The following is a 57,671-nucleotide window of genomic DNA, read 5'->3' on the forward strand; positions in this document are numbered from 1 at the left end:
AATATTGAAAGTTCACATCGCGGGGTAGAGCAGTAGGTAGCTCGTCGGGCTCATAACCCGAAGGTCGCTGGTTCGAGTCCAGTCCCCGCTACAAAGAAAGCCATCAACGAACGTTGGTGGTTTTTTTATAGAACAAACGGCCAAGCTTGCTTGAGACGTTTAGTGAAATAAAAAATAGATAGCGCAAAGCGCTATTGGCTTTCTTTGTAAAGCTACCCCCAAGGCCCATTTCGTTGCAGAGCAACGAAATGAATCCAGTCCTTGTATAAAATTCCATCCCGATAGCTATCGGGACCAAATCTCAATAAATGCACAAAGTTATGATGGCTTTCTTTGTAAAGCCATCCTCAAGGCCGCTTCCGGAACAAAGTGGAGGAAGCAATCCAGGCCCTGTATAAAATTCCAAACTTAAATTTCAAATTTCAATAGATGTAAAGAACAAAAGAGCGTTTTCGTTGTGCAAGCCTCTTAATGCCCATTTTGTAGCTCAAAAAAGTAAGCTTTAAAGTTTTTTAACGACCTAAGTTTAACAAACTCTTGCTTTATGAAAATATTATTCTTTATTCTCGGACTTGTGACTGTTCTTAGCTGTTCTAAGAACGATGCTGATATTGAAAATCAAACAGATGAATGGTCAGTGGATGTATCTGATATTACTGGTAAATTAAACCTCTTTCCGTTAATAGAAAATCCAGAATTTTCATCAGTAAAAGACACCCGATTAGATGGCAATCAATTGGTTGGAATCGTAAACTTTGGCTCACAAATAAGAGTTTATCCCTACGCACATACAAATCCATTCGAAGTTGTAAATGATGTGTCTAATGGTCAGAAATTTGCTTTTAGTTATTGTCCTATAACAAAAAGTGCCATTGCGTTTAGACGTAAAAGCATTTTTAGAGCTTCGGGACTTTTATATAAGAATAATGTTACTCCCTGGGAAAAGGATACAGAAACAATCTGGTCCCAAATGTTAGTCAAAGGCATAAATGGACCAAATATTAATAGGAGATTTAATACAATTCCAGTTGTTGAAACAACGTGGAGTACAGTAAAAGACTTCTTGCCAAATGCTAAAGTAATGAGTTTACCTGATGGCTTCTTATTTCCTGATTTTGTATCGTCCAAAACCCCAGATGAACCATCAGATGAAGAAAGTAGTGAAAACATACCAAATTCGGGGGAATTTACCTATGGTATTTTAACAAGTCAAGCAGTACATATTTTTAGATATAATGATTTTATGAATAGTAAACGAAGAGATGTTACCATTCAATCAGATAAATATCTTGTTTATGGCAATTCTGGTAAAAGAGTAATATCCGCTTTCAAAGTTTCTAGTTTTGATAGTTATCAATTATTAGAGGATGACAAATTCCCGGACATTTTTAGAGATAATAGTGGTGTTGTTTATAATTTCTTAGGTCAGGGAAGTAATGGATCAAATCTTGAAAAACCAGAAGTTGCGTATGTTGCTATTTGGAAAGCATGGCAAGATATTTTCAGTAGCTTTAAATATCAGGAATAATATTTAGCTCCTTTCACCTCTAATTATAAGAAAATGCACAAAACAGGTTTTACCTTTGTAAAACCAACCGCTCCCGGGAGCTTCTCCTTCGTAATACAATGTAGAAGGAGCTATCGGCAGGCCGATTCCGAAGCTAAACGAAGGAATCTATCCAGGCCTGATGATATCCCATCCCGATAGCAATCGGGACCAAATTACAGAAAGCATCTCCAGATATCTTTTAATGCCCTTTTAAGTACTCGGCAAATATAGCTGAAGAAGGTCTTATGTGAAACGGATAAAGAACAAGGAAAAATTTATATATCCGGAAAAGTTATAGGATAAACAGTTATTTTTATTCACATATAGTAGTTTATACTAAATTCAATGTTCTCTGTTTAGCTCGAAAAGCATTCATCAAATAGAGCACCGATAATTTTAAACATGATAATATGAAATCTCTAAATAAAAATGCTGTGTTATTAATTTTTTGTTTTTCATTCTCAGTAGTGAATGCACAGCATGAAATTAAACCTGAAAAAGGATATACGCCTCAAATCGGTTTAATGGTAGATATGCTGGAAGAATTAAAGGATCGACTTACAGAAGACATCAATGATTTAGATCAGGCGGAAACGGATTACTTATTTGACGACAAGGCTAACAGTATTGGGGCCATAATTATGCATTTGGTGGCCACCGAAGCATACACCCAGGTTGAAACTTTAGAAGAACGCACCTGGACTGTTGAAGAAAGAGAATTTTGGCTAATTGCCGCTGGTTTGGGAGCAGAATCAAGAGACAAACTAAAAGGAAAACCTATAAAATATTATTTGGATCAATGGGATCAGGTTCGGGGAAAAACACTCAAAGGTCTTAAAGCCAAAGATGATGCGTGGTTTGCAGCAACCATAGATGAGAGCATGAACAACCATTGGGCATGGTTTCATGTTTTGGAACATCAGGCCAATCATATGGGGCAGATAGCAATGGTGAAAAAGAGACTACCAGAGTAATCTGGATTTTTATATCTACAATTCATCGCTATCTTAGAACACATAACAAAAGTTCCCATTTTTAAATTAAACAATCTAGCAGGATATCTTCGAGCCATTAATAGCCCATCATGAAAAAAAGAAAAATTATTGCCTCTGTATTGATAATAATTGCGCTAATTCTTGGGTCAATATTTTTCTCGGAGATAATGTTTCCAGTGGGTTGGGAAGGCTATTTTAAAACAGAGTATTACGGCCAATTTGGACCTTTGGCCATTTGTGTTGAGCTCCTGATTGCCGGTATTTATATGTTTATCGCACATCCCAAGACCAATTTCACTATGGCTCTATTTGCATTTACGGTATTGTCGGATCTTTTCTTTAATATAATTGGACTTATTACAACACTGGTGCCTGTTTATGCGCTGGTCATTTTTTTGTGTTGTGCTGTATTGGCGCTCTGGCTGGCCTTTTCAAATGCATTTAGCCTGGGACGCATATCTTTAGCAGCAGCCTTTGGCAGTTTTATATTAGGCAATGCCGTAGAACTGTTCTTTAATTATTTATAAATAGCCTAATTGAAAATATCTATTTCAATTATTCTTTGAAATTCCATTTGTTGCCAACATTTAATTGTTTTTATCCCAATAAAGATGTACCAAATAAAAAATAATGTACAAAGAATTTGAAACGGAAAGATTACTTATTAAGCCAACTTCAGTTGAAGATGCAGAATTTATTTATCAACTTATAAATACTCCAAAGTTTATTAAATATATTGGAGATAGAGATATCAAATCTATTGAAAGTGCAAATGATTATATTAAAACCAAAATGTTACCACAGCTCAAAAGACTTGGATATTCTAATTACACAATATTTCGTAAATCAGACCATATAAAAATAGGAACTTGTGGACTTTATGATAGAGAAGGATTAGCTGGTATAGATCTTGGGTTTGCATTTCTCCCCGGATATGAAAGGAAAGGTTATGCCTTTGAATCTGCAAATAGATTGAAACAAGCGGCCTTTGAAGAATTTGAAATTAAAGAAATTAAGGCAATTACATCAAAAGAGAATATTTCCTCTCAAAGGCTTTTAGATAAATTGGGATTAGAAATGACAGGTACAATTATACTTCCAAATGAAGATGAGGAACTCTTATTGTATAAAATTCAGAAAACAGGCTGCAATACTAAGAAAACGGCATTTATTAAAACTTCCTAATCCAAAGAAAAAGCTACTATTGAAACCAAAAGAAGTAATATTAAGAGAACTCCATCTATCTGATATTTCTCAATTAGCAAAACTTGCCAATAATAAGAATATATGGGTTAATTTAAGAGATTCTTTTCCTTATCCCTATGATGAAAGTGATGCAAAGTTTTTTATAAACTTAGTAACAAATGAAAAACCTAAACAGCATTTCGGAATAGAATATGAAGGGGATCTCTGCGGGGTAGTAGGACTAGTCCTTCAGAAGGATGTTTACAGAAAATCAGCCGAAATTGGTTATTGGATTGGAGAGCCCTATTGGGGTAAAGGAATAGCCACAAAAGCTATTAAATTAATTACCAATTATGGGTTTGAAGACTTAAAATTGGACAGAATCCATGCAGGGGTCTTTGAATTTAATATTTCCTCAATGAAGGCGCTTGAGAAAAACGGATATAAAAAAGAAGGTGTTTTTAAAAAGGCAATATTCAAAAATGATAAAGTTTTAGATGAACACAGATACTTTAAGTTAAACGAATTCTAATGCTGCCTTATAAAAAAAGTTATTTTAGAAATTAGAAGATACCCATAGAGGTTCATTAAGATTAAGATAATGAAGATGAACAGGTACATATTAATCCCTTTAGTAATTGTAATCATACTAATTGCAATTTTCATAATTGTTTCTTCAACGCTTACTTCAGTAATAGTATTTATACCCGGAACAATTCTTACCTATATAGTTTATTTAAATACATTTTATAAGAAGACACCAACTCCTGAAAGGATATTACCTTTATACCTATTGTTATTGGGAATTCAATTTCTCCACTTTACTGAAGAGTATTTAACAGACTTTATTATAGAAGTACCCAAATTATTAGGTCAGGAAGCATACCCATTAGACTATTGGTTAGTCTTTAATATGGTAGCCTATTTCATTTTTATAATTGGAGGAATCTTTTTGTTTAAGCAAATAAAGGAGTTGATGATAATTCCCCTTTTTTTCATCCTTGTAGGAGTATTATTGAATTCTATTGGACATATCCTGATATCAATTTATGTTGGAGAATATTTTTCCGGACTATATACAGCTTTAATTTATATAGTAATTGGTCCTATATTAATGAAGAGAGTTTTGGATGAAACAAAAACTAGTATTAAGGCTTAGAAATATTAGAAAGAAATTAGAAGATGTTTGTTCATATTCTATAAACTCCAGGTATTCCCAATGTCGGATAGCGGATTACAACCCAGATATTCTCCCGGAATAGGATGATAACTCAGAACATTTTTTCCAATTTATTCACTGGAGTAGTTAATTTCAAAATATTTACATATGAGGCAAATAGATCTGCAAATAATATTATAGTTTTATTAACTTGGGGTTTTTAAAACGGAAAAACCAGAAACAGATTAATCATTAATCTATCAAAACAAAAAAATATGAAAAACATGAACACCATCTCCAACCGAATTAAATTTCTTGCTCCCCTATTTGTTTTTGCATTTGTAATTCAAAGCTGCAACCAGGCACCCAAAGAAGTTGAAAAAGAACAAATAGTCGAGGCAGAAAAGCCCGAGTATTTTTTGCTTCGTCCTGAAACGGAAAAAGCCTATGGGTATTCTCATGCCGTGAAAATTGGCAACGATATTAAAATATCCGGAGCTGTTAGTATGGACAACGACGGAAATCCAACCGCTGTAGGGGATTTTGAGCAACAAATGAAAAATTGCTACGCGGATCTGGATAAGATATTAAAGCATTATGGGTGCACTTTTGACGATGTTGTTGTTGAGAATGTATTTACAACTAATATGCCTTTATTTCTGGAACACGCCGCTTATAGGAATACCGTTTATACAAAGCAGTTTCCTACAGGCTCCTGGCTTGGTGTTAAGGAATTGGCATTACCCGAGTTTATGATAGAAATTGAATTGGAAGTGCATAAAAGCGAATAGATAGTTCCGTAGAGTACACTCGGAGAAGTCTTTTCGGAAAATAATATGTCCACAATCTATATCTAAACAAGTTTAAATGAATTTAAATCAAATAACTATTCCATCCCTTGATTTGACTAAATCCATTCCATTCTATGAAAAGATCGGATTAAAACTAATTGTTAAGGCCTTACCACATTACGCAAGATTTGAATGTCCTGATGGGGATAGTACTTTTTCTATACACCAAACCGAAAAACTACCTTCAGGAGATGGAATATATGTGTATTTTGAATGCGAAGATCTGGATGAGTACGTAGGTAAGTTATTTTCCAAAGGAATCGAATTTGACGAATTACCGAATGATAAACCCTGGCTATGGAGGGAGGCCAGGCTAAAAGATCCTGATGGTAATCAATTAATACTGTATTACGGAGGAGTGAACAGGAGGAATCCTCCATGGAAAATCTAGAAATTCAGCCTGGCATTGTACAGGATCTGCCAAATAATTGAATATTTCTGAATTATTTAGTAATATTTTTCTATTTTTAAATACTCCCTCGAAGACAGCACGTCCCGCCCTGTTTGTCTTATCAACCATATATTTATAAGTAAGATAAAAATTCCGATCCCTTAACTATGCCGCTATTTGACCAAAATATTTGCTTTTATGATTACCTGAAAATCCCTATTCTAATTCTTGCGCTTTTATCTTGGAGTACATTTTATTCTCAAAAAGAAAAAAATAAGGCAACTCCCTTTGTAACAGTATATGATCTGAATGGTATAAAAATATCCAAGGGTAGAATCGCCGTCCTAACGGACACTTCCCTGGTAACCGGGCCCAGAGAAAAACCCGTAACTATTGAAGTAACCAGTATTGGTTCTATAAAAACAAAACGATCAGCGGGGCATAATATCCTCATGGGTGCGGTTATAGGCACAGGAACCGGAGCAATTTTGGGGTTCGCAACAGGCGGTGAAGGTGAATGGTGGGGCAAAGGTGAGGGTGCTGGTGGTTTTGGATTTATTTTTGGAGCCGTGGGTGCAGGAATAGGTGCAATCACGGCAATTTTTAAAAAAACAAATACCTTTTCAATTGACGGTGATACCATAAAATGGAAAGCATTCAGAGAAGCGATAGGTGAGCAAAGCCCGCTGCCTTAAAAAGGTGTTGGTAATCGTTTTTGTTAAACCCGCTGTTATATTTTTAAAGGCATTTAATATTATACCCTTATCAACGGCTTTTGAGATATATTGAACCCCTGTTATTTCCCACTTTTTTGCATCTTCCTCGTTTCCACAAAAGTGCCAACTACTTTACCACTTTTTCTAGCCAGTACAACGGCTTCTTCCATTCGTTTTACAATCTTTTCATGCCGCACCTGCTCGGAAACACTACAAGATTGAGATAAGTCATAGATGAGTAATGGCATTTTATCTCCAGCACCATTAGCTGCGAGCCCTACTACATGTTCAGAGCCAATATTAGAAGTAAAAATAGAAGCACCAACTATAAACCACCCAATATTACGACCCGCCAGGAAATAATCCTCGGTGTTCTTTTGTTTTTGCTTTATAACTCAAAATGCTACTCCAAGCAATATAATAAAGTATGCCGTAATTACTACCCAATCTAAAGAATCAAATCCTTTCATAAATTATACTTTTGATACGTATCTGTTCCAAAGAAAATGGAATTATAATTTCAGATTAAATTTTTCGCTTGTTAAAATAATCAAAACCGATTAACCTGATACCAATTTTTAATCTACCCGGAATACTAAAGTGACAATTAGAGATCAAGTAAAGAAATGAGCTTAGATAAAAATAGGCTGTTTATTGGTTCTGTATTGTTTTTAGAAGTAGTCATTGTTCCAGGTTATTGGCCCGGAAACTTTCAAGATCGTTGTTAATGAATTCTATTGATAATTCTATAGGATTACAGCATATCTCGCAATCTTCAACGTAATTCTGCCTTTGAATAGAGGGGTCCAGCAGCATTGATATTTCTTCCCAGCAATAGGGGCACTGAAAGTAGTGTTCGTACATCGAAGAGATTAAAAGTCTACATTCAATAACTGACCGGTTAATTGCAAAAGCTCTAATTCGGCTAGTTTGGCATCGTACTTTGCGAGGTTTTTGGTGGTTTGAGCAGTTAAGAGATTAATCTGAGCCTGTCTGAATTCTATTGATGTAATCCTTCCCAGTTGATATTGCTCCCTTGATCGTTCAAAATTATTCTGATTGGTAATTACTGCTTTCTCCTGGATTTGATATATCGTCAATCTATTTTCATAAGTTTCAATGGCATTCTCAATATTCCGCTCTACCTCAAGTTCAACCTGCTTTTTTAATAACTCCTGATTTTCTAAGGCTATTTTAGCATTCCTAACCTGAACAGTAGTAATTCCACCATCAAAAAGATTCCAGGTAAGGCCCGCACTTAGATTTAGATTTAAAGTGCTATTGTTGACTCCGGGAAAGAAAGCGGAGGCGGCACTTTGATTTAAATTCCAACCATATGAACCCGTTAAACCAATCACCGGTAAATACCCGGATTTACTTACTTTGACGTCATATTCGTTTATGGACAGATTCCTTTCCGTTTGGAGGAGGGCCAGGTTGTTTATTGATACATCATCAACCATCGCTTGCAATTCCAGCATCGGTATGAAAGTAATTAATGTATCTACCTCATATAAGTTTGTTACCTCCTGGTTGAGTACAACATTTAAATCGCGTTTGGTGTTTTTCAATAATCTCTGGGTATTTAGGAGAATTATACTATCATTGGTAACATCAACTTCTGCATTTAATACATCCAACTGTGTGTTTTGCCCATACTCAAATGCGTATTGGGCCCTTTTAATCCGATCCTTTGAAACCTCCAAAGCTTCTTTCTGTGCAAATTCATTTTCAGATAAACGGGCAACTTCAAAATAGATACTCAATAACTGAAGTATGGTGTTTTGGATAGTTTCCCTGGCCTGCAATTCCGTTAATTGGTACTGTTCCTTCAGCCTTTTATAATTGTATCTGCGTCCTAAGCCATCAAAAAGAATATAGTTTAAATTCAGCCCCGCATTATAGCGCTGTGCTTCGGCTTTATTAATTTCAAAATTCGGCCTGGGAATTCCATTTTCATCTACCTGGCCCGGAAATTCAATAGTAGAATCATCCCTGTTATAAGTAGCTCCGGCTGAACCCGTTAGGCTTGGTAAAAATCCAGTGTTTAATACTCCCTGATTATTATCGGCAATTTCAACAGTATTTTCGGCAAATTTTATACCAAAATTCTGCTCTAATGCGAGTGCTATGGCCTCACTTTTGGACAATAAATTCTCCTGTGCATTAGCATTAAAACTCAATGCTAATAGCACTAATACCGTATAATGTATTTTCATTTGTTTTTACCTTCTAGCTCAATTGAAGTTTCTTCTTTCTTTTCGCCATTCTCTGATCCTTTCGGCGATTCTTCAATAAGCTTGGTTACTAATTGGTTATGTTGTTGTAGTTCCTCCTTTTGTTCCTTAATGGCGCGTTCCACCTCTTCCTTGGTAACTTTATTCCCCGTTACCAACCATTTGGTATTTACCTTAACCTTATTGCTAAAAGAAAGGAAAATGGGTAACATTACCAGCGTTAGAGCAGTAGCAAAAGCTATCCCATAAGCAATTGAAATAGCCATAGGAATTAGAAACTGTGCCTGTCTGCTTTGTTCCAGAATAAGTGGCGCTAAACCAGCTATTGTAGTCAATGAAGTTAAAAAGATTGCTCGAAAACGGGAGCGCCCTGCATTATAAATGGCATCGTCAAACGACATCCCATCTCTCAGATTGTTATTAAATTTCCCTATAAGTACTAATCCATCATTCACCATAATCCCAATAAGAGCGATAACACCTAACATTGATAAAATATTGATTGGAAAATCATGAATCCAATGCCCCCATGCAACTGCAGTTAAACTAAAAGGAATCATTAAAAGAAGCATCAAAGGTTGGCTAAAACTGCGAAAAGTAAAAGCTATGGTAATATAAATTAAAAACAACACCGTAAGGCCAACAAATTGAAGGGAGCCAATAAGTTTTCCTGCTTCCCTGTTTTGACCTTCATATGAAGGTATAACAGTTGGATATTTAGCAAGAATTTTAGGCATTATTTCTGTACGCATCTCAGTCATAATATCTGTGGCACTAACTTTTTTAGCGTCCTTAAGGTCCGATGATAATTGTATTTCACGGAGACCATCTAAATGATTAATAGCAACATCTCCCCGTTCAATAGTATAAGTAGCAATTTCCTTTAATGGTATCCTACTACCATTAGGAGTAACGATTCGCATTTCATCCAAATCGGTTATTGAAGATCTGTTCTCACGATCATATCTTACCCATACCCTTATCTCATCTTGTCCTCTTTGAAATCGCTGGGCCTGAGTTCCAAAGAATCCAGCCCGAACCTGATTCATTACCGTCCTTAAATTAAGGCCCAACAAATAGGCATTCTCCTTTAGCTCCAGACGGATTTCCTTGATTCCCGCCGGATCGTTATCTGCAATATCTTTAAGGTCAGGATTATTGAGCATTGCCTGTTTTAGTTCCTCTTTAGCTCCTTTTAATTCCTCAATATTATAACCTAATAAAGAAACAGACACAGGGTCACCTCCAAAATTACCTCCTGAGCCATATATAAGGCTTTCAACACCTATTACAGGCCCTACCAATTCTCGTAGTCGATTCGTTACAAGATCTGACCGGATGGCATTCGGTCGCTCCTCTCCTGGCAATAGGTTTATAGTAAGTGTTGCAGCTGAAGAACCAGGTCCTACATTTTTTATTACATTTTTATAAAGAACTTTACCCGTACCCTGAAGATATTGTTCTGTTAATTCCTGATTGACAATTTCCGCTTTCTCTTCAATTAAGGTTATTATGGAATCTGTTATTTTTTCATTCGTGCCATTTGGCATGAGTAATTCTATCTGAACCCTATCACTTGCAATTTGAGGGAAAAAAGCAGATCTGATAATTCCCCCACCTATAGAACCGAAGGTGATAATTAGTGCAAATACGAAAAAAGAAAAAGTTAATAGTTTATATCGCAAGGCAAATTTTAATGTAGGACTATAGGCCTTATCCCGAAACCAAACCATAATCTGATCTCCACCTTTGTTGATAATTCTAAGTTTTGAGAATATTTTGGCAATACCCTTTTTTGGTCTTTTATCCTCCGCATGCAAGGCTTTAGAATGAGCCAAGTGAGCTGGTAGAATTATAAGAGCTTCTACCAATGAAACTACAAGGGTAAGTATTACAATTACAGAAACCTCTCCAAAGAATTCCCCAATCCGTCCGTCCAGAAATAAAAATATTGAGAACGCAAGCACAGTGGTAATAATTGCAGATACAATTGGAGGAAGCACTTCCATGGTCCCATCTATTGCAGCCTGAACCGGAGTTTTTCCTTTTTCGTAATGTTGATAAATATTTTCGGCTATTACAATCCCATCATCTACAAGAATACCAATAACTATAATCATCCCAAAAAGTGACAGAACATTTATTGTAACATCGAAAAAACCTGCAAAAATAAACATCCCTAAAAAGGCCACGGGCAAACCAAATGCTACCCAGAAAGCCAATCTGGTATTCAGAAATACGGATAGAAAAATAAGCACCAGAATCATACCTAATATGGCATTTTCCGTTAGTAATAACGTACGCTGTGTAAGTGTCGTAGAAAGATCACTAACCACATTTAATTGAATATTGTTATTTTTCTGGTTAAAATCTTCAATATAATTGCGAACTTTTTCAGCGGAAGAAATAAGGTCTTCGGTATTTGTGCTTGTGATAGTTGTTCGAACTGACAGGTCTCCATTGAAATATGAAGCATTTGGTGTTTCTGCAAAACGATCCCTTATAATAGCTATATCTTTCAGCCTAATTGTTTGTCCGCCCGCATCTGCACGAATGATCAGATTGGAAAGTTCATCGCCATAATAGGACCTGTTATTTGCTCTGATCAGGTATTCTTCTTCGCTGGTTTTTATATTTCCACCGGTTACCAGAATATTTGCATTGGAAACCGCAGCGGCAACTTCAGAGAAAGACAGGCCATAGGCAAGCATATTATTCTCATTTAAGGCTATTTCAATTTCTTCCTGGGGATATCCTGATATGCTAATCTGAGAAATTCCCTCAATTGTCCGTATATCATTTTCTATCTGACGAGCTATTTGTTTTAAGGTTGCCAGCGGGATATTTTCACCACTAATTGCAAAGCTTATAGTTTGTCTTATTGCTTCCAATTTTGAAACTATTAGTGGTTCCATCCCGGTTGGGAATGTAGGTACCCTGTCTACTGCATTCTTCACCTGCAACAACATAAAATCTATATCCCTTCCTTTCTCAATTTCAACATTGATATTTCCACTATTCTCTCTGGATGTAGAGGTAACCCGGTCTACGCCTTCGAGTCCTTTAAGATTATCTTCAATTTTGAGTACAATTCCTTCTTCAATTTCCTGCGGTGAAGCCCCCGGATAGATAATGTTTATTGAGATATTCTTAGAATCCGTTAAAGGAAAAAATGAAGATTTTAAGGATGTCGCTCCAACGATTCCGAAGATGAAAAACGCAATTATTATTACATTTACGGCAACGTGATATTTTATGAAATAGGAGATTACATTTCTCATTGGTTTTCCAGTTTAGCCGTATCTTCCTTATATTTTTTTACCAGCATTCCGGCATATGCACCTACAACAGGTTTAGTTAGTATAGAAATACCATTTGGGACATCTTTCAGGACAACCTTTTTATCCGAGAAATATACCGGCCTCACGTCAACAAGGTCAAGGACGGAGTCCCTTACCATAAATATTTGATCATTCTCGAGCAATAGGTTTCTATCTATTTCAATAGCATCAGTTTCTTGTTTTGCATTTAGGTTAGCTTCCAGATACATTCCCTCTATTAAATCCGGATCACTTACTTCTATAAATGCTTTAATGGTTTGTGTAGCCAAATCTATGTTCCCGTTTATCCTGGCAACAATTCCCTTATATTTTTTGTTGCGATCCAAATTAACCAGGTCTACCTCTTCGCCGAGTTTTAAAAGATCACTGAATGTCTTACTTACAGCAACCTCAAGTTCATACGTATCTGTATTTATAAATTCTCCTAATTTCTGTCCGGATCTTACAAGTGTTCCTTCAGTAACAAGAGCTTCCGTAAGTATCCCTTTAAACGGAGCCGAAATGCGGTATTTTCTAAGACGCTGTTCCTGGTTTTTAACACTGTAATAATTAGTGAGAATTCCACGTCCGGAAATAAAGAATTTTTCTTTTTCAGTAGTCATTTCCGGAAGAGGCGGTGTGGTTCTGTTCAGGTCAAATCCGCTCAAGTAAGATTGCCACTTTGGAAATACTTCAGGGTAATCCAGACGCAGATCGGGCATGATCGAAGTAATTAAATTGTATAAATTACTCTTGGCCGACTGTACACTTGCATAGTATTCAGAGGCATCTATTTTGATAATTGTTTCACCTGTTTTGTAAGGTTGTCCAGCTTTAAACAGTTTATTCCCTTTTTGGAAAACGCCCTGAACTTCAGCATAGAGTTCAACCCTCCTTTTTGCCCTTAAATTGCCATTCGCCGGGACGATAATAGCAACCGTCCCATTGGACACAGTTTCCGTAAAAACAGTTTTTACTACTTTTTCTACTTTCGCCTTTGGTCTGGATTTACTGTTAGCAATTTGTTTAGCCAAAAAAAATGAGGCTATTATAATTACAATTCCTAATATTGATAAAATTATTTTTCTCATTCCTTTACGGTTATATTTGAGCCTCTGCAGAGCTTATATTATGTTGAATGCGCTCCAAAGTTTTCTTTAGTTGTTGAATATCACTTTCTGAAATATTTCTTTCCATCAAGTCTTTAAGCTTAATTATTATCGGTCTGGTTCTTAAGAAAATTTCCTTTCCAATTTCGGTAAGGAATACCCTATTTACCCTCTTATCAACATCGTCCTGAATTCTGACTATATAATTCTTACGTTCCATTTTGGCCAGCAATCTGGCCATAGAGGACTTATCTCTAAACGTTAAGAAGGCAAGTTCATTTTGAATAAGGCCATCTTTTTCAAATAATTTTTTAAGAACTATCATTTGCTCTTTGCTCATATCCAATCCTTCCGCCTGCAATGCCTCATTTAAATAATAATCCAGCATCTTAGAGCTTACACCTATAGAACGACCTACAGATTTATCAAAATCCACTAAAATGTCTGTATTATTCATACTGCAAATATAACGCTAAAATTCATTAGTTGCATATGCAACTAATGTTAAAGTATTCTTAATTTATGTTTAATATTTTCAACTTATCTTAAAACAAAAAGGGATGCTTATTGCATCCCTTTTAATCTAACTAAAGCACAATTTAACTACTAATTTTCATCATCATCCTCAAATTTCGTATCTGCCATGCGGGTTTTAGAAAAATTGACATCCTTGAAATCTAATTTTACATCACCTTTATCATAATCAAAAACCAGAAACTCCCTGGTGTCCAAAAGTTCAAGGTTTTTATATGAATTAAATTTGTTGTTCTGAATTTGCAACACTTTAAGACTAGCCAACTGACCAAATTCTGCGGGAATCTCCCCACCTAATTGATTATTTGCAAGTACAAGTTCCTTGAGTAAAACCAGTTGTCCTAAGTTATGTGGGATTTCACCATCCAAAGTATTCTCAAAAAGTCCCAGACTTTCAAGTCTTGTAAGATTTCCAATTGAATCTGGTATATGGCCAACAAAATTATTACTGGAAAGGTTAAGTACGCGTAGGTTAACTATATTCCCTATACTATTTGGAATAGCACCAGAGAAAAAATTATTAAAAGCGGTAAGCTCCAATAAATTTTCCATGTTTCCTATCTCCTCAGGAAGATTCCCTTTAAACCTGTTCATCTCTATTTTCAGAACCTCCAGGCTTTGTAGTTGTGTAATTGTATTTGGTAACTCTCCGCTCAGCGTATTAAATGCCAGATTAAGAATTCGCAAGTGATTCAAGTTACCAATGCTCTCCGGAATAGTACCGGAAAGATTATTGCGAAATAAATTTATCTCCACGACATGATTTCCTTCAACCTTAACCCCATACCACTCTGAAACCGGTTGGTCTAAATGCCATTGCTTTAACCAGGAAGTTCCATTAGTGCTTTCATAAAGATCTAATAAAGCCATTTTTTCAGCCTTACTGACCTTTGCATTAATCACCTGATTTGCCGTTATTAAAAGAACCAGAACAAGAAGCAGCTTTTTCATTAAATGGAGATTTAAGAAATTGTTGTAACTTTAATTAAATAAAAACCTTTCATTAATAAAGAATTACCCTACAAAACTACTAATTTATATAGACAAACAACCTATATAATCGATGAAGTGCTTGTTTTTGATGTGAAAGTCCTATTTTCTGTTGTGAAAAGAAATTTAGGCCTGCATTTTATTCCCCCGTCCGACTGTTTTCAAGCTCTAAAGTAGTATTTTCCCACTTTGTCATCAACTCCTCCAGCTCCTTTTTTTTAGCCTGATAATTATCGAAAAAATCCGGAATCGCAATTGTAGTATCGTAATCCATAAGCAGATCGTGATCTATTTTAGCGATCTCCTTCTCTAATCCGGCTATGTTACTTTCAAGAGTACTTAACTTATTCTTTAGCGCCTTTAATCGTTTCTGACCTTCATAATCTGAAGGTTTGTTATTGCGTTTTTCTTTCTTTTTCTGATCGGTTTGTTTCTTTTCGATTTCCCGGAAATCTTCAACTTTCCGCTGATCAAGAAAATAATTTATGTCCCCTAAATACTCTTTTATTCTTTTTTCCTTAAACTCATAAACCTTATTGGTAAGTCCCTGCAAAAAATCGCGGTCATGCGAAACTACAATCAATGTACCCTCGAACTGTTTCAATGCCTCTTTTAAAACATGTTTAGATTTGATATCGAGATGATTTGTTGGCTCATCCATAACAAGAACATTAAAGGGTTGCAGCAACATTTTAGCTAATGCCAATCTGTTCCTTTCCCCCCCGGATAAAACTTTGACATATTTATCTACATCCTCACCACTAAAGAGAAAAGATCCCAATATATCCCTTACTTTACTCCTATTCTTCTCATTGGCAGCATCGATCATAGTGTCCAGTATGGTTTTATTGCCATCCAGATATTCCATTTGATTTTGGGCGAAATAACCTATTTCAACATTATGTCCGGATTTTAGTCTTCCCTGATATTCCAATTCCCCGACAAGAATCTTGGCTAAGGTTGTTTTACCTTGTCCATTCTGGCCCACAAAAGCTGTTTTGCTATCCCTTTCCAATATTAAGTCTACTCCGTTTAAAACTTCCTTATTACCATAACTTTTGGAAAGGTCCTCCATTTCAAATATCACTTTTCCGGGAATTACGGAAATTGGAAATCTCAATTTCATAGCACTAAGGTCATCCTGATCAACCTCAATGCGCTCCATCCTGTCCAGTTTCTTAATAAGTGATTGAGCCATAGTAGCTTTTGAGGCCTTGGCCCGAAATTTGTCTATTAAACGCTCTGTTTGTTGAATTTCTCTTTCCTGGTTCTTTTGGGCACTTAGTTGTTGTTCTTTTATTTCTCCTCTTAGCACTAAATATTTAGAATATGGCTTGTTGTAATCATAAATTCTTCCGAGGGATATTTCTATTGTTCTATTTGTAACATTATCCAAAAACATTCTATCATGAGAAACTATCACCAGTGCACCGGGATAATTTAGCAGAAATTGCTCCAGCCAAAGTATAGAATCAATATCCAAATGGTTGGTAGGCTCATCTAATAAAAGAACATCATTATTCTGCAGAAGAAGTTTAGCTAATTCTATACGCATCCGCCATCCACCGGAGAAGATATCTGTACTTTTATCAAAATCTTCCCTTTTAAAACCAAGACCTAAAAGAATTCTTTCAGTCTGTCCCTGATAATTGTAACCTCCATGAACTTCATATTGATGAGTTATATCATTCAGGTCTATAATTAATTGATTGTAAAGGTCGCTCTCGTAATCTGTTCTTTCCCCTAGTTGGAAATTTATTTGCTCCAATTTGAGTTCTAATATTTTTATTTCTGTAAAAGCCTCATAGGCCTCTTCAAGAACAGATCTTCCATACTCAAAATCAAGATCCTGTTTAAGGCAGCCAATTTTTATATCTTTTTCTGTGGCCAGTGTACCCGAATCTGGTTCCATTTCCTTAGAAAGTAATTTCAGCAAGGTAGATTTCCCCGCACCATTTTTTCCAATAAGCCCAACCCTGTCCCCTGCATTTAATCTAAACGCGATTTCTTTAAACAGGTATTCTCCTCCAAAAGAAACAGAAAGATTATGAATATTTAGCATTTTTGTGATTGGTGTTACAATTAGAAACTGTGCAAAATCGTAGTTTTGCCTAAACTTTTGCAAATGTTAAAAAAAGGAAACAAACTATACAGCATTTTAACAGGAAGTTGTCCGAGGTGCCACCGGGAAAGTATGTATTCGGTTAACAATCCTTATGTTCTGGGTTCTCTTTTTAAAATGCAGGCACGTTGTTCACACTGCAATACCAAGTACAAAATTGAGCCTTCCTTTTTCTACGGGGCAATGTACGTAAGTTATGCAGTGGGAATTGCATTTGCAATAGCGACTTTTGTCATCTCTTTTTTAATAATTGGTACTGGCTTAATAAATACATTTATTGCAATAGTAGTTACCATGGTTGTCTTTTTACCTGTAATTATTAGGCTTTCCCGAAATATATGGATCAATATCTTTATAAAATACGATCCGCGAACTGTTCATATAGATTAAACTTTAATATAGGCTTTTTCATATCTGCTAATGTCCATTTCGGGGTCTATTGACCCACCATTCTCTATATATTCATATAACTGGTTTGAAGCATAGGGGGCAATCATGACACCCCTTGACCCAAAACCATTTAATATGTAAATATGATCGAGAACAGGGTGTTTGCCCACCAAAGGCCTCCTATCAGCCACTGTGGGCCTTATTCCGGCAACATGGTTCACTATTTTATAATCACACTTTAAAAAGGTCTCAAGCTTTGTAAGGAGCTCTAATTTGGCCTCCGAAGTGGGCTCATTATTTTTATCCTTCCATTTGTAAGTGGCTCCTATTCTGTAAAGATCATTCCCCACAGGAATAATAAAAACTGAAGATTTAATTACCCTCTCTTCCTTAAGCAGCGGGGCCTTTATAGTTAAGAGTTCTCCTTTTGTTCCGTTTAGTGGTAAGTAATTAAAATACCTATTTCTTTTTATTCCAAATCCGGTAGCAAAAACAATTCTTTTGGCATTAATAGCTCCATAGGAAACACCGTTCGTACCTATCGTTAAATCATCAAAGTTGAAAGTTTCCTCATATAATAACTTTTTTTTGGATAAATATCCGGAATATGCTTTCACCAACTTCTGCGTATCTACTCTTCCGGTATGTAAGACCTCTCCAAAGCCAAAAGGTGCATTGAGACTTGGGTTGTTATTAATGAGTAGTTTTGTAGAAAGATATGGCTGTAATCTTTGTTTATCTGCTGCCTCAAACCATAGGTTTTGCTCCTCTACAGATGCAAATATTCTTAAAACCGGCACTTTATGATCCAGGGATACCCCCAGTTTATCCTCTAGCCTTTTGTAAAAGTGCTGAATCAATCCCAGTTGTTCATGAGCTTGCCAGGCAAGGTTAAATCTTTTTAAAATAACCGGATTATACAATCCTCCTGCAATATTCGATGATGTTTGAGAGTCATCATTGATCACCATGAAGGTTTTACTGTGCTCTTCAAGCCTTTCACAAAATGCTATCCCGGCCAGTCCGAGACCTACTATTAAGTAATCTACCATAGCGTAAAATTAAAAAACGCTGCACCAAATGGTGCAGCGTTTTTTAATTTATATCTGAATTGGAAATTAACGTTTGCTACTAATATGCCCACATGTCCTGTTCCCTGTCTCGTATTGTTTCCTTAATACGATCTGCTTCAAGCAACTGGAATAGCGCATTGTCTGCTATGTAATCATTAATTATGCGATCACCCTGAACATTGTCCTCTCTATAGATAAGACCATTAAAACGTCTGGCATTCAACAACATATCAAAAGATATTGGCTGCGCTGAGTTTTGCTGGTTAAAAACCTTGGCTTTATGTAATATCTCTCTGGCACTAGGATACCAAACCCAAAAAAGTTCAACTTTATTCTCATTGGGATCCATAGATTCATCATCTACAAAGTTTACGTCGGGTGCTACCGGAGCAATCCCCAGGAGTCGATACTTTAATTCGCCCCCGCGCTTATCAAAATACCATATCCCTTTGATACGATATTCTTCAATATCCGCAGCAGTAAGTTCCCTCTCGTTAACATATTCAGGTGAAAGTTGCTCACCGGCATTGATTTGCTCATATCCAAGATCTGTGGTATCTACTTTTTTCAAAGTAGCTGCCAGGTCACTGAAATTTCTTTTTTCAGTAAAATAGGAATCCACATATACGTCAATAAGCTCACCGTTTTTAATGTTTTTCAAAAAAACATCATATAACGACCTTCTGTCCGCACCAATATCTATGGTATCAAGTGGATAATACAGGGGGAAATTAACTCTTTCATCAAGATCTATTACCTCCCATACGGTCTTAGACCAAAGGATATCCCTGTCATCCACGTAGCCGTATGGCAACGGAGAATCGTTATCCGCTGCTATTTGCGCTTCTGTCTTTTTCCCAATTTCGTCAGGCAACTTGGCATTTAAAATATTAGCCTGTGCCATCATGGATATTGGTAGTAGCGCTACAGCTCCAGCAATTAAAACATTCTTCCAATTCATAAAATTATAATTTAAACTATTCTTAGTTCGTAATCTCTATAATTACCGGAGATACTTTCTTCAGTTTATAGCTTTTGTTATTCGTGATATACGCTTGAATATCGAATATCTGAAGAGCATCACCTCTTTTGGCTCTTTTTAAGGCCGATTTAGCTCTTGAATCCAGTTTGTTGCCTTTTACACTTACCGTGGGTTGACCCGGAACTTTAAATTTAAATCCGCCAATTGCAAGATTCAAGTCAAAATCGAAGTCTTCAAGTAATGCGCCAACTGTTGCAATTTCAAGATTTTTTCTAGGCATCTTTGCACTTCCGGTTTCTCCTCTAATAGATCCGGAAGGTCTTGGAATATCCTTGATTCTGAACTCAGATTTTGAGGAAACACGTTGTCCGTCAGGCAAGGTACCAGATGCGACAATTGTAACTGTTCTTCCTGTTCCCGGGTTCATGATATACTTACTGCCTTGTCTTTTCTTAAGACCTGCAGCTGATGCACTAACCTTGTTATTTGGTATTCCAGGAATAGAAATCGACATTGGGTTTGAAACCCCGCGATAAACCACATTCATCTTATCTGCTGCAATTAATGCGGCATTTGGTTTAGTGATCGTGGCAAATGTTTGAGCAACAGGAACTTCTGTTCTCTCACCATCCTGAATAAATACCAGGGTGCCGGCAATCTTGTGGTCTCCGGGTGCACCGGCGCTAACCAAAAGTTTAACCTGACCATTATCAATCTCGTAGTCCTTACCTTCAGTTAATTTTCTTCCATCTAAAGTAAGATTTACTTCATTTGGCCTTGTTGTAGCATCTTTACGACCTAATACAACCGCTCCTGAGAATCTCTCACCAGCATAAAAGGCTGATTTTTCCTGCTCTAGTAGCGTGGTATAATTAGTCATAGAGACTTCACTGGTCAACTGACCTTCTAACATAGACTTTAAAGCATCCTGCTCTGTAGCCTTAACGTCAGCTTGTATCTGCGTTATCTTAGTTAGAGAAGCAACTACTGGAAAACCTTCGAAATGATAGTTGATCCAATCCTGTTTTGTTCCATCTCTTTTCTCAACTTTACCTTTAGCATCACCAGTTTCAAATCTGGTCTGAACTGAAGCCTTAACTTCACTCATGCTTTCTGGTAAAATAGCTGAAATTTGAGTGCGATAATCAGTAATCCTTTTTAAGAATTCTTTCCCTTCAGGAGCCAGATTATCACCTTGAAAAAACTTCTGATCTAAATAATCAGACTTATCCATAACCTGATAATCCTTAGGATCTTTAATCTCGGTTAACATTTTATCTTTAAGGGCCTCCAGATAGTCATAATAACCCTGGGACAATTCCTTAATCTTTTTGGCATCTTTTAGTAGCGGACCAAATTTTTCCGCATTTTCAGATGCTTTAGTTTCTAAACCATTTAAGAACGCTAGATTGTTCTCTGTGGTTTTTGCGTTAGAAGCTTCCAGCTTTTCGTTCATAAGACCGAACGCCGCCAGAACTTCCTTGCTCATATTTAGTGCCAGCATTGCGATAAAGATCAAATACATTAAGTTGATCATCTTCTGACGTGGTGACAATTTTCCTCCTGCCATGTTTTCTAATTAGTTTTAATTAAATTTTTGATTTGGGTTTACTAATACACTAATTAGTTTTTGCTCATAGCAGATAACATGCCGCCATATACTCCATTTAAGGAAGAAAGATTGGAAGCAAGAGATTCCATTTGGTCTTTAAGAGCACTTGCATTTTGAACAACTTCTTCATTAACAGAAGCTTGTCTGCTAGCGCTTTCCAATTGTACTTTATACAAGCTGTTTAAAGACTCCATTTGAGACGCTGCCTCTACCATTTCATCTGAATATTTTTTAGTAGATTCCATAGCATCCACTGAAGGAGCAATACCTTTTGCAGCACCTTCAAAATTACGAATGCTTTCTCCAAGGCTTTCCATAAGGTTGGCATCTATGTTAGCTTCTTTTAAAAGCTCATCCAATTTTCTGGATAATATACCTTCTGCTTCTTTGGCGTCTGAAACATCGTTTTTGCCACCAGACATACCTCCAGATAATTCCGGGTATACCAGAGACCAATCGTATTCATCATCTACTGGTTCAAATGCACTAATTGCGAAAATAAGGGCTTCTGTAATAAGACCTACCGCCAGAAGTAGACCACCTGTTAGAGGTCCAAATTCCCAGTGCAGGATTTTAAATAACGCACCAATGATAACCACTGATGCTCCGAGGCCATAGGCCATGTTAAATAATTTCTTTGTTGATTTTGACTGTGCCATAATTCTAAATTTAATTTAAGTTTAATGTTAAAAATAAGTATTTTTGATTTTGACTGTGCCATAATTCTAAATTTAATTTAAGTTTAATGTTAAAAATAAGTATTTGGTTTATTGTTTGATTTATTTATATACGCAAAAACTATTGTGTTGAGTCTTCTTCTCCCATATAATCTTGAACGGTTCTAAAACCGATATAACTTCTGGCAGAATCTCTATACTCATAATCTCTTGTACTTACCTGTAGGAAATAAGCAACATCTTTCCAAGAACCACCACGTATAACTTTTCTTTTGTTACCATAATCACCTGCATTGGGATTCATAGTAGATTCATACTCGTAAGAATTTGGGTCATAGCTGGAGTTAGTCCATTCAGAAACATTTCCTGCCATATTATAAAGATTATAGTCATTTGGCTCATAAGACTTGGCTTCTACAGTATACAAAGCTGCATCAGCTGCATAATCTCCCCGCTGTGGTTTAAAGTTAGCCATGAAGCAACCCGTATCGCTAATTACGTAAGGACCACCCCAGGGATAAGTACCACTTTCAATTCCACCTCTGGCTGCATATTCCCATTCAGCTTCTGTAGGCAACCTGAATCCGTTAACAAATTGTTTGCCTTTGCTCCTCTGGTCGTCATTTTTAAATTTTGTTCTCCAGTTACAAAAGGCCTGGGCCTGTTGCCAGGAAATTCCAACAACCGGATATTCACTGTAGGCATCGTGCCAGAAATAATCATTATGCATTGGCTCATTATAAGAGTATTGAAAGTCTCTTATCCAAACCGTCGTATCAGGATAGATCTCCAATTCCTCATGTCTAATAAAATCTCTTCTTCTGGCATCTCTTGAACGTGCAGCTGCCTCAATATCCATCCAGTTGTAACTGTATTTTATTTTTGTGACATCTACAGTGCGTTGACCATTATAGGATTCCTCTTCAGGAATATATATTGAATCCATTATTTCTGTATAGTATTCATCAGGATATTCCGAAGTGTCCCAGATCAAATCCTGATCTCTATTCAGTGCTCTTCCTTCATAACCAGTCTCGCCCATGCCGGAATAATTATCCATCATATACTTTTCATAAGTAGACATATTGGTAGTATCCGCATCTTTAAATGCAAATTCGCCGATACCTTCATCCTCCGGACCCATTCCTAATTCATCAGCCAGAATGGCCAACTTTGTTCTTACGATGGAATCTTTCACCCATTCTACAAACTGGCGATATTCACTGTTAGTGATTTCCGTATCATCCATATAGAATGATCTTACGGTTACAGTTTTGGTTGGCGCATTAAGAACCTTCCCTACATCTTCTTCACTTTTACCCATGATAAATGCTCCTCTTGGGATTAGTTCCATTCCATAAGGTTTTTCCGGATGCCACTTTTTACCCTGGACTCCAACTAGTTCTCCTTTTGTTTTAGACCCACAACTGGTGAGCAAAAAAACAAACGCTATAGATAATAACAATAGCTTCTTCATACTTTAGGTTAAATTTCGATTAAGACTATAAACAGTATTCACAATTATTATTCTCTAAAACTGTATTTTGAATAATTTATTGTATAAAACGGTCTATCCTTTAAAATAATTTATTGTTAGTTAAAACCTTTCTTATAGGCCTTGAACCACCTTTCGGGAATATTTTGGTTACATGCGTCTAAATAGTCCTGTTCAGTGCATGGTAATAACGCAGGTGAATTTATTTTATTATGCGAAGATAAAATTGATGGAATCTCAACCCACCATCTTTCGGTAAGTAAACTTTTATAAAAAATTAATTGTTCAGCTTCTATAGGTACATTAAACTTGTTAAAGTCTTTGCTTTTAGCACTTGGAATCTCTTTTATTCTAAAATTATATCCTTCTATAAAATACCATATAATCTGTGAAATTAATTGAAATGATTGTACGGTATTCTCGCTTTCATATATTCCAAATATTGCAACATTATCACTCATACCGGCATATCTGGCTATTGCACATATTTCTCTTCCATTAAATCCATTCGGTGAAAAATTCTTGGACCCGTCAATCTCGCCCGCTTTTATTACCCTGGCATCCAGGCTTACAATATGTGCATTTCTCAATACGGGTTCTGCAAGTGAAATGTCGGAGGTTATTTCTCCCAGCCTGTATGCATCAAAAAATAGGCGGTCCATAAGATCTATTTCTTCCTGTGCATTAAAATAGCTTTGATAACCAATATTTGAAAAGTTGAAAAGATTGTTGGGCTTATCTGTAATTATTTTACTCATATAGGAATGCGAAGAAATAAGTTCCTCATCCGCCCCGAAATCGAACCTGCTGTCTATTGACACCAGATTTATCATATCCTTAATTTTATCAAATGCCCTATAGGTAGGGTAAGTAATGTCCTGAGTGGCCCCAATTATAATCGGAATTACATTTTCTTCAAGTAATTCGGCTACAATTTCCTTTACAACAAAATAAGTGTCCTCGACCGACTCTCCTTCATCTATATCGCCAAGGTCGACAAAGACTGAATTCCAATTACCCATTAATAGTTTGTAAAGTTGAATTCTGATCTCGGTAGTATCTAGTCGCTCTGTTTTCTTTTCAAATGCATTTCTCGATTCCAGAACGCCCATTAAGGCAAAAGAAGCATTTGCTAAGACAGGTAAACCTTTTTTCTCTGTATGCTTATGAATATTCCTGCCCAGAGATTGTGGTGGTAATAGCTCACAGTGTGCAAGGGCCATTTCACTAACAGGAAGTAAAAAATCGAAAGCCATATTTATATGCTAATCTTAGGTTTTCTTAGTCTTCTTTTTGGGTTTTTTCTTTTCGAGTAATGCTTGTACATCTTCCAGGGAGATATTAGCGGCATCTACTTCTTTGGCAAGCTCAATCTTGGTCTTGCCTTTGATAATGGTGTGCCTTCCCCAGCGAGCCTTTTCAATCCGGATGCCTTCATCAGACCATTCCCTGATAAGTTTCTCTGCCTCTTTTTGTTTTTTGGATTCTATTAACTCAATAATATCAGCTTCCGTGAGATTATCAAAATCATACTTTTTATTCACATTAATAAACATCCCATCCCATTTGATAAAAGGTCCAAAGCGACCTTTACCTTTGGTAACATCTTTATTTTCATAAACCGCAATAGGAGCATCTGCTTTTTGCTTTTCGCGAATTAATTCTATCGCCCTTTCTAGATCAACATCAAAAGCACTTTCACCTTTGTCCAGAGAGACAAATTTTTTGCCGAATCTAACATAAGGCCCAAATCTGCCAACATTGGCCTCAACTTCCTCACCTTCAAAAACACCCAATTTTCTGGGAAGTTGGAAAAGTTCCATTGCTTCCTCATAGGAAATGGTATTAAGGGACTGTTCCGGGAGTAAACTAGCAAATAATGGCTTGTCCTCTTCCTCAACGGTGCCAATTTGAACCATAGGGCCAAATCGTCCCAAACGAACTGCAACTTGTCTACCCGATTTAGGGTCCTTACCAAGGACACGTTCTCCGCTTGCACGTTCCGCGTTCTCCTCAACATCGAGTACCTGCGGGTGAAAGTCCTTATAAAAGTCTTTGATTACCTTTTTCCAATCTTCCTGACCTTCAGCAATTTCGTCAAAATCTTTCTCCACTTTGGCAGTAAAGTTATAATCCAAAATATGCGCAAAATGATTTACCAAAAAATCATTGACAATCATTCCTATATCTGTGGGTACTAATTTACCTTTATCCGAACCAACTACTTCTGCAAGAGATTTTTCCTCAACTTTATCTGATTTCAAAATCAATTGAGAATACTTTCGTTCTTCTCCTTCAATACTTCCTTTTTCCACATAACCTCTGTTTTGAATAGTGGATATTGTTGGTGCATAGGTTGAGGGTCTTCCAATACCCAGCTCCTCCAGTTTCTTTACCAAGGTAGCCTCTGTATATCTATAATGGGGTCTTGTGAAACGTTCTGTTGCAGTAATATAATTATAGAATAACTGATCGCCGGTTTTCATTGCCGGAAGCAAACCTTCCTGCTCTTCAGCTGAATCCTCTTCGTCCTTACCCTCAAGATATACTTTTAAAAATCCATCAAATTTAATGACTTCACCATTCGCGGTAAATTCTTCCTGATAAGAGCTCGATTTGATTTTTACATTAGTACGTTCTAATTGTGCATCGCTCATTTGTGAGGCAAGCGTACGTTTCCAAATCAATTCATATAATTTAGACTGATCTCTCTCCAGTGAAGGAGATTGTAAATTCATATCCGTAGGTCGAATGGCCTCATGAGCTTCCTGAGCTCCTTTGGATTTACCTTTATAATTTCTGACTTTACTGTACTGTTCACCATAATTCTGAATAATGGTATCTTTGGCAGCTCCTATTGCTTCCCCCGATAAATTTACACTGTCTGTCCTCATGTAAGTAATCAGACCGGCTTCATATAATCGCTGGGCAACCTGCATAGTTCTGGCTACTGAGAAATACAATTTACGGGATGCCTCCTGTTGTAGAGTAGAAGTAGTAAATGGTGCAGCCGGGGATTTCTTTGCAAGTTTTTTATCCAGGTTTGCAACATTAAATAGAGCTCCTTCATTTTTATTTAAGAATACCCGAGCCTCTTCTTTAGTTTGGAAATTCTTTCCGAGTTTTGCTCCAAAGACATTCCCTTTCTCCGTTTTAAATTCCGCCACTACTCTATAGGAAGCTTCAGGCATGAAAGCATCAATATCGCGTTCCCTTTCAACAATAAAACGAACAGCTACAGATTGAACCCTTCCTGCAGATAACCCTGGTTTAATTTTTTTCCAAAGAACAGGTGATAGCTCGTATCCAACCAATCTATCAAGAACTCTTCTTGCCTGCTGGGCGTTTACCAGGTTATAATTAATTTCCCTTGGGTTTTCAATTGCATTTTGAATAGCCGATTTGGTAATGGAATTAAACACAATACGTTTAGTTCTGGATCGATCGAGGTCCAGGGTCTCGGCCAAATGCCAGGAAATAGCTTCACCTTCCCGGTCTTCATCACTCGCCAGCCATATGGTGTCTGCTTTTTTCGCAAGGTCCTTAAGCTTTTTTACCAGGGCCTTCTTGTCCTGGTCGACAATATATTTAGGTTCAAAGTCCTTTTCTACATCAACTCCTAACTCTTTGGAAGGAAGATCAGCTATATGGCCAAAACTGGATTCAACTTTATAATCTTTTCCCAGAAATTTTTCTATTGTTTTGGCCTTTGCAGGCGACTCTACGATTACTAAATTCTTAGCCATTCATCAGTTTTTGAAGAAACAAAAGTATGTCAAATTTTTTATTTGGTGTTTTTAGTCCTTATCAAAGCATAAAAAAACATCCCAAAATACGGGATGTTTCCAATAAACCTCATTAGAATCTAGTTTAGATTCATGGAACTGACTAGTTCAATATCATTATCTAAATATCTATACTGGTACAGGATTTCATCACCAATCATTATCAAAGTTTCATCCATTGGTATGACATCAAAAGTGATAATATTTTCATAATGATTTAATGATACAAGATTATCAATATTAGTTTTATCATAGACCTTAAGACCAGACTTCCCATCACAGATAAATAATTTATTGTCTTTTATTCCCAACCCATAAGGTTCATCCATGACGTAAGATGTTGCCAGGACAGGTGTTGTAATGTCGGAAATATCAACAATAAATAGGCCACTCTCAGTCGCCCCGCAATTATTACCGCCGCGCAAGGTAACATAGGCATAATCTCCATCAACCACTACAGGGTCACAAGCAGTGCCATGTTGAAATTCTGAAATAAATGTTGGTGTGGCCGGAGAGGTTATATCATATATATACATACCCCGCATACTTCCTAAAAACAAATTATTACCTCTGTTAAAAATTGTTTCAATATCAAAACCGGCATAAATATCTTCCAGATCCTTGGGGTTTTCCAAATCACTAATTTCAAACACATTAATTGTGTGACTGTCTACAACGTATAAATAATCATTTACAATTTTAAATCGCGCCAGCGAACCTCCTTGTCCAACCTGGCTATCATTGGCAGCTTCGGCCAGCAAAATCTGATCGTCAAAACGATCATATACTTCAGATTTCAATCTGCTTTCAGTCTGAACATCCCAACCAATTAATATTTCATTCTGATAATTAATGCCATCGTATTCATAAATATCAGCGATGGGCCATACAACATTATCACGTAAGACGTCTTCCATTCGGTTAACAATTCTAATAGCATTAATTTCAGAAATGTCTAATACTATTAAGTCTGTTAAACTGTCGGCAAAAAGGAAATTTCCTTTAACAGAAATATCTACGTTACCTGCTATTTTAATAAATGAAATTTTTTGTGGAGAACTAGGGTCGCTATTATCAATAACATGTACTCCTTTGTATTTGTCATTAACAAAAATATAGTCCTCGTAAGCATAGATCTTACCTGATTCATTGATTGGTCTTGGCGCAACGATATCCACACTATTCTTAAAATCTGTAACACTCATTGTTATTGGGGTTGCAACAAGATAGTCGGCATATTCGCCTTCTTCTTTTTTGTCACATGATACAAAACTTATAACAAGTAGCAGGGTTAAAATATTTTTTTTCATAGCTCAATTGATATATTAAAGATATTGGGTTGTATAAAAGCAGATACTTATTATAACGTCCAGTTGCGTAAATTTTGTTAAATAATTAACTGTCAATTTGTCACTAGTGTGCATAATATACTATCTTTGCAGACTGTTTGAGCCATCGTAGAAGAGACAAAAGAATGGAGAAAATTATTGAGGAAAAAAATCAAGGCACTGCACTTACGCTGGAGAAAGACCAGAAAAACAGCCGTAATTTATATATTGAAAGCTATGGCTGTCAAATGAATTTTTCAGACAGTGAAATTGTTGCTTCCATCTTAGCACAAGAAGGTTTTAATACCACTAATTCTTTGGAAGAGGCAGACCTTGTTTTGGTGAACACTTGTTCTATTCGGGAAAAAGCGGAGCTGACTGTTAGAAAAAGGCTTGAAAAATTTAATGCCGTTAAAAAAACTCGTCCGCATTTGAAAGTAGGAGTATTGGGATGTATGGCAGAAAGGCTTAAAAGTCAGCTTTTAGAAGAAGAAAAAATCGTTGATATGGTGGTGGGTCCTGATGCTTATAAGGATCTGCCAAATCTTATCCGAGAAGTAGATGAGGGAAGGAATGCCGTTAATGTTATACTTTCCAAGGATGAAACATACGGCGATGTGGCTCCGGTGCGATTAAATTCAAACGGGGTAACCGCCTTTGTATCCATTACTCGTGGCTGTGATAATATGTGTACCTTTTGTGTTGTTCCCTTTACAAGGGGTCGGGAGCGCAGCAGAGATCCTCATTCAATTGTAAATGAAGTAAATGAACTATGGGAAAAGGGGTTTAAGGAAGTTACCTTATTGGGCCAGAATGTTGACAGTTACTTGTGGTATGGAGGTGGTTTAAAAAAAGATTTCCGTATAGCATCAGCAATACAGCAAGCAACATCAGTGAATTTTGCCAATTTATTAGAATTAGTTGCTCAAGCGCAGCCTAAAATCAGGATCCGTTTTTCCACTTCAAATCCACAGGATTTGACTCTCGATGTTATTGAAACCATGGCCAGATTTAAAAATATCTGTAATTACATTCATCTGCCTGTTCAGAGTGGAAGCGACAGAATTTTAAAGGCAATGAACAGATTGCACACCAGGGAAGAATATTTTGATTTAATAAATAATATTAGGAACATTTTACCGGACTGCGCCATAAGTCAGGACATGATTACGGGATTCCCAACGGAAACGGAGGAAGATCACCAGGATACTTTATCTTTAATGGAATATGTTAAGTATGACTTTGGATTTATGTTTGCCTATTCTGAACGACCAGGTACAATGGCGGCGAGAAAACTTGTAGACGATATCCCTAAGGAAGTAAAAAAAAGAAGATTAAGTGAGATTATTGATCTGCAATTAAAGCATAGCTTTTTTAGAACAAAACAACATTTAGGTAAAGTAGAAGAAGTTCTTATCGAAGGGACATCCAAAAAATCTGAATTGCAATGGATGGGACGTAATTCTCAAAATACGGTTGTGGTTTTTCCCAAAGAGAACTATTCAGTTGGAGAATTTGTTATGGTACGAGTAGAAAATTGTACTTCTGCCACTTTATTAGGCGAAGCAGTTGGTTATTCTGAAAACAATTAAGTATGGAAAGTGTACAGGCAATAAAACAGCGTTTTGAGATTATCGGAAATGATCCAAAGCTTAATCGCGCGTTGGAAAAGGCTATTCAGGTTGCCCCTACAGACATTTCTGTCTTGGTTACAGGTGAAAGTGGTGTTGGAAAAGAGGCCGTACCAAAAATTATTCACTCTTTATCCCATAGAAAACACGCAAAATATATAGCTGTAAATTGTGGAGCCATCCCCGAAGGCACGATAGACAGTGAGCTATTTGGGCATGAAAAAGGAGCTTTTACCGGGGCGACACAAACCAGAAGAGGATATTTTGAAGTTGCAGATGGTGGCACCATCTTTTTAGATGAAGTAGGGGAACTTCCACTTACCACTCAGGTACGGCTACTCAGAATATTGGAAAACGGGGAATTTCTAAAAGTAGGATCTTCTCAGGTACAAAAAACCGATGTTCGTATTGTGGCTGCCACGAACATGAATATGATAGAGGCCATCAAAGAGGGAAAATTCAGAGAAGATTTATATTATAGATTAAGTACGGTAGATATTCATATTCCTCCTCTAAGAGAACGAAGTGAGGATGTTCATTTATTATTTAGAAAATTTGCGTCGGATTTTGGCCAGAAGTATAAAATGCCAACTATTAGGCTGCGGGATGATGCCATACAATTACTTACAAAATACAGATGGCCCGGAAATATCCGACAATTAAGAAATGTTGCTGAACAAATATCGGTTTTAGAAACGGAAAGAAATATAAGTTTATCAACTTTAAACGACTATTTACCAAATGCCAACGATTCTAATCTTCCGGCCGTAATTGAAAGGAGAAAAAAGGAAAGTGATTTTAGTAACGAAAGAGAAATTCTTTACAAGGTCTTGTTTGATATGAAAGGAGATCTTAATGATCTCAAAAAGCTTACCTTGGAACTGCTTCAAAACAATGATTCCTCGAAAGTACAGGAGGAAAATGAACATCTGATCCGTAAAATCTATGGTACGAACGGGGAGGATGCTAAGGAAGAAGATAGTAAAGCATTAAAAGTTTTACCCCTTCCGGAAGCCAGAATAGAAACAGGACCGGAAATACAACAGGAAGACAAATATCATTTTGCAGAGGAAATAGAGGAGGAAGAAACACTTTCTTTACAGGAAAAAGAAATTGAATTAATCCGTAAATCACTTGAGAGAAACAGGGGCAAACGAAAAGCCGCAGCCGCAGAATTAGGAATTTCTGAAAGAACGCTTTATAGAAAGATTAAACAATATGATTTGTAACTAAATTTTGAATTCAACTATTCCGCTAACTTTTTGAACTATATCTTTTGAAAAAAACATTTAATAGTATTTTGAGCACCTCTCTGATGTTACTTTTAATTGGTTGTGGAGCTTACAACTTTACCGGGGGCGATGTAGGTACGGCAACATCATTTCAAGTAAATTATTTCCAGAATTATGCTTCACAAAGTCCCGGATCTACTTTTGAACCAGGTTTGGATAGAGATTTCACCCTGGCCCTGCAGGATCTGATCCTTAATCAAACAAGTTTAGATTTGCGCAATTCAGATGCAGATTTATTATATGAGGGCGAAATTGTAGAATTCAGGATATCACCAATGACAGCGACCGCAGAACAGCGAGCGGCTCAGAATAGATTAACCATGGGAGTGAACGTTCGCTTTTTTAATCGGACAAAAGAAGATGTGGATTTTGAGCAGCGTTTTTCTTTTTTTTATGATTATGATGCTAATTCACAATTCTCATCCGTTAAGGATGAAGCTCTAGAGGCTATTTTTGAAAGAATAACCCAGGATATTTTTAATCAGTCGCTAGCAGACTGGTAGAATATATCTCAATATAATAGATGAGTTACTTAATACTGACGAGAATTAAAATAGTGGTTTACTAGTTAATTGATATGAACGTAGCAGACTTTACATTCTTATTGCAAAATCCGGCTAAGGTTTTAGAACCTGTCCAGACCAATCAATTGGAAGATATCCTTAAGGAGTACCCGTACTTCCAGGCTGCCCGTGCACTTCATTTAAAAGGACTAAAGAATCTGAATAGCTTTAAATATAATAATGCCCTGAAAGTGACAGCGGCCTACACCGCCGACAGGGATATACTTTTCGATTTTATTACCTCCGAAGTGTTTCTCCAAAACTCAATTGCAGATACTATTTCTGGTAAAACTTTACCATTGGCAGACAAGGATATCATCTCAGAAGAGGTTGAACCTAACCCTGATGCTGACACTCACCTTATTGATGATTCAGAGGATCATCCTTTACCTCAAACCGCTAAAGACGCGAATAAGATCCTGGACCCTTCACTTTTTGAGTCGAAGGATCCTGAAGTAGATAAAGACATCGCAGCGAAAAAAAAGGCAGCGGCAGAATTAGAGCTTGGCAAACCCCTCCCCTTTACAAAACGAGAAAAACATTCTTTTGGTGAGTGGTTACAGCTTACTTCATTTAAATCAATAAAAAGGGGAAAAGAAGAATACAAAGAAGAGGAAATGAAGGATATTCACTTTCCATTAGAGGAGGACATCCTAAAAAAGAAAAAATTTGAGTTAATAGATAAGTTTATAGAAAACAAGCCTAAGATAGATCCCTCAGATAATCTGACTTCAAACATTAACATTAAAGAATCAACTACACTTGATAAAAATGAGTTGATGACTGAAACACTGGCGAAGGTATATCTGGAGCAAAAAAAGTATAAAAAAGCCATTCAGGCATATAAGATTTTAAGTTTGAAATATCCAGAAAAAAGTAGTTTCTTTGCAAACCGAATAAAAGCTGTACAAAAATTACGGCAAGAAAACACAAAATAAATGAGCACATTTTCAATCTTTTTAGTCCTTATCATAGTGGTTTGTTTACTCCTGATATTGGTTATTATGGTGCAAAATCCTAAGGGAGGCGGATTATCTTCTTCGTTTGGTGGAGGAGGAACTCAAATTGTTGGGGGTGTTAAAAAAACTGGTGATTTCCTGGATAAAAGCACCTGGACTTTAGCCACGCTATTAATAGTTCTTATTCTATTATCCAATGTAGCACTTAAAGGAAATTTTGGGGAAACCGAATCTAAATTACTGCAAGGTGATGATATTGATAATGTAGTTCCCGAAACCGTTCCTGAGGAAGTTCCGGAACAATTACCTGCAACTGACAATAACAATCCTTCAGATTCAATTTAGTAGTGTAAAGAAATAAAATATATTCAAATGCCAGCATAAATGACAAGCTGGCATTTTTATTTTAACATTATGTCAGTTTTTAAGCAATGGCATAATTTCTGCCCAATAGAAGGAAACAATTTAAACTAAAAACTAAGTAATATGGCTAAAGTAAACATTAAACCACTTGCAGACAGGGTCTTAATTGAGCCTATGGCAGCGGAGACCAAGACGGCATCAGGGATTTATATCCCGGATACTGCAAAGGAAAAACCACAAAAAGGGAAAGTCGTGGCAGTAGGTCCGGGAACTAAAGATGAGAAAATAACAGTTAAAGTCGGAGATACTGTACTTTATGGAAAATATGCAGGTACTGAACTTAAACTTGAAGGTTCCGATTACCTTATGATGCGTGAAAGTGACATTTTAGCAATTATTTAATAACAAAAATTACAACTAGAAAATGGCAAAAGATATAAAGTTTGATATTGAAGCACGGGATGGCCTAAGAAGAGGTGTTGACGCACTGGCAAACGCCGTAAAAGTAACCTTAGGACCCAAAGGAAGAAATGTAATTGTAAGTAAATCGTTTGGAGCTCCTATCGTAACTAAGGATGGTGTTACCGTAGCTAAGGAAATAGAATTGGCAGATGCTCTGGAAGATATGGGCGCACAAATGGTAAAAGAAGTTGCTTCCAAAACGAATGACCTTGCAGGAGACGGAACAACCACCGCTACTGTACTGGCGCAGGCAATTGTTAAGGAAGGACTTAAAAATGTTGCAGCCGGCGCTAATCCTATGGATCTTAAAAGAGGAATTGACAAGGCTGTTGATGCCATCGTTCAAAACTTAGCAAAACAAGCTAAAAAAGTAGGTGATTCCTCAGAAAAAATTAAACAAGTTGCAACTATTTCATCCAACAATGATGAGAACATTGGGGAACTTATTGCACAAGCTTTCGGAAAAGTTGGTAAAGAAGGTGTTATTACAGTTGAAGAAGCAAAAGGAACTGATACTTATGTAGATGTTGTTGAAGGTATGCAATTTGACAGGGGATATCTTTCTCCTTATTTTGTCACTGATTCAGACAAGATGATTGTAAATCTTGAAAACCCATATATATTGTTGTTTGATAAGAAGATCTCAACAATGAAAGATCTGTTACCTGTTCTTGAGCCGGCAGCACAATCTGGGAAACCACTATTAATAATTTCTGAAGATGTAGATGGAGAAGCTTTGGCTACTTTAGTGGTTAACAAATTAAGAGGTTCTTTAAAGATAGCAGCGGTAAAAGCTCCCGGATTTGGAGATCGAAGAAAAGCTATGTTGGAGGATATAGCTATTTTGACCGGTGGTACCGTAATTTCAGAAGAAAGAGGATTCTCTCTGGAAAATACTACCCTGGATATGTTGGGGAGCTGTGAAAAAGTTACCATTGACAAGGATAATACAACCGTTGTCAACGGAGCCGGAACAGCAAAAAACATAAAGACAAGAGTAAATCAAATTAAATCTCAGATTGAGACCACTACGTCTGATTATGACAAAGAAAAACTTCAGGAACGTTTGGCCAAATTGGCTGGTGGAGTTGCTGTACTTTATGTAGGTGCAGCCTCTGAAGTGGAGATGAAGGAGAAGAAAGACAGAGTAGACGACGCGCTTCATGCAACAAGAGCAGCCGTAGAAGAAGGTATTGTTGCCGGTGGTGGTGTTGCATTTATCAGGTCAAAATCCGTACTCTCTAAAGTGTCTGTAGAAAATTCAGATGAAGAAACGGGACTGCAGATTGTAGCAAGGGCCATTGAAGCTCCAATGCGAACAATTGTAGAAAATGCAGGTGGAGAAGGTTCTGTAGTGGTGGCAAAAGTACATGAAGGTAAGGGTGATTTTGGTTATGATGCAAAATCCGAGACCTATGTTCATATGCTTGAAGCGGGAATCATTGATCCTGCAAAGGTTACCAGAATAGCATTGGAAAATGCAGCTTCTGTTGCAGGAATGATCCTGACTACAGAATGCGCCTTAACGGACATCAAGGAAGAATCCGCTCCGGCAGGACCACCAATGGGTGGTGGTGGAATGCCAGGTATGATGTAAGAATTTGAAATTTAAGTTAAAAAACCGCTCTTAAAAAAGAGCGGTTTTTTTATTAAGTATACCTTTTAATTAGTATAGATTTCTGTCTTATAAAAAGCAGGAACAGAAAACCAGTAGCGTATAAAAGTCTATCTTACCAAATTTTCTGTAGCCAGATCTATAAAACGGTAAGCCCGGGCATTTGTTCCGTCTATAACGGCTAATACTTTACAAAACAGAATTTGTTATCCTTTCCGGGTATCATCATCCAATTTAAACTTACCGGCAATGAGCGTATTTTATTGTAATCGTAGTTCAGTCTAAACTGCCAAATGCAGCTTTCTTCTATTGGCAATCCTAAATTGTTAGACAAAGACACTCAACCAGAATAACAGGTTTGTGAAATGGCTTGTGGCCCAAATAGAAAAATACAGGCATAAATTGTGGTTAGTAAATACATACTTCTTCAACTGCCTTAGTTTAGTATGTAGATCTATTCAATCTTTACAATGTAGCTACTTCCTATATTATTAAAAGAATTATTTTACAGGGTAACATTAGTATGAGAGTAGAAAGAAAACAACGGTTTTTATATCGTCTAAGTGATTTTTACTCATATCTAGACCAGGATACCTCAAATATAATGTGTGCATCAATCCGGTAATATCTAGTTATGACTCTCATGACCTGTCATTACTTTTTCCGCTTTTTCGTTCATCATGGATTTTTTTCCTTTGAGTTGGGCCGCAGCATCCACTGTAAAAGTTCCGTTAGTCACAATCTCATCACCATTTTGTAATCCATTTAAAACGACATACCCTTCATTGAGCATATCTCCCAGAGTTATTTCACGCATTTCAAAAGTCGGATTTTCCGGATCAGTCTTGATATAGACCACCGAACGTTCCCCTGTCCAAAGAACAGCACTTTCTGGAATTACAATCATATCATCCTTCATTTTTGATCTAAGTCCTATCATACCGGCCACGAACATTCCCGGCTTTAATTGACCTTTTGGGTTTTGAAGAACTGCTCTGACCTCTATAGTTCTTGTCGCCGAATTCAATACAGGATCTATAAAGGAAATTTTAGCATCGAACTTGGTATCCGGATAGGCCTTGGTAACGATATCGATTTTTTGGCCTTCCTTTAAAAGAGAGACCTGATTTTCATAAGCATCAAAAACTGCCCAAACAGTATTGAGATTAGCAATTTTAAATAAGGGCGAACCTTGTTTTACATAGTCGCCGGCTTTTACCATAATTTCCGAAACTGTTCCTGAGACGTTGGCATAAACAGGGAAATTGTCATTAACCTTAGCTGTTTTCTCAATCTGCTCAATTTGTTTTTCGGATAGTTTCCAAAGTTTTAGTTTATTGCGAACGGCGTGGTATAAAGCAGGTTGAGATTCCTTTAGGCTTGCGGCCGTTATCAATTCCTGTTGGGCCGAAACCAATTCAGGGGAATAGATGGTCGCCAGCTGCTGCCCGTTTCTGACTTCCTCGCCCTCAAAATTTATGAACAGTTTTTCTATCCGTCCATCAAAGTAAGAAGCCTGTGTTGCAATAGCCTTTTCGTTTTCCTTTATTTTTCCGGAAAGTTTAAGGGTATTATCGCCCGAAGTTCCCAGGCCAACTCTGGTAGTACCAATATTGGCCAGGGCCATGGCGTTCTTTGTCAATTTAAATTGGCCAATTGCCAAACCATCCGCTTCGGATTCGGCAGGAATCAAATCCATTCCGCAAATGGGGCAAGCACCCGGTTCGGGTTGCATAACTTGTGGATCCATAGAACATGTCCACATTTGGACTGATGTCATTTCCTGGCTATGGTCATGTTCTTCAGCTAGACCTTCATTTGAGTTATTTCCAAAAAAGAGGTATCCGGCCAACAAGCCTCCGATTGCTGCCAGTCCGATATAAAGAATGTTTTTTTTCATAATTCTGAAATTTATTTTTTTGTCTTTTCCTTAGATCATTGGTTTAATCTATTATTGTATTTCTTAATCTGAGTGAATTGGCAATGACAGAAACAGAGCTAAAACTCATGGCTGCAGCAGCTATCATCGGGGAAAGCAATATCCCAAAAAAAGGATAGAGCACTCCGGCAGCAATGGGTACGCCAAGAGTATTGTACACCAGTGCGAAGAATAGATTCTGTTTGATGTTCTTCATTACCTTGTCACTCAGGTTTCTTGCTTTTACGATTCCATGCAAATCGCCCTTTACTAAAGTAATGGTTGCACTCTCAATAGCCACGTCTGTTCCTGTGCCCATGGCAATACCCACATCACTTTTCGCCAGGGCCGGGGCATCGTTTATACCATCTCCTGCCATTGCAACTACTTTTCCAATCCCCTGAAGTCGCGCTACTTCATTCAACTTGTCCTCAGGGAGCAAACCCGCCTTAAAATGAGCCAGATTTAGTTCGCCAGCCACCGCCTGCGCGGTATCGTGATTATCACCTGTTAGCATAATGACTGCGATACCTTTATCCTGTAATTCCTGGATTGCCTTAGCACTTGTCCCTTTTATTTTATCGCCAATAACAATATAGCCCGCGACCTTTTGATCAATAGCCAGATAAGAAACAGTTTTACCTTGTTTTTGATAGGTCCGGGCTTCGTTTTCCATTGCCTCTAAAAAAGATGCATTGGCCTTTTCCATCATTTGGGCATTGCCCAGAGCCGTCTTCTTTCCGTTCACTTTTCCTTCAACGCCTTTGCCTGTTACCGCATTGAAACCAGGAGCTTTGAGGATTTCCACCTGTTGTTCTTTACCATATTTTAAGGTAGCCTCCGCTAAGGGATGTTCACTCAGGCTGTTCAGGGAGACGATGTATTGTAAAACATCTTTTTCGCTAAAATTATCCCCGAATGCACCAACTTTTTCAACCGTTGGTTTTCCTTCTGTAATGGTTCCGGTCTTATCTATAATCAAAGTATCTACTTTATTCATCTTTTCCAAGGCTTCGGCATTTTTGATAAGTACCCCATTCTGTGCACCCTTGCCGACACCGACCATGACCGACATCGGTGTAGCTAACCCCAATGCACAGGGACAAGCGATTATCAATACCGCAATTGCATTGACGAGGGCATAGACATAGGCAGGCTCGGGTCCCCATACCACCCAGACTATAAAAGTGATGACCGCTATAATAACGACCACCGGAACAAAATAGCCCGAAACTGTATCCGCTAACTTTTGAATAGGTGCACGGCTGCGACTCGCATCGTTGACCATTTGTATAATTTGAGAAAGTAAGGTGTCCGATCCAACTTTTTCTGCCTTCATCAAAAAGGACTGATTACCGTTGATAGTGCCGCTACTTACTTTGTCGCCAAGGCTTTTGTTCACTGGAATGGGTTCGCCCGTAATCATGGATTCATTTATGGAAGTCTCGCCTTCGGCAATTACACCATCCACAGGAATCTTGTCGCCTGGTTTTACCCTTAGTATATCGCCCAATTGTATCTGGTCTATGGCAACTTCCTCTTCCTGACCATTGACAACCCGAACAGCCTTGTTGGGAGCCAGCTTCAACAATTCCTTTACTGCGGAATTTGTTTTACTATGTGCCCTTGCCTCCAATACTTGCCCTAACAAGACTAAGGTAAGTATGACAGTAGCGGCTTCAAAATAGACGTGAACGCTTCCTGTTTCCGTTTTGAATTGGGCCGGGAAAAAGTCTGGAAAGAGCATTCCGAATACACTGAACAGCCATGCCACACCTGCTCCTATTCCTATTAGGGTAAACATATTGAGGTTCCAAGTCCTGATGGAGCGATAAGCACGTTCAAAGAACATCCATGTTGCATAGAACACTACAGGAATGGAAAGTGCGAATTGTATCCAGTTCCAGTTTTTCTGTTCCATAATTTCATGGAGCGGATTATTGACCAACATTTCGGACATCGCAATCACAAAGATGGGCAAGGTGAAGGCCAATGCTATCCAAAACTTTTTGAGCAACTTTTTATAGGTTTTTTCCTCTGCCGAAAGGTTGGATTCGATCGGAACGAGATCCATCCCGCAGATGGGACAACTACCCGGTGCGTCCCTCATTATTTCAGGATGCATAGGGCAGGTGTATTGTGTTGAAGATAAGGACTGGAAATTTTGTTCCTCTACCAAATCCATTCCACAGACAGGACAATCCCCGGGTTGATCATAGGTCTTATCACCTTCACAATGCATCGGACAATAAAATGTGCCTGTACCATTTCCTTTGGGGGTTTCCGTTTTATTTGCTTCTGTATGGTGATGTTTGCCCCATTCATAAATGCTGTACCCACCACCATCATTTTTCAAAGCCTCCTGAAACTTGTCTAAGGGAATATGGGTTTCCATCTCAATGGTCGCCTCCTCTTTTTCTAAATCTACTGAAACCACGGTTACACCTTTCACTTTTGCAAGTGTTTCCTGAACATGGTTTCTGCAACCGCTACAGGTCATTCCGTGTATGTGATAGGTGTGCTTCATGTTTTATTTTTTTATAGTTTCAGTAACTTTTCCACATTTCAGCATCTTCTCGCCGTAATACGGATTTCTGATTTCTTCTACATCGGAAATCCAATATCCGCCTTTTCCATCGAAGGCCATAGGGCAAAACTGCTTGTAGATGGCGCCTTCAGAAATAGTTTCTTTGAACAATGGTTCCACCTTTTCTGTAAGCTCCGAAAATAGCGTGCGTTGTTTTTCTATGTCTTTGGTATCTAACATAGCTATGGCCATAGACTTAATTTCGTCACTTTCTCCGGTAAAACTTTCAGCAAGATTTCCGGCTGCCAAATTCACTTCCTCGGCATCGGAATTCACCAAAGCAATTCGGATCTGCTGATAATCATAGAATACTTTTCCGCTCACCTCATCCGAAAAGGAGGCGTCGGCAATTTCAGGAGAACTTTCCTTTTTAGCTTCGATTTCAGCTGGGGCATTCATTTTAGTACCCTGCTTTTTATTTGCATCCCCACATGAGGCTAAAAAAATGACAATGATAGTTGTGATTGTTAAGGTTACTCTTCGTTTCATCTTTTTATTTTTTAGAGTTTAAATTGATAATTATGAAATTGTATTTCTTATTGATTAGTTAAATAATTGATTACGGCCGTTTGAACATAATAATTTTTGACGGCCTCTATCAGGCTTGTTTGGAAACGCAATTGTAATTCCTGGATGTCAAGAACATCGTTGAAATCTATGGTTCCTGTTTCATAGTTTTTTATAAGAATTTCCTCTGCATCTTTAGCCTGTTCCAAATTCCTTATTTGCGTTTTATATTTGATATATGAGGCTTCCTTATTCGAAAGGGCTTCGCTTAAAATGGTTTCCAGGAGATTAGTTCGATTCGTTTTTTGCGCAATGATTTCCTCCTGTCGCATTTCATTTTGAACAGTCCTCGATTTATAGTTGTTGTTAAAAATGGGAATGGACAAGGAAACCATGGGCATCAGAATATCCTTCCCGTTATCGCTAAAATCCATGCCCGGTCTTTTCTCTACAGGTATATAATCCAACCCAAAACCAATATTCGGACTTGCCTCCTTTTTATTCAAAACTTCGGATTGTGCTACCGATTCATACAGCCTGTCATATTTTTCCAATTCAGGATGCAGCGTCAACGGACTGCTGCTGATTTCTATGGGTTCGTACACTGGTAAGTCATCAGCGACATCGATAGAGGTATTTTCATTACGATTCAAGAAATTGTTGAACTGCGTTTGGACTGCCCGATATTCCCGCTCCAGGACCAATTTAGCTGCTTTAAGTTCATTCTGTCTTATCTGGAGTCTTAGAACATCAACCGCAGATGCGCCACCGACTTCAACCGAGGTCAAAGCCAACTTTTCATAAGTATTCAGGAGTTGAATGTTTTCTTCTAATACTACTTGCTTTTCCTCAATGGCGTATAATTCATAATAGGATTGAGATACGGATAATCTCAATTTTCTTTTGGTGATCACAATATCCAAATAGTCTACATCGGCTAGAGAACTAGCATAGTTTTCACGTAATGTAATGGTCCCAAACCAGGGAAGCATCTGTTTGAAAGAAAACCGCGCTTTTTGAGCACCCGTTCTCGTTTCAGGTTCGCTAACAAAAACGCCCGCGTTCACTTCCGTATTTGGCAAGGTATTAGCTTCTTCCACTTTTTCCTTAGCAATATTGTACCGGAGCCCAAATGCCTGCACTTCGGGATTGTTGTTTTCAGCTTCCTGAATATAGGAGTCCAGGTTTTGGCCTTTTACTGCCGTAACCATTAAGAATCCCATTAAGATGGTCATAGTATTTTTCATGCATTTAATCTTTTAAGTTGCCACTCGTTTTTCCAGCTATACAATACTGGCACCACCAGCAGTGTTATCAAGGCTATCAACATACCCCCGAAAGAGGGTATTGCCATGGGAATCATAATATCGCTTCCCCGACCTGTAGAAGTCAACACTGGTAATAAAGCCAGAATCGTTGTTGCCGTGGTCATCAAACAAGGACGTATACGTTTTTCCCCTGCTTCCACAACCGATGCTCTTACGGCTTCCAGGGTGCTGGGTTTGTTCTGGTCAAAGGTCTGGGTCAGGTACGTGGCCATGACCACACCATCATCTGTGGCTATCCCAAAAAGGGCAATAAATCCTACCCAAACTGCTACGCTTAAATTAATAGTATGCATTTGAAACATATCGCGTAAATTCTCGCCAAAAAAATTGAAATTCAAGAACCAATCCTGTCCATAGAACCAAATCATAATAAAGCCTCCGGCAAAAGCCACGGCGATTCCTGTAAAAACCATTAACGAAGTGGATACCGAACGAAACTGGAAATACAGGATCAAAAAGATAATAAGCAAAGCCAATGGCACGACTACAGATAAAGTTTTTTCTGCCCGTATTTGATTTTCATATGTACCTGTAAATTGATAGTTGATGCCATTGGGAACTACCAGTTCTCCGTTGTCTATTTTTTGTTGGATAAGGGCCTGCGAATTCTCTACTACATTGACTTCGGCAAAACCGTCCAGTTTATCAAAAAGCACATAACCCACTAAAAAAGTATCCTCGCTTTTGATGACCTGAGGTCCTTTTTCATAGCGGATGTTAACCAGTTCGCTCAAAGGAACAGAATTGCCCTTTGCCACCGGAACATAAATGTTCTTGATGTCAGTTGGGTTTTCCCGGAGCTCCCTTGGATAGCGTACACGAACCCCATAGCGTTCCCTGCCTTCCACCGTCTGGGTCAAAATCATACCACCAACAGCCACTTCTAACACTTGTTGCACATCTTCGATTTGGATTCCATATCTGACCAGAGCCTCCCTATCAATATCAATCAGCAGGTAAGGTTTGCCAATTATCCTATCGGCAAATACTGCTTCATCCTTGACCCCTTCCACTTCTTTCAGGATATTCTCCAGTTGAATGCCAAAGGCTTCAATTTGCCGTAAATCCTGACCCTTGACTTTGATCCCCATCGGTGCGCGCATTCCTGTTTGGAGCATAACCAACCGGGTTTCGATAGGCTGTAATTTGGGAGCAGAAGTAACTCCGGGCAAACGCGTTAGACGTATAATTTCGTTCCAAATATCATCGGGGGATTGTATTTCTGGTCGCCAATTACGGTAGTACTCCCCATCGGGATCGGGAACCAAATTATCAAAACCGATCTCCGAGAAATCTTCAAGATCGGTTTCCTTGTATTCGTGGGCTTTTTCATCAAGTACCGTATTCGGGTTTAAAATAAAATTGCCATCATTCAATACGAATAGTCCATCATCATTTACCTTAAAGCGCTGCTGTTTGCCGGCCTCGTTCAGAATGTATTCACGTTTGTACTGAATCATATTTTCGTACATGGATAATGGCGCAGGATCTAGTGCGGATTCCGTTCGCCCCGCCTTACCAACTACCGTTTCGATTTCAGGGATAGTGGCTACGGCCATATCCAATTGTTGCAACACCCGTTTATTTTCTTCAACTCCGGCATGGGGAAGTGATGTAGGCATCAACAAAAAGGAACCTTCGTTTAAGGAGGGCATAAACTCCTTGCCTGTATTTTGCATGATAAGTACTCCGAAAACGACGATCACTGTTGGTATGAACAGGAACAGCAATTTGTTACGCAAGGCCCAACTCAAGATACTGGTGTAATATTTACGAAAGCTTAAGAATACCGCCAAAAGCCCAAAGCAGATTAGCGATACAAAAACCAAATTCCATAAAATATTCTTGTCCAATCCCAAAGGCCGCCAATATTCTGCCAGAAGAAAAATGATGACCAAAACCGAGATAACGATATTGATCAGATTTGCACGTTTTTCGGTTAAAGAGAACCCTTTAAACAAACGTGATGCCAGTTCAGGATTCTTTAACAGTCCTACTATTCCAAATGCAATTAATACTAATCCTGGCCAGTAACCATACACAACGGCCAGAACCCCTAGAAAGACAAAAATTCCGTTGATGACATAGCCCAAGGTCTTTTTACCACTTTTCTTTCTAAAGAGAAAGGCGGCAAAGGGAGGTATGAGAAACAAAGCGACGATTATGGATGCGGTCAAGGCAAAGGTTTTCGTAAAAGCCAACGGTCGGAATAGTTTTCCTTCGGCCCCTATCATCGTAAATACCGGGATGAAACTGATAATGGTGGTCATAACCGCCGTAACTATAGCACCGGAAACTTCAGCTGTAGCATTATAAACAACCGTGTTTATGGGCAGTTTTTCTCCATTCTCGTCCAGATGTCGGATGATATTTTCGGAGAGGATGACACCCACATCCACCATAGTGCCAATGGCAATGGCAATCCCCGATAGTGCAACAATGTTTGCATCTACGTTAAAAAGTTTCATTGCTATAAAAACCATTAATACGGCTACCGGTAACAACCCGGAAATTAATATTGAGGCACGCAAATTGAAGACCATGATAATAATAACCAAAATGGTAATGAGAATTTCCAAACTCAGAGCATCATTAAGTGTTCCAAGGGTCTCCTGAATTAACTCGGTCCTATCATAAAATGGTACAATTGTAAGTTGCGAGTTTCGGCCATCGGATAATTTTTTGGAAGGAAGTCCCGGGCTGAGTTCATTAATTTTATCTTTTACACTATTAATTACTTCAAGCGGGTTTGCTCCATATCTGGCCACGACGACACCCCCAACAACTTCTGCGCCTTCCTTATCGAGAATACCGCGGCGAACAGCCGGTCCCAGCGAAACATTAGCAATATCCTTTATGCGAATGGAAGTATAATCCTCCGAAATGACTACAGCATTTTTTATGTCTTCCAAAGATTCCACATAGCCAAGACCTCTTACCAGGTATTCAGCCTGATTGATTTCCAAGGTCTGTGCACCAATATCACGATTGCTCTTTTTGACCGCATTAACCACATCATGAAGACCAATATTATACTGCTTCATCAATTCAGGATTCACATCAATCTGGTATTCCTGTACATAACCACCGATAGAAGCTACTTCGGAGACGCCACTTGCTGAGGTAAGGGCGAATTTTACATAGTAGTCCTGAACGCTTCGCAATTCCTGCAAATCCCAGCCGCCTGTAACGTTTCCCTCTTCATCCCTACCTTCCAAAGTATACCAGAAAATTTGCCCCAGGCCCGTTGCATCTGGCCCAAGTGCAGGGCTTACGCCCTCAGGTAATATATTACTAGGTAGGGAATTCAGTTTTTCAAGAATTCGGCTGCGGCTCCAATAGAATTCAACATCCTCTTCAAAAATGATGTAGATACTCGAAAATCCGAACATAGAGGAGCTGCGTATTGTTCTGACTCCAGGTATACCCAATAAAGATGTTGTTAAAGGATAGGAGATCTGGTCTTCAATATCCTGGGGAGAACGACCGGGCCATTTAGTAAAAACAATTTGTTGGTTCTCACCTATATCCGGAATAGCATCAACCGCCACGGGATTACTTGGTAAAAATCCAATGTCCCAGTTAAACGGGGCATTCACTATTCCCCATCCTACAAAAAGGACAAGCATCAGAACAGCGATCAGTTTATTATTTATGAGATATTTAATGCTCTTGTTTAGCATATGAATTGATTATTAAACAGTTAGAAACTGAAGTTGACCAATAATGTAATCAACAACTTAAGCCCATTAAACAGCAATAACTGTCGGGCTATAATTTCAATGTTTAAAAATCAAATGAGAAAAGTCTGATCGAGAATTTGTATATCCCTGATCAGGAGGGGTGGGGAATACTCTTTGAAAGAAATGAGGTTTTTATCAACCGATTCAAATAAGTTAACATAAGTGTAATAGAACGTCGAGATAAAGATCTGTTGCTCAAAAGTGAATTGATCAAAAGAAATTTTCAAATCATCTTGTCCTTCCAGGATAATTTCCAAATCGGTACAGCAATCCATCTCCATTTCCATAACGGAATCCTCGTCCGTTATTCCGGAAGCACTTGCATTCATATCGCAACCGTCTGCAGTTTCAAAAAAACTGTAATCTACCAAAAGGTCTCCACAATAGTGCATATCTACTGTAAAGGACATAGTAGAGAACAACACTAAAAGTGCCATGGTAACAGATACTATTTGACGCAAAGTTTCCTTCATCAGTAATACAAAACTACGAAAATTTGTCTTTTATTGTATTGGTTAACAAAAGTTTAAATGTTCTTTCGCTCTAATTCAGGAGATCATTTCGCTAAGATTTGTTTAAAACACCATTATTAAAATCTACATTTTGAATACTTTTACAAAAAAATAATATGCTAAGTGCATTACGCCCAAATATAGAATCTATACTAAATAATAAAACTGTTGAGGTAAACGAACGCCTTAAACAAATATGCGATCTTCTACAGGGAAATATTCCACATTATGACTGGGTAGGCTTTTATTTTAAAAACGGCAATAAAGAAGAATTAAAACTTGGTCCTTATGCCGGGCTACCTACAGACCATACGATCATCCCTTTTGGAAAAGGAATTTGTGGCCAGGTTGCCCTTAGCAATGAAAACTTTATAGTCCCGGATGTAAAAGCTCAGGATAATTATATTGCCTGCAGCATTAATGTAAAAGCAGAAATTGTTGTTCCCCTGTTTGTAAATGGAGAGAATATTGGCCAGATTGATATAGATTCCAATACCCCGGACCCTTTTAATAAGGATGATGAAGATTTTTTAGAATTTGTCAATAAACAGGTCGCCAAAATTCTTTAAAACTTTAGCTCTTTTGTTAATAACACTATCTCATTTATAGCTTCAAAAAAATTACATTTGTGACCTTTAGCTATTCTATTTAAGCACTACAAAATGAGCAATACAAAAAAAATTAAATCAGCCTTAATTTCAGTATTTCACAAAGATGGTCTAGAACCTATTGTAAGGAAATTTGATGAGCTCGGAATTTCAATCTACTCCACAGGAGGTACCGAAAAATTTATTAGGGAATTGGGGATTGATGTAATCCCTGTTGAGGAGGTAACCAGCTATCCATCTATATTGGGTGGAAGAGTTAAAACATTACATCCAAAGGTATTTGGAGGTATTTTAAACAGACAGGATAACGAAAGTGATGTTGCCCAATTAGAAGAATTTGATATCCCCCAATTAGATGTTATTATCGTGGATCTCTACCCCTTTGAAAAAACTGTAGCGGTTGGGGCATCTGAACAGGAAATCATTGAAAAGATTGATATTGGAGGTATCTCCCTGATACGTGCTGCGGCAAAAAACTATAAGGATGTTTTATGTGTTTCTTCAATGGAGGATTACAAGGAATTCTTAGAATTAATAAATACAACCGGAGCGGAGAGTACACAGGAAGACAGAAGACATTTTGCCACAAAAGCATTTAATGTTTCCTCCCATTATGATACGGCTATTTTCAATTACTTCAATAAGGATCATAAGGAGGCTGCTTTAAAGATTAGCGAAACCAATGCTAAAATTTTACGATATGGGGAAAACCCGCACCAAAAAGGATTCTTTTTTGGAGATTTTGATGCCATATTTACCAAATTACACGGAAAAGAATTATCATATAATAATTTATTAGATGTTGATGCCGCTTTAAATCTCATGAACGAGTTTAAAAACGATGATCCTACTTTTGCTATTCTAAAACATAACAATGCGTGCGGATTAGCCACCAGAAATACAATACACCAGGCATATGTTGATGCACTGGCAGGAGATCCGGTATCGGCTTTCGGTGGCATACTAATAAGTAATGTAAAAGTAGACGTCCCTACGGCTCAGGAAATTCATAATTTATTCTGTGAGGTAGTTATTGCCCCCTCTTATGATGATGAGGCATTGGTTATTTTAAAGGGTAAAAAGAACAGAATTGTCCTGATTCAAAAAGAAACACCTATCCCTGATACTCTAGTCAGGACCTGCCTAAATGGTATTCTTGTTCAGGATAAAGATTTTAAAACGGATACACTGGAGGATTTGGAATATGTGACCACAAGGAAACCAAGTCAGGAAGAATTAAATGACCTCATTTTTGCTTCTAAGTTATGTAAGCATACAAAATCTAACACTATTGTATTGGCAAAGAACAAACAATTATGTGCCAGCGGAACCGGGCAAACTTCCAGGGTAGATGCCTTAAACCAGGCTATTCACAAGGCAAAATCCTTTAAATTTAATTTGGAAGGAGCGGTAATGGCAAGCGACGCATTTTTTCCATTTCCCGATTGTGTTGAGATTTCAAATAATAATGGTATTCAAAGCGTTATTCAACCAGGAGGCTCAATTAAGGATCAACTGAGCATCGATTATTGTAACGAAAATGGAATGTCAATGGTTATGACAGGCACTCGTCATTTTAAGCATTAATTTTACTACTTTTGTCGATGAAATACACCTTTTAAACCGAAACCAAATTAACGCGAATGGGATTTTTTGATTTCTTAACTGAAGAAATAGCTATCGACCTGGGCACTGCAAATACTCTTATTATCCATGATGACAAGGTAGTTGTAGACAGTCCGTCTATTGTTGCAAGAGACAGGATAACTGGTAAAATAATTGCAGTGGGCAAGGAAGCCAATATGATGCAGGGAAAAACCCATGAAAACATTAAAACCATCCGACCTCTCAAGGATGGGGTGATCGCAGATTTTGATGCTTCTGAAAAAATGATCAATATGTTCATTAAGAACATACCTGCCCTTAAGAAAAAATGGTTTCCACCTGCATTGAGGATGGTAATATGTATTCCTTCAGGTATTACAGAAGTGGAAATGCGTGCAGTAAAGGAATCCGCAGAGCGGGTAAATGGAAAGGAAGTTTACCTTATACATGAACCTATGGCGGCAGCAATAGGTATTGGCCTGGATATTATGCAGCCCAAGGGTAATATGATTGTGGATATAGGTGGTGGAACGACGGAAATAGCGGTAATTGCTTTAGGAGGAATTGTTTGTGACAAATCGGTTAAAATAGCGGGCGATGTATTTACGAATGACATCATCTATTATATGCGCACCCAGCATAATCTATACGTAGGGGAAAGTACAGCAGAGAATATTAAAATAACTATAGGTTCTGCCACCGAGGATCTTCAATCTCCACCAGATGAGATGTCTGTACAAGGCCGGGATTTGCTTACAGGTAAACCAAAACAGGTTTCTATTTCATTCCGGGAAATTGCCAAAGCCTTAGACAAGTCCATTTTACGGGTAGAAGATGCTGTAATGGAAACTTTATCACAAACTCCTCCGGAATTAGCGGCAGATATTTATAATACGGGTATTTACATGGCTGGCGGCGGATCAATGCTTCGTGGATTGGATAGAAGGTTATCTCAAAAGACAGACCTACCTGTTTATATCGCAGAAGACCCTTTGAGAGCTGTAGTTAGAGGAACCGGCATAGCACTAAAAAACCTGGAACGCTATAAAAGTATTCTTATTAAATAACCTGAATTCGGTGAGGATTTAAGTTAAGGCTTGGCATCTCATTTTAAACGCTTAACATAACAAGTGAATGCAGCAGATAATCAATTTTATCATTAGGTATAAAACCTCGCTGCTTTACTTATTATTGCTGTTAATTTCCCTGGCCTTTACTATTGATTCTCATTCTTATCACAGATCCAAATACTTTAATTCTTCGAACCAAATATCCGGTTCTATCTACAATACTGCAGATGGTGTTACACAGTATTTTAACCTGAATGAGGAAAACCAAAAACTGGTCGAAGAAAACAAAAAACTACAAAATTTACTTCTTAATCTAGATATTGAAGACACTGTCCAATTAGATACTACCAAATTTAATTTTGCCATAATTACCGGAAGAATTATTAAGAACAGTTATTCAAGCCCAAATAATTATATAACAATAAACAAGGGAACAAATGATGGTATTAAACAGGATATGGGTGTAATTACGGCCAAGGGAATTCTTGGGATTGTTGAACATACCACGAAAAATTATGCCTCTGTTCAAAGTATTTTAAATACTAAATCCAATATAAATGCGAAAATAAAGAATACTAATTATTTTGGTTCTTTAATTTGGGACGGGCGGGGCTATAACCAGGTTAAACTGGAAGATATTCCCAGATTGGTGCCTCTTTTAGTTGGTGACACCATAGTTACAGGGGCCATGTCTAGTATTTTTCCAGAGAATATTCCAATAGGGACCATTAAAAAATTTGATCTGAATGTATCAAAAAGTTTTTATAGTATAGATGTGGAGCTTTTTAACGATATGTCCAATGTTAAAAATGTCTATATCATTTATAACAAAAACAGACCTGAGATCTTAGAGCTCCAATCAAAAATTGCCAATGACCAGTAGTTTTTACTATATCAATTTCATTAGATTCGCCTTACTTGTTCTGGTTCAGGTATTAGTATTTAACAGGTTGAATTTTTTTGGCTTTATCAATCCAATGGTATATATACTTTTCCTCTATTGGTATCCAATAAAGGAAAATAGATCAGTTTTTATATTTACCGGATTTTTACTGGGTTTATGCATCGATTTCTTTTCAGACACCATGGCTTTGCACGCAGCATCTACGGTTACCATTGCTTATCTGCGGCCTACTATTATGCGTTTTGTTTTTGGGGTTAATTACGAATTTCAGAGTTTCAAATTATCTAACACTACCAGGGTACAACAAATTACTTTTTTGACGTTATTAATTGTAGTGCATCATATTATTTTCTTTACTCTGGAAATTTTCAGTCTATCAAATTTGCTGCTAATTTTGAAGAAAGTTATTTTTACAGGAATTGCCACACTAATACTATGTTTGCTTTTTGGTTCACTTTTCAGTGTAAAGAAAGAATGAGAGGCATTATAGCAAAATATTGAAAGCTAAATTTCAATGAAGAAAATATTATTATCGTCCATAATTATCATTATCGGAATTACCTTTATAGGCAGGCTTTCCTATTTGCAAATATTCAGCTTTTCACCAGATCAGGTTTTGGAAGACCCTGCTATTAAAGCGATATACGATTATCCTGAACGGGGGTATATATATGATAGAAACGGGAAACTTTTGGTGGGAAATGATCCGGCCTATGATGTGATGGTTATTCCAAGGGAAGTGAAACCCCTGGACACCCTTGAGTTTTGTAGTCTTTTAGGAATAGATAAAGAAAAATTTGTACAAAAACTCCGGAAAGCCAGAATATATTCTCCAAGATTGCCTTCGGTATTAGTGCCTCAACTTTCTAAAGAAGACTATGCCATGCTTCAGGAGAAAATGAGGAAATATGATGGGTTTTATATTCAAAAAAGATCTTTAAGGTATTACGACACCAAAGCCGCTGCCAATGTCTTGGGATATATTAGAGAGGTAAATGAACGCGACCTGGAAAGAAATCCTTATTACGTGCAGGGAGAATTAACCGGAGGTAAAGGTGTAGAGCAGCAATATGAGGAAATTTTAAGAGGTAGAAAAGGGGTGCAATATATTCAGAAAGATAGATTCAACAGAGATATAGGACCCTATAAAGCTGGTATTCTTGATACCCTTCCGGAACAAGGCAAGGAAATAAGCCTCACTCTTGATAAGGAACTTCAGGAATACGGAGAGTTACTAATGCATGGTAAATGGGGAGGAATTGTTGCTATAGAACCATCATCTGGTGAAATATTAGCCATGATCTCGGGGCCAACCTATGATCCGGCATTACTAGTTGGCAGGGAACGTTCAAAAAATTATAGCAAACTGCATTATGATACTATATCCAAACCCCTTTTTGATAGATCTATTTCGGCTGAAGGCTCACCGGGATCACCATTTAAGACATTAAATGCCCTGGTTGCATTGCAGGAAGGAGTGATCCGGCCAAGCACAACATTTCGCTGCTATAACGGATTTTATGTGGGTAAGACAAAGAGAGGGTGTCATTGCGGGGGCGGAATAAGAAATTTAAACATCGGCATATATAAATCTTGTAATGCATATTTTGCAGGTACATTTCGAAAATTTTATGAAAATTTTCCTACTACAGATGAAGGTCAGGATGTTTGGGAAAAACATATGAATAGTTTTGGACTTGGTAATTTTTTAGGATATGATCTTCCTACTGGCAGACCTGGAAGAATCCCAGGTAAGGCGTATTATGACAAATGGTATGGAGATGATCGTTGGTCTTCGTCCTATATCATTTCTAATTCCATTGGGCAGGGAGAAATTGCAGCAACACCGGTACAACTGGCAAATATGACAGCAGCTATTGCAAATCGTGGTTATTATTATACCCCTCATATTCTGAAGAAAGTTGAAGGTAAGGATATAAGCATTCCGGAATACGTCCAACCTAAATATACCACAATAGACAAAGAGCATTTTGAACCTGTAGTTAAAGGCATGGCCGAAGTGTATAAAAAAGGTACGGCCAGGTGGGTACAAATACCCGGAATAGAGATTGCAGGTAAAACAGGTACCGTAGAGAATTATACAAAAATAGATACTGTACGTACGCAACTTACAGATCATTCAGTATTTATCGCTTTTGCCCCTGTAGACAATCCAAAAATTGCTATAGCAGTTTATATTGAAAATGGCTATTATGGCTCAAGATATGCAGGACATATAGCGTCTCTATTAATAGAAAAGTACCTAAAAGGAACTATTACAAGAAAGGATCTTGAAAAAAGAATGCTCGACAAAACTCTTGAACATGAATATGCCAAGCCATACAGCGGAGAAGAATTCAAGATAAATGAGTATGTCTGGTAGGAAAGTATTTAAGCGAATTGACTGGCTTACCGTTTTATTTTACCTTTTATTAGTAGGGATAGGTTGGATAAATATCTATTCCAGTACATTTTCAGGAAACAACTTCTCTGTTTTCGATTTTAGTCAGTTGTACGGAAAACAATTAATTTTTATTGGATTAAGCCTGATAAGTATCCTGGTTATACTTGCACTCGAGGCCAGTTTTTATGAACGTTTTTCCAGTGTTTTGTACATTATTTCTATCGTCCTTCTTTTAGGCCTTTTTGTATTTGGAAAGACCATTGCCGGAGCAACTTCATGGTACAACCTGGGATTTTTTAATTTTCAACCTTCTGAGCTGGCCAAAGTTGCCACCGCTTTAGCTTTGGCTAAGTATTTAAGTGATATTCAAACAGATATTAAAAACCGGAAAGATCAATATTATTCTTTTTTAATTATTTTGATTCCGGCCTTTTTAATCATCCCACAACCAGACCCGGGCAGTGCATTGGTATTTTTCTCCCTGGTTTTTGTCCTTTTCAGAGAGGGGTTACCACTTTTTTATCTTGGGCTTGCCATTTTAGCTGTCGTGGTTTTTATTACCACCTTAATGTTCGGTACAATTTGGGTAGGTATTGCCCTGGCTTTAATAATTGCTCTTTTTCTCTTACTGAAGAGAGCCTCTTTTAAAGTTCCTATCTTGCCATTAATAATGGTTTTTGTTGTTTCAATAGCCTTTTCTTTGTCTGTAAATTTTGTTTTTAATAATGTATTTGAGCAACGTCACAGAGACAGATTCAGCCTTTGGCTTAGGTTGGAAAAAGACCCCAATAAGCTCGAAGAAATTCGCAAAACCATAGGATATAATACGTACCAATCTGAAAAGGCTATCGAATCTGGTGGATTCTTTGGCAAAGGCTTTTTAGAAGGAACCAGAACAAAGGGCGATTTTGTACCTGAACAGCATACAGATTATATTTTTAGTACTGTGGGTGAAGAGTGGGGCTTTCTGGGCACAACAATCGTTGTTATTCTCTTTACATTGCTGCTTCTACGACTTGTCTATCTGGCCGAAAGACAAAAAAACAGTTTCAGCCGAATGTATGGATACGGAGTAATATCTATACTGCTGATCCATTACTTTATAAATATTGGAATGGTCATTGGCGTACTCCCAACAATTGGCATTCCATTACCTTTCTTCAGTTACGGAGGATCCGGCCTTCTAGGGTTTACAATTCTTTTATTTATATTTCTGAAATTAGATGCGAACAGGTTAAATGAGTGGGGCTAGAATTTCCAATGCTTTGTATTTATACTACGTTCCAGGCGCGATTCGATTTCTTCATCCATTTTACTAAAAAAATCTATTCCGCTTAACTCCTCCAAATCATCTACGCTCACCAAAAAATTACTAAGCGATTCCTTTGTGTCCTTATGAGGAATTAGAAAAGCAAGAACTTTTATATCCCTCCCATCTTCTTTGACTACAATTTTATAATATCTTTTGGGGACTGCCACATCTTCTTCTCCAATAGTCGGAAGGTCTTTTTCCAGAATACCACCGGTAATAATATACAGCTTACCATATTGCTTACTCCAGCTCCTTATCTTCCTTTCCAATTCGTTCCATATCCCCGAATTAAAATCATTCTTTTGAGGTGTAATGTTGCTGGTATAAAAAGTTTCATTATAGGCATAAACTGAAAACCTTCGGTCTCCTGCCGGACAAAGATGCCCCCTGTCATATCCGGAGCCTTTATAATTTCTCCAATCAGCAGATTTAGTGCTTACTTTAGGGTCTTCAATATAATCAGGACGATCCCTGTCGTCATAGGTAAGATGACTTCGATTTAGAACGTAAGCTACCCATTCGGCCTGTTCATAACGTTCCTTATAAGAAAGAATATAATTACTGTGAACCACTATTTCTCCAGAAGTTGAAGCTGGTAATATTTTATCCGGCACTTCAGAAGTTAAAACATCATTAGTGGGGGCGGAATACAAATCGGGAGTATAAAAATTCTCAAACAGCCAAAAACCTACTATACAAAGGATCAACAAAGAGATATAAATATTTCTGTTGGTTCTTCGTGATCTGCTTTGCATCATAGATCAAATTTAGTTTAATTTCACTGAATATTATATTGCATAGATTGTAAGTTAGAAGCAATAAATCCGACAAAAATTACTTATTTTCCCTTTCAGGAAATTTATTGAATTTGAATTTGAAGTACTCACCATAATTGTAATACGATGTTAACCTGGAAAAATATAATGAGCTTTACAGTAAAAGGAAATCCCGCACCAGACAGGCGCGTTGAAAAAACAGAAAATGAATGGCGTGAAATACTCACACCGGACCAATTCCGGATTACCCGAAAAAAAGGAACTGAAGCACCTCATTCCGGAGCACTATGCAGCATACATGATGCCGGTAAATATTCCTGTGTATGTTGCGGCACCCCTTTATTTGATTCCACTATTAAATTTGAATCAGGAACAGGATGGCCGAGTTTTACACAACCTATTGAAGAAAATGCCATAAAATATGAAAAGGATGTCACATTTGGAATGATCAGGGTGGAAGTGCTTTGCAATACCTGCGACGCACATTTAGGGCATGTATTTCCAGATGGTCCTGAACCTAGTGGGCTTCGCTATTGTATTAACTCTGAGTCTATGACAATTGAAAAGGAGGTTGTTGATGGAAAGTAAAAAATTGGAATTGGCAACTATGGGTGGAGGTTGTTTTTGGTGTACCGAAGCTGTTTTATTAGAAGTGAAAGGGGTAGAAAAGGTAGTCTCAGGATATTCAGGCGGGAATGCTCCAGGCAAGCCTACTTATAGGGAAATATGCTCTGGACTAACTGGTCATGCAGAGGTAATTCAGCTAAGCTTTGATCCTGATGTTATTTCTTTTCATGATTTATTAATGATTTTTATGACTACTCATGACCCCACGACCCTAAACAGACAGGGTGCAGATGTTGGGACACAATACCGTTCTGTCATTTTTTACCATGACGAAAATCAAAAAGATGTGGCCGAAGGGGTTCTAAGTGAAATTTCTTCCTATTATGAGGATCCGGTGGTTACAGAATTAAGCCCGCTAGAAATATTTTATGAGGCTGAGGACTATCACCAGGATTATTATCAAAATAACCAAAGTCAGGGTTATTGTAATTTTGTAATTACTCCAAAGTTGGCCAAGCTTAGAAAAATACATGCGGACAAACTTAAAAATGCTATTTAAGTATTTCTCTTCTGACCATAGTGGCATTGAAATTAACTAAAAAGAGCTCCAGTAAAATTACCGGAGCTCTTTTCTTAACTGTAAACAATTATTTACTAGCCTTTTACACTTGCTAATTTACCTTTTTTAATATTGTTTATTTTTAAATCCTGAAGCACATTTATTGCCTCTTCTACATAGACATCCTTTGCAAGATTATTATGCCAACGGTCGCGCTTTTCCCTTAATACAGAATCTTTTGTGAAAAGCTCTTCTTCATATTTCAGAGATTCAAATGTCAAATGCGAGTCGTAATCTGAAATAGTCTTAAAATAGGTAGATTTTGCTTTATCCTTTTTCTCTTCTCTTTTGTAAATATCAAAATTAAGAGAAACCACATTTTCCTCCTGCTGTGTCTTGAGCCATTTGGCGTTTTCTTCAATCAAAGCAATCTGAGGATTTGCAGACATGCGCTTGGTACTATTCGCAATAGTTGTTTCATAATCAATATACCCATCCCAGACCTGGTAATCTGCTGGTGATATTTTGTCCCAGCTCAAAGGGTTGCGCTGATCTCTTTCCCCCAGGTCGATATAACTGTATCTATCTGGAACAACAACATCACTTTTAACTCCTTCCAACTGTGTTGATCCTCCATTTATCCTATAAAATTTTTGAGTCGTAAGTTTTATTGCTCCAAGATCACCATGTTCATTACTTCTAACAATATTTTCTAAAGGGATTACATTTTGTACTGTTCCCTTACCAAAAGTCTGTTTACTGCCAATCACAACAGCTCTTTTATAGTCTTGCATGGCAGCTGCCAATATTTCAGAAGCGGAGGCAGAAAGCTCATTTACTAAAATAACAAGCGGACCGTCCCATTGAATTCTTTCATCCTTATCCTCATATACATCCTTATCTTTTCCGGAAGACCTAACCTGAACGATTGGGCCATCTTTTATGAAAAGACCAGCCATTTCCACGACTGTTTTAAGAGATCCGCCTCCATTATCCCTAAGGTCAATTACAAGGCCTTCTGCACCTTCCTTCTTTAAAAGTTCAACTTCTTTGGCCACATCTGTGGCTGCATTTCTTTCGGCATAATCATTAAAATCCACATAGAACTTAGGAAGGTTAATAATCCCGTACTTTTGATTTTCTTTAATAACTGTTGCAGATTTGGCATAACTCTCTTCAAGTTCAACTACATCTCTTGTAATGGAAATTTCTTCTATAGAGCCATCCACTTTCCTAACAGTTAAATCAACTACCGTACCCTTAGGGCCTTTAATTAGTTTGATAGCATCATCCAAACGCATCCCAACAATATTTACAGGTAACTCACCGTTCTGGCCGACTTTTAATATTTCGTCACCAACTTCCAGTTGCTGATTTCTCCACACAGGTCCGCCGGAAATGATTTCAACAATCTTAGCGCCCTCCGGTTTTTTCTGCAATCTTGCGCCAATCCCTTCAAATTTACCAGACATGCCAATGTCAAATTTATCTTTTTCCTCCGGAGCGAAATAATACGTATGAGGGTCAAACTCATCAACTATTGTATTGATATAGTATACAAACCAATCTTCTCGTTTAAGATCGTCTACAAAATCGAAATATTCATCCAAAGTCTTTTTGGTAGATTCTCTGGCCTCTGATTCCATTTGTGAAACTGCCATACCTTCGTAATCTGAATCATCTTTCTTTTTTTGCTCCTGTGCTTTGAATTTAGAATCATACGTTCCAATAGTAGCATATTTTAGTTGTTTCCTCCATCGCTCTTTAAGTTCATTTCTGCTTGCTGCAAATGTCTGGTCCCTATAATCTATATTAATAGATTCCTCGATTGTATAATCGAAAGGATCACTTAAAACTTCGTCATAAACGGATTTGGCATTTTCCAT

The 57,671-nt window shown here is 37.6% G+C and carries 49 protein-coding genes, 1 tRNA gene and 2 pseudogenes (1 of these 52 only partly in view); 27 read left to right on the forward strand and 25 right to left on the reverse strand.

Annotated features, from left to right (window positions below; translation table 11 throughout):
• Window positions 1–18: 18 nt before the first annotated feature.
• The 10 genes from Q0X66_RS07765 to Q0X66_RS07810 all read left to right on the forward strand — a co-directional run bounded on the left by Q0X66_RS07765 (window position 19) and on the right by Q0X66_RS07810 (window position 6,825).
• Window positions 19–91 (forward strand) — tRNA-Met (locus Q0X66_RS07765).
• Between the two features lie 453 nt (window positions 92–544).
• On the forward strand, window positions 545–1,528 hold the full coding sequence (locus Q0X66_RS07770) for a DUF3179 domain-containing (seleno)protein (RefSeq protein WP_297704950.1): 984 nt from the start codon (window positions 545–547) through the stop codon (window positions 1,526–1,528).
• Window positions 1,529–1,959: 431 nt separating this feature from the next.
• A complete protein-coding gene (locus Q0X66_RS07775) occupies window positions 1,960–2,523 on the forward strand; it encodes a DinB family protein (RefSeq protein WP_297704952.1) in 564 nt (187 codons plus the stop codon).
• Between the two features lie 110 nt (window positions 2,524–2,633).
• Window positions 2,634–3,071: a hypothetical protein gene (locus Q0X66_RS07780; RefSeq protein ID WP_297704954.1), complete on the forward strand. Its 438-nt coding sequence runs from the start codon at window positions 2,634–2,636 to the stop codon at window positions 3,069–3,071.
• A gap of 103 nt (window positions 3,072–3,174) precedes the next feature.
• Window positions 3,175–3,729 carry a GNAT family N-acetyltransferase gene (locus Q0X66_RS07785; protein ID WP_297704956.1) on the forward strand — a complete coding sequence of 185 codons (555 nt, stop codon included), beginning with the start codon at window positions 3,175–3,177 and terminating at the stop codon, window positions 3,727–3,729.
• A 19-nt stretch (window positions 3,730–3,748) separates the two neighbouring features.
• Window positions 3,749–4,261, forward strand: a complete 513-nt coding sequence (locus tag Q0X66_RS07790; RefSeq protein ID WP_297704958.1) for a GNAT family protein — start codon at window positions 3,749–3,751, stop codon at window positions 4,259–4,261.
• Window positions 4,262–4,336: 75 nt separating this feature from the next.
• A complete protein-coding gene (locus Q0X66_RS07795; protein WP_297704960.1) occupies window positions 4,337–4,888 on the forward strand; it encodes an HXXEE domain-containing protein in 552 nt (183 codons plus the stop codon).
• A gap of 284 nt (window positions 4,889–5,172) precedes the next feature.
• The gene (locus Q0X66_RS07800) at window positions 5,173–5,679 is read left to right on the forward strand and encodes a RidA family protein (protein ID WP_297705089.1); all 507 of its coding nucleotides are present in this window, start codon (window positions 5,173–5,175) and stop codon (window positions 5,677–5,679) included.
• A 76-nt stretch (window positions 5,680–5,755) separates the two neighbouring features.
• Window positions 5,756–6,130 (forward strand): VOC family protein, encoded by a 375-nt coding sequence (locus tag Q0X66_RS07805; RefSeq protein WP_297704962.1) that lies wholly within the window; start codon window positions 5,756–5,758, stop codon window positions 6,128–6,130.
• Between the two features lie 167 nt (window positions 6,131–6,297).
• Complete coding sequence (locus tag Q0X66_RS07810; RefSeq protein ID WP_297704965.1) at window positions 6,298–6,825, forward strand: hypothetical protein; 528 nt, start codon at window positions 6,298–6,300, stop codon at window positions 6,823–6,825.
• 101 nt (window positions 6,826–6,926) lie between these two features.
• Here the strand turns inward: Q0X66_RS07810 and Q0X66_RS07815 are convergent, their stop codons facing one another.
• From Q0X66_RS07815 to Q0X66_RS07855, 9 genes and pseudogenes are all read right to left on the reverse strand, one after another.
• The gene (locus Q0X66_RS07815) at window positions 6,927–7,094 is read right to left on the reverse strand and encodes a hypothetical protein (RefSeq protein ID WP_297705093.1); all 168 of its coding nucleotides are present in this window, start codon (window positions 7,092–7,094) and stop codon (window positions 6,927–6,929) included.
• A 36-nt stretch (window positions 7,095–7,130) separates the two neighbouring features.
• Window positions 7,131–7,238 (reverse strand): annotated as a pseudogene (locus Q0X66_RS15920) (hypothetical protein); the annotation flags it as partial.
• 289 nt (window positions 7,239–7,527) lie between these two features.
• Window positions 7,528–7,710 carry a CPXCG motif-containing cysteine-rich protein gene (locus tag Q0X66_RS07825; protein WP_297704967.1) on the reverse strand — a complete coding sequence of 61 codons (183 nt, stop codon included), beginning with the start codon at window positions 7,708–7,710 and terminating at the stop codon, window positions 7,528–7,530.
• Between the two features lie 8 nt (window positions 7,711–7,718).
• Complete coding sequence (locus Q0X66_RS07830) at window positions 7,719–9,065, reverse strand: TolC family protein (RefSeq protein WP_297704969.1); 1,347 nt, start codon at window positions 9,063–9,065, stop codon at window positions 7,719–7,721.
• Entirely contained in the window at window positions 9,062–12,364 is a 3,303-nt protein-coding gene (locus tag Q0X66_RS07835) for an efflux RND transporter permease subunit (protein WP_297704971.1), read from the reverse strand. The genes Q0X66_RS07830 and Q0X66_RS07835 overlap by 4 nt, the downstream gene beginning before the upstream one ends.
• A complete protein-coding gene (locus tag Q0X66_RS07840; protein ID WP_297704973.1) occupies window positions 12,361–13,494 on the reverse strand; it encodes an HlyD family efflux transporter periplasmic adaptor subunit in 1,134 nt (377 codons plus the stop codon). Before Q0X66_RS07840 ends, Q0X66_RS07835 begins: the two co-directional genes overlap by 4 nt.
• Window positions 13,495–13,504: 10 nt before the next feature.
• The gene (locus tag Q0X66_RS07845) at window positions 13,505–13,969 is read right to left on the reverse strand and encodes a MarR family transcriptional regulator (protein WP_297704975.1); all 465 of its coding nucleotides are present in this window, start codon (window positions 13,967–13,969) and stop codon (window positions 13,505–13,507) included.
• A gap of 149 nt (window positions 13,970–14,118) precedes the next feature.
• Complete coding sequence (locus Q0X66_RS07850; protein WP_297704977.1) at window positions 14,119–14,997, reverse strand: hypothetical protein; 879 nt, start codon at window positions 14,995–14,997, stop codon at window positions 14,119–14,121.
• 178 nt (window positions 14,998–15,175) lie between these two features.
• Window positions 15,176–17,098, reverse strand: coding sequence for an ABC-F family ATP-binding cassette domain-containing protein (locus tag Q0X66_RS07855; RefSeq protein WP_297704979.1), 1,923 nt, complete (start codon window positions 17,096–17,098; stop codon window positions 15,176–15,178).
• Between the two features lie 63 nt (window positions 17,099–17,161).
• Here Q0X66_RS07855 and Q0X66_RS07860 point away from each other — a divergent pair, with 63 nt between their 5' ends.
• Complete coding sequence (locus tag Q0X66_RS07860; RefSeq protein ID WP_297704981.1) at window positions 17,162–17,548, forward strand: DUF983 domain-containing protein; 387 nt, start codon at window positions 17,162–17,164, stop codon at window positions 17,546–17,548.
• Here Q0X66_RS07860 and Q0X66_RS07865 read toward each other — a convergent pair.
• From Q0X66_RS07865 to Q0X66_RS07900, 8 genes are all read right to left on the reverse strand, one after another.
• The gene (locus Q0X66_RS07865) at window positions 17,545–18,600 is read right to left on the reverse strand and encodes an FAD-binding oxidoreductase (RefSeq protein ID WP_297704983.1); all 1,056 of its coding nucleotides are present in this window, start codon (window positions 18,598–18,600) and stop codon (window positions 17,545–17,547) included. The genes Q0X66_RS07860 and Q0X66_RS07865 overlap by 4 nt on opposite strands.
• 79 nt (window positions 18,601–18,679) lie before the next feature.
• The gene (gene gldN / locus Q0X66_RS07870; protein ID WP_297704985.1) at window positions 18,680–19,582 is read right to left on the reverse strand and encodes a gliding motility protein GldN; all 903 of its coding nucleotides are present in this window, start codon (window positions 19,580–19,582) and stop codon (window positions 18,680–18,682) included.
• Between the two features lie 22 nt (window positions 19,583–19,604).
• Window positions 19,605–21,173, reverse strand: a complete 1,569-nt coding sequence (gene gldM, locus Q0X66_RS07875) for a gliding motility protein GldM (protein WP_297704987.1) — start codon at window positions 21,171–21,173, stop codon at window positions 19,605–19,607.
• Between the two features lie 53 nt (window positions 21,174–21,226).
• A complete protein-coding gene (gene gldL, locus Q0X66_RS07880; protein WP_297704989.1) occupies window positions 21,227–21,874 on the reverse strand; it encodes a gliding motility protein GldL in 648 nt (215 codons plus the stop codon).
• 139 nt (window positions 21,875–22,013) lie between these two features.
• Complete coding sequence (gene gldK / locus Q0X66_RS07885; RefSeq protein WP_297704991.1) at window positions 22,014–23,369, reverse strand: gliding motility lipoprotein GldK; 1,356 nt, start codon at window positions 23,367–23,369, stop codon at window positions 22,014–22,016.
• A 116-nt stretch (window positions 23,370–23,485) separates the two neighbouring features.
• A complete protein-coding gene (locus Q0X66_RS07890; protein WP_297704993.1) occupies window positions 23,486–24,643 on the reverse strand; it encodes a formimidoylglutamase in 1,158 nt (385 codons plus the stop codon).
• A gap of 15 nt (window positions 24,644–24,658) precedes the next feature.
• Window positions 24,659–27,133, reverse strand: a complete 2,475-nt coding sequence (gene topA / locus Q0X66_RS07895; protein WP_297704995.1) for a type I DNA topoisomerase — start codon at window positions 27,131–27,133, stop codon at window positions 24,659–24,661.
• Window positions 27,134–27,252: 119 nt separating this feature from the next.
• Window positions 27,253–28,482 carry a hypothetical protein gene (locus Q0X66_RS07900; protein ID WP_297704998.1) on the reverse strand — a complete coding sequence of 410 codons (1,230 nt, stop codon included), beginning with the start codon at window positions 28,480–28,482 and terminating at the stop codon, window positions 27,253–27,255.
• 164 nt (window positions 28,483–28,646) lie between these two features.
• Between Q0X66_RS07900 and miaB the strand changes: the two genes are divergently transcribed.
• From miaB to groL, 7 genes are all read left to right on the forward strand, one after another.
• Entirely contained in the window at window positions 28,647–30,092 is a 1,446-nt protein-coding gene (miaB, locus tag Q0X66_RS07905) for a tRNA (N6-isopentenyl adenosine(37)-C2)-methylthiotransferase MiaB (protein ID WP_297705000.1), read from the forward strand.
• 2 nt (window positions 30,093–30,094) lie between these two features.
• Window positions 30,095–31,360 carry a sigma-54 dependent transcriptional regulator gene (locus Q0X66_RS07910; RefSeq protein ID WP_297705001.1) on the forward strand — a complete coding sequence of 422 codons (1,266 nt, stop codon included), beginning with the start codon at window positions 30,095–30,097 and terminating at the stop codon, window positions 31,358–31,360.
• An 86-nt stretch (window positions 31,361–31,446) separates the two neighbouring features.
• Window positions 31,447–31,926: an LptE family protein gene (locus Q0X66_RS07915; RefSeq protein WP_297705091.1), complete on the forward strand. Its 480-nt coding sequence runs from the start codon at window positions 31,447–31,449 to the stop codon at window positions 31,924–31,926.
• 74 nt (window positions 31,927–32,000) lie between these two features.
• Window positions 32,001–32,924: a hypothetical protein gene (locus Q0X66_RS07920; protein ID WP_297705003.1), complete on the forward strand. Its 924-nt coding sequence runs from the start codon at window positions 32,001–32,003 to the stop codon at window positions 32,922–32,924.
• Window positions 32,925–33,290 (forward strand): preprotein translocase subunit SecG, encoded by a 366-nt coding sequence (secG, locus tag Q0X66_RS07925; protein WP_297705005.1) that lies wholly within the window; start codon window positions 32,925–32,927, stop codon window positions 33,288–33,290.
• Between the two features lie 141 nt (window positions 33,291–33,431).
• Window positions 33,432–33,710, forward strand: a complete 279-nt coding sequence (locus Q0X66_RS07930; protein ID WP_297705008.1) for a co-chaperone GroES — start codon at window positions 33,432–33,434, stop codon at window positions 33,708–33,710.
• Window positions 33,711–33,732: 22 nt separating this feature from the next.
• On the forward strand, window positions 33,733–35,367 hold the full coding sequence (gene groL, locus Q0X66_RS07935; protein WP_297705010.1) for a chaperonin GroEL: 1,635 nt from the start codon (window positions 33,733–33,735) through the stop codon (window positions 35,365–35,367).
• Between the two features lie 652 nt (window positions 35,368–36,019).
• Here groL and Q0X66_RS07940 read toward each other — a convergent pair.
• The 6 genes and pseudogenes from Q0X66_RS07940 to Q0X66_RS07965 form a co-directional block, all read right to left on the reverse strand.
• Window positions 36,020–37,285 (reverse strand): annotated as a pseudogene (locus tag Q0X66_RS07940) (efflux RND transporter periplasmic adaptor subunit); the annotation flags it as partial.
• Between the two features lie 43 nt (window positions 37,286–37,328).
• Window positions 37,329–39,830: a heavy metal translocating P-type ATPase gene (locus Q0X66_RS07945; protein WP_297705012.1), complete on the reverse strand. Its 2,502-nt coding sequence runs from the start codon at window positions 39,828–39,830 to the stop codon at window positions 37,329–37,331.
• A gap of 3 nt (window positions 39,831–39,833) precedes the next feature.
• Window positions 39,834–40,379, reverse strand: coding sequence for a DUF3347 domain-containing protein (locus tag Q0X66_RS07950; RefSeq protein WP_297705014.1), 546 nt, complete (start codon window positions 40,377–40,379; stop codon window positions 39,834–39,836).
• A gap of 47 nt (window positions 40,380–40,426) precedes the next feature.
• A complete protein-coding gene (locus Q0X66_RS07955) occupies window positions 40,427–41,644 on the reverse strand; it encodes a TolC family protein (RefSeq protein WP_297705016.1) in 1,218 nt (405 codons plus the stop codon).
• A complete protein-coding gene (locus tag Q0X66_RS07960; RefSeq protein ID WP_297705018.1) occupies window positions 41,641–45,408 on the reverse strand; it encodes an efflux RND transporter permease subunit in 3,768 nt (1,255 codons plus the stop codon). Before Q0X66_RS07960 ends, Q0X66_RS07955 begins: the two co-directional genes overlap by 4 nt.
• A gap of 110 nt (window positions 45,409–45,518) precedes the next feature.
• The gene (locus Q0X66_RS07965) at window positions 45,519–45,941 is read right to left on the reverse strand and encodes a hypothetical protein (protein WP_297705023.1); all 423 of its coding nucleotides are present in this window, start codon (window positions 45,939–45,941) and stop codon (window positions 45,519–45,521) included.
• A gap of 155 nt (window positions 45,942–46,096) precedes the next feature.
• Here Q0X66_RS07965 and Q0X66_RS07970 point away from each other — a divergent pair, with 155 nt between their 5' ends.
• The 7 genes from Q0X66_RS07970 to rodA all read left to right on the forward strand — a co-directional run bounded on the left by Q0X66_RS07970 (window position 46,097) and on the right by rodA (window position 53,823).
• On the forward strand, window positions 46,097–46,549 hold the full coding sequence (locus Q0X66_RS07970; protein ID WP_297705025.1) for a GAF domain-containing protein: 453 nt from the start codon (window positions 46,097–46,099) through the stop codon (window positions 46,547–46,549).
• Between the two features lie 93 nt (window positions 46,550–46,642).
• Complete coding sequence (gene purH / locus Q0X66_RS07975) at window positions 46,643–48,175, forward strand: bifunctional phosphoribosylaminoimidazolecarboxamide formyltransferase/IMP cyclohydrolase (protein WP_297705027.1); 1,533 nt, start codon at window positions 46,643–46,645, stop codon at window positions 48,173–48,175.
• A gap of 56 nt (window positions 48,176–48,231) precedes the next feature.
• Window positions 48,232–49,260: a rod shape-determining protein gene (locus Q0X66_RS07980; protein WP_297705045.1), complete on the forward strand. Its 1,029-nt coding sequence runs from the start codon at window positions 48,232–48,234 to the stop codon at window positions 49,258–49,260.
• Between the two features lie 67 nt (window positions 49,261–49,327).
• Entirely contained in the window at window positions 49,328–50,146 is an 819-nt protein-coding gene (gene mreC / locus Q0X66_RS07985) for a rod shape-determining protein MreC (RefSeq protein ID WP_297705048.1), read from the forward strand.
• Complete coding sequence (locus Q0X66_RS07990) at window positions 50,136–50,645, forward strand: rod shape-determining protein MreD (RefSeq protein WP_297705050.1); 510 nt, start codon at window positions 50,136–50,138, stop codon at window positions 50,643–50,645. Before mreC ends, Q0X66_RS07990 begins: the two co-directional genes overlap by 11 nt.
• 36 nt (window positions 50,646–50,681) lie before the next feature.
• Entirely contained in the window at window positions 50,682–52,550 is a 1,869-nt protein-coding gene (locus tag Q0X66_RS07995) for a penicillin-binding protein 2 (protein ID WP_297705051.1), read from the forward strand.
• Window positions 52,540–53,823 (forward strand): rod shape-determining protein RodA, encoded by a 1,284-nt coding sequence (gene rodA / locus Q0X66_RS08000; RefSeq protein ID WP_297705053.1) that lies wholly within the window; start codon window positions 52,540–52,542, stop codon window positions 53,821–53,823. Before Q0X66_RS07995 ends, rodA begins: the two co-directional genes overlap by 11 nt.
• Here rodA and Q0X66_RS08005 read toward each other — a convergent pair.
• Window positions 53,820–54,641 carry a DNA/RNA non-specific endonuclease gene (locus tag Q0X66_RS08005; protein ID WP_297705055.1) on the reverse strand — a complete coding sequence of 274 codons (822 nt, stop codon included), beginning with the start codon at window positions 54,639–54,641 and terminating at the stop codon, window positions 53,820–53,822. The genes rodA and Q0X66_RS08005 overlap by 4 nt on opposite strands.
• A 144-nt stretch (window positions 54,642–54,785) precedes the next feature.
• Here Q0X66_RS08005 and msrB point away from each other — a divergent pair, with 144 nt between their 5' ends.
• Together msrB and msrA are read left to right on the forward strand one after the other, a co-directional pair.
• Window positions 54,786–55,247, forward strand: coding sequence for a peptide-methionine (R)-S-oxide reductase MsrB (gene msrB / locus Q0X66_RS08010; protein WP_297705057.1), 462 nt, complete (start codon window positions 54,786–54,788; stop codon window positions 55,245–55,247).
• Window positions 55,237–55,785 (forward strand): peptide-methionine (S)-S-oxide reductase MsrA, encoded by a 549-nt coding sequence (msrA, locus tag Q0X66_RS08015; RefSeq protein WP_297705059.1) that lies wholly within the window; start codon window positions 55,237–55,239, stop codon window positions 55,783–55,785. The genes msrB and msrA overlap by 11 nt, the downstream gene beginning before the upstream one ends.
• A gap of 95 nt (window positions 55,786–55,880) precedes the next feature.
• Here the strand turns inward: msrA and Q0X66_RS08020 are convergent, their stop codons facing one another.
• On the reverse strand, window positions 55,881–57,671 hold the 3' portion of the coding sequence (locus Q0X66_RS08020; protein ID WP_297705062.1) for a carboxy terminal-processing peptidase. 339 nt of this gene lie beyond the right edge of the window; 1,791 of the gene's 2,130 nt are visible here — the last part of the coding sequence; the start codon falls outside the window, past its right edge; its stop codon occupies window positions 55,881–55,883.

Source organism: uncultured Eudoraea sp., from assembly GCF_947260015.1.
Taxonomy (GTDB): Bacteria; Bacteroidota; Bacteroidia; order Flavobacteriales; family Flavobacteriaceae; genus Eudoraea.

Bases quoted from the DNA above. Each gene is read 5' to 3' on its own strand.
- Q0X66_RS07990 (WP_297705050.1), top strand. From the start codon at position 50,136: ATGACCAGTAGTTTTTACTATATCAATTTCATTAGATTCGCCTTACTT.
- mreC (WP_297705048.1), top strand. From the start codon at position 49,328: ATGCAGCAGATAATCAATTTTATCATTAGGTATAAAACCTCGCTGCTT.
- Q0X66_RS07945 (WP_297705012.1), bottom strand. From the start codon at position 39,830: ATGAAGCACACCTATCACATACACGGAATGACCTGTAGCGGTTGCAGA.
- Q0X66_RS07775 (WP_297704952.1), top strand. From the start codon at position 1,960: ATGAAATCTCTAAATAAAAATGCTGTGTTATTAATTTTTTGTTTTTCA.
- Q0X66_RS07965 (WP_297705023.1), bottom strand. From the start codon at position 45,941: ATGAAGGAAACTTTGCGTCAAATAGTATCTGTTACCATGGCACTTTTA.
- Q0X66_RS07970 (WP_297705025.1), top strand. From the start codon at position 46,097: ATGCTAAGTGCATTACGCCCAAATATAGAATCTATACTAAATAATAAA.
- gldN (WP_297704985.1), bottom strand. From the start codon at position 19,582: ATGAATTGGAAGAATGTTTTAATTGCTGGAGCTGTAGCGCTACTACCA.
- Q0X66_RS07855 (WP_297704979.1), bottom strand. From the start codon at position 17,098: ATGCTAAATATTCATAATCTTTCTGTTTCTTTTGGAGGAGAATACCTG.
- Q0X66_RS07830 (WP_297704969.1), bottom strand. From the start codon at position 9,065: ATGAAAATACATTATACGGTATTAGTGCTATTAGCATTGAGTTTTAAT.
- Q0X66_RS07995 (WP_297705051.1), top strand. From the start codon at position 50,682: ATGAAGAAAATATTATTATCGTCCATAATTATCATTATCGGAATTACC.
- msrB (WP_297705057.1), top strand. From the start codon at position 54,786: ATGTTAACCTGGAAAAATATAATGAGCTTTACAGTAAAAGGAAATCCC.
- Q0X66_RS08005 (WP_297705055.1), bottom strand. From the start codon at position 54,641: ATGATGCAAAGCAGATCACGAAGAACCAACAGAAATATTTATATCTCT.
- gldM (WP_297704987.1), bottom strand. From the start codon at position 21,173: ATGGCAGGAGGAAAATTGTCACCACGTCAGAAGATGATCAACTTAATG.
- secG (WP_297705005.1), top strand. From the start codon at position 32,925: ATGAGCACATTTTCAATCTTTTTAGTCCTTATCATAGTGGTTTGTTTA.
- miaB (WP_297705000.1), top strand. From the start codon at position 28,647: ATGGAGAAAATTATTGAGGAAAAAAATCAAGGCACTGCACTTACGCTG.
- Q0X66_RS07815 (WP_297705093.1), bottom strand. From the start codon at position 7,094: ATGCCATTACTCATCTATGACTTATCTCAATCTTGTAGTGTTTCCGAG.
- groL (WP_297705010.1), top strand. From the start codon at position 33,733: ATGGCAAAAGATATAAAGTTTGATATTGAAGCACGGGATGGCCTAAGA.
- Q0X66_RS07810 (WP_297704965.1), top strand. From the start codon at position 6,298: ATGCCGCTATTTGACCAAAATATTTGCTTTTATGATTACCTGAAAATC.
- Q0X66_RS07805 (WP_297704962.1), top strand. From the start codon at position 5,756: ATGAATTTAAATCAAATAACTATTCCATCCCTTGATTTGACTAAATCC.
- Q0X66_RS07780 (WP_297704954.1), top strand. From the start codon at position 2,634: ATGAAAAAAAGAAAAATTATTGCCTCTGTATTGATAATAATTGCGCTA.
- Q0X66_RS07900 (WP_297704998.1), bottom strand. From the start codon at position 28,482: ATGAAAAAAAATATTTTAACCCTGCTACTTGTTATAAGTTTTGTATCA.
- Q0X66_RS07930 (WP_297705008.1), top strand. From the start codon at position 33,432: ATGGCTAAAGTAAACATTAAACCACTTGCAGACAGGGTCTTAATTGAG.
- Q0X66_RS07795 (WP_297704960.1), top strand. From the start codon at position 4,337: ATGAACAGGTACATATTAATCCCTTTAGTAATTGTAATCATACTAATT.
- Q0X66_RS07770 (WP_297704950.1), top strand. From the start codon at position 545: ATGAAAATATTATTCTTTATTCTCGGACTTGTGACTGTTCTTAGCTGT.
- Q0X66_RS07920 (WP_297705003.1), top strand. From the start codon at position 32,001: ATGAACGTAGCAGACTTTACATTCTTATTGCAAAATCCGGCTAAGGTT.
- Q0X66_RS07915 (WP_297705091.1), top strand. From the start codon at position 31,447: ATGTTACTTTTAATTGGTTGTGGAGCTTACAACTTTACCGGGGGCGAT.
- Q0X66_RS07910 (WP_297705001.1), top strand. From the start codon at position 30,095: ATGGAAAGTGTACAGGCAATAAAACAGCGTTTTGAGATTATCGGAAAT.
- Q0X66_RS07860 (WP_297704981.1), top strand. From the start codon at position 17,162: ATGTTAAAAAAAGGAAACAAACTATACAGCATTTTAACAGGAAGTTGT.
- Q0X66_RS07825 (WP_297704967.1), bottom strand. From the start codon at position 7,710: ATGTACGAACACTACTTTCAGTGCCCCTATTGCTGGGAAGAAATATCA.
- msrA (WP_297705059.1), top strand. From the start codon at position 55,237: ATGGAAAGTAAAAAATTGGAATTGGCAACTATGGGTGGAGGTTGTTTT.
- Q0X66_RS07785 (WP_297704956.1), top strand. From the start codon at position 3,175: ATGTACAAAGAATTTGAAACGGAAAGATTACTTATTAAGCCAACTTCA.
- Q0X66_RS07960 (WP_297705018.1), bottom strand. From the start codon at position 45,408: ATGCTAAACAAGAGCATTAAATATCTCATAAATAATAAACTGATCGCT.
- Q0X66_RS07840 (WP_297704973.1), bottom strand. From the start codon at position 13,494: ATGAGAAAAATAATTTTATCAATATTAGGAATTGTAATTATAATAGCC.
- Q0X66_RS07950 (WP_297705014.1), bottom strand. From the start codon at position 40,379: ATGAAACGAAGAGTAACCTTAACAATCACAACTATCATTGTCATTTTT.
- Q0X66_RS07845 (WP_297704975.1), bottom strand. From the start codon at position 13,969: ATGAATAATACAGACATTTTAGTGGATTTTGATAAATCTGTAGGTCGT.
- Q0X66_RS07865 (WP_297704983.1), bottom strand. From the start codon at position 18,600: ATGGTAGATTACTTAATAGTAGGTCTCGGACTGGCCGGGATAGCATTT.
- Q0X66_RS07835 (WP_297704971.1), bottom strand. From the start codon at position 12,364: ATGAGAAATGTAATCTCCTATTTCATAAAATATCACGTTGCCGTAAAT.
- gldK (WP_297704991.1), bottom strand. From the start codon at position 23,369: ATGAAGAAGCTATTGTTATTATCTATAGCGTTTGTTTTTTTGCTCACC.
- Q0X66_RS07955 (WP_297705016.1), bottom strand. From the start codon at position 41,644: ATGAAAAATACTATGACCATCTTAATGGGATTCTTAATGGTTACGGCA.
- Q0X66_RS07800 (WP_297705089.1), top strand. From the start codon at position 5,173: ATGAACACCATCTCCAACCGAATTAAATTTCTTGCTCCCCTATTTGTT.
- Q0X66_RS07980 (WP_297705045.1), top strand. From the start codon at position 48,232: ATGGGATTTTTTGATTTCTTAACTGAAGAAATAGCTATCGACCTGGGC.
- Q0X66_RS07890 (WP_297704993.1), bottom strand. From the start codon at position 24,643: ATGGCTTTCGATTTTTTACTTCCTGTTAGTGAAATGGCCCTTGCACAC.
- gldL (WP_297704989.1), bottom strand. From the start codon at position 21,874: ATGGCACAGTCAAAATCAACAAAGAAATTATTTAACATGGCCTATGGC.
- rodA (WP_297705053.1), top strand. From the start codon at position 52,540: ATGTCTGGTAGGAAAGTATTTAAGCGAATTGACTGGCTTACCGTTTTA.
- topA (WP_297704995.1), bottom strand. From the start codon at position 27,133: ATGGCTAAGAATTTAGTAATCGTAGAGTCGCCTGCAAAGGCCAAAACA.
- Q0X66_RS07850 (WP_297704977.1), bottom strand. From the start codon at position 14,997: ATGAAAAAGCTGCTTCTTGTTCTGGTTCTTTTAATAACGGCAAATCAG.
- purH (WP_297705027.1), top strand. From the start codon at position 46,643: ATGAGCAATACAAAAAAAATTAAATCAGCCTTAATTTCAGTATTTCAC.